This window comes from Nitrosovibrio tenuis (assembly GCF_900109785.1).
Taxonomy (GTDB): domain Bacteria; phylum Pseudomonadota; class Gammaproteobacteria; order Burkholderiales; family Nitrosomonadaceae; genus Nitrosospira; species Nitrosospira tenuis_A.
Map to the genome: position 1 here is coordinate 1 of NZ_FOBH01000007.1, position 57,671 is coordinate 57,671.

Annotated in this window: 44 protein-coding genes and 1 pseudogene (1 of these 45 running past the window's edge); 26 read left to right on the forward strand and 19 right to left on the reverse strand. The window is 54.2% G+C overall.

What is annotated here, in order from left to right:
* Positions 1 to 631: 631 nt before the first annotated feature.
* The 6 genes from BMX00_RS09555 to BMX00_RS09580 all read left to right on the forward strand — a co-directional run bounded on the left by BMX00_RS09555 (position 632) and on the right by BMX00_RS09580 (position 8,595).
* Positions 632 to 1,075, forward strand: a complete 444-nt coding sequence (locus BMX00_RS09555) for a hypothetical protein (protein WP_090828803.1) — start codon at positions 632 to 634, stop codon at positions 1,073 to 1,075.
* 19 nt (positions 1,076 to 1,094) lie between these two features.
* On the forward strand, positions 1,095 to 2,090 hold the full coding sequence (locus tag BMX00_RS09560; protein ID WP_090828804.1) for a tyrosinase family protein: 996 nt from the start codon (positions 1,095 to 1,097) through the stop codon (positions 2,088 to 2,090).
* Positions 2,091 to 2,550: 460 nt separating this feature from the next.
* Positions 2,551 to 3,864 (forward strand): TolC family protein, encoded by a 1,314-nt coding sequence (locus BMX00_RS09565; protein ID WP_245728002.1) that lies wholly within the window; start codon positions 2,551 to 2,553, stop codon positions 3,862 to 3,864.
* 164 nt (positions 3,865 to 4,028) lie between these two features.
* Positions 4,029 to 5,186: an efflux RND transporter periplasmic adaptor subunit gene (locus tag BMX00_RS09570; protein WP_090828924.1), complete on the forward strand. Its 1,158-nt coding sequence runs from the start codon at positions 4,029 to 4,031 to the stop codon at positions 5,184 to 5,186.
* Complete coding sequence (locus tag BMX00_RS09575; RefSeq protein WP_090828806.1) at positions 5,183 to 8,263, forward strand: efflux RND transporter permease subunit; 3,081 nt, start codon at positions 5,183 to 5,185, stop codon at positions 8,261 to 8,263. Before BMX00_RS09570 ends, BMX00_RS09575 begins: the two co-directional genes overlap by 4 nt.
* Positions 8,260 to 8,595, forward strand: coding sequence for a P-II family nitrogen regulator (locus BMX00_RS09580; RefSeq protein WP_090828807.1), 336 nt, complete (start codon positions 8,260 to 8,262; stop codon positions 8,593 to 8,595). The genes BMX00_RS09575 and BMX00_RS09580 overlap by 4 nt, the downstream gene beginning before the upstream one ends.
* 105 nt (positions 8,596 to 8,700) lie before the next feature.
* Here the strand turns inward: BMX00_RS09580 and BMX00_RS09585 are convergent, their stop codons facing one another.
* The 5 genes and pseudogenes from BMX00_RS09585 to BMX00_RS09605 all read right to left on the reverse strand — a co-directional run bounded on the left by BMX00_RS09585 (position 8,701) and on the right by BMX00_RS09605 (position 12,043).
* Positions 8,701 to 8,937, reverse strand: coding sequence for a hypothetical protein (locus BMX00_RS09585; protein WP_245728003.1), 237 nt, complete (start codon positions 8,935 to 8,937; stop codon positions 8,701 to 8,703).
* A 130-nt stretch (positions 8,938 to 9,067) separates the two neighbouring features.
* The gene (gene alkB / locus BMX00_RS09590) at positions 9,068 to 9,721 is read right to left on the reverse strand and encodes a DNA oxidative demethylase AlkB (protein ID WP_090828808.1); all 654 of its coding nucleotides are present in this window, start codon (positions 9,719 to 9,721) and stop codon (positions 9,068 to 9,070) included.
* 62 nt (positions 9,722 to 9,783) lie between these two features.
* A pseudogene (locus tag BMX00_RS15105) lies at positions 9,784 to 10,517 on the reverse strand (2OG-Fe(II) oxygenase).
* 24 nt (positions 10,518 to 10,541) lie between these two features.
* On the reverse strand, positions 10,542 to 11,645 hold the full coding sequence (gene ada / locus BMX00_RS09600; protein ID WP_090828809.1) for a bifunctional DNA-binding transcriptional regulator/O6-methylguanine-DNA methyltransferase Ada: 1,104 nt from the start codon (positions 11,643 to 11,645) through the stop codon (positions 10,542 to 10,544).
* A 197-nt stretch (positions 11,646 to 11,842) separates the two neighbouring features.
* Positions 11,843 to 12,043, reverse strand: a complete 201-nt coding sequence (locus BMX00_RS09605) for a hypothetical protein (protein WP_090828925.1) — start codon at positions 12,041 to 12,043, stop codon at positions 11,843 to 11,845.
* 255 nt (positions 12,044 to 12,298) lie between these two features.
* Between BMX00_RS09605 and BMX00_RS09610 the strand changes: the two genes are divergently transcribed.
* The 4 genes from BMX00_RS09610 (at position 12,299) to BMX00_RS09625 (ending at position 17,975) form a co-directional block, all read left to right on the forward strand.
* On the forward strand, positions 12,299 to 13,774 hold the full coding sequence (locus BMX00_RS09610; protein ID WP_090828810.1) for an amino acid permease: 1,476 nt from the start codon (positions 12,299 to 12,301) through the stop codon (positions 13,772 to 13,774).
* Between the two features lie 246 nt (positions 13,775 to 14,020).
* On the forward strand, positions 14,021 to 14,551 hold the full coding sequence (locus BMX00_RS09615; RefSeq protein ID WP_090828811.1) for a DUF4142 domain-containing protein: 531 nt from the start codon (positions 14,021 to 14,023) through the stop codon (positions 14,549 to 14,551).
* 340 nt (positions 14,552 to 14,891) lie between these two features.
* Positions 14,892 to 16,562 (forward strand): glycoside hydrolase family 13 protein, encoded by a 1,671-nt coding sequence (locus tag BMX00_RS09620; protein WP_090828812.1) that lies wholly within the window; start codon positions 14,892 to 14,894, stop codon positions 16,560 to 16,562.
* A gap of 126 nt (positions 16,563 to 16,688) precedes the next feature.
* Positions 16,689 to 17,975: a glucoamylase family protein gene (locus tag BMX00_RS09625; protein ID WP_090828813.1), complete on the forward strand. Its 1,287-nt coding sequence runs from the start codon at positions 16,689 to 16,691 to the stop codon at positions 17,973 to 17,975.
* A gap of 105 nt (positions 17,976 to 18,080) precedes the next feature.
* On the opposite strand, the gene BMX00_RS09630 is transcribed toward BMX00_RS09625, so the two are convergent.
* Positions 18,081 to 18,959: an SDR family oxidoreductase gene (locus BMX00_RS09630; RefSeq protein ID WP_090828814.1), complete on the reverse strand. Its 879-nt coding sequence runs from the start codon at positions 18,957 to 18,959 to the stop codon at positions 18,081 to 18,083.
* Positions 18,960 to 19,114: 155 nt separating this feature from the next.
* Here BMX00_RS09630 and BMX00_RS09635 point away from each other — a divergent pair, with 155 nt between their 5' ends.
* The 5 genes from BMX00_RS09635 (at position 19,115) to BMX00_RS09655 (ending at position 24,504) form a co-directional block, all read left to right on the forward strand.
* A complete protein-coding gene (locus tag BMX00_RS09635) occupies positions 19,115 to 19,357 on the forward strand; it encodes a hypothetical protein (RefSeq protein ID WP_090828815.1) in 243 nt (80 codons plus the stop codon).
* A 63-nt stretch (positions 19,358 to 19,420) separates the two neighbouring features.
* Entirely contained in the window at positions 19,421 to 21,271 is a 1,851-nt protein-coding gene (nhaA, locus tag BMX00_RS09640) for a Na+/H+ antiporter NhaA (protein WP_090828816.1), read from the forward strand.
* A gap of 165 nt (positions 21,272 to 21,436) precedes the next feature.
* Positions 21,437 to 21,862, forward strand: a complete 426-nt coding sequence (locus tag BMX00_RS09645; RefSeq protein WP_090828817.1) for an OsmC family protein — start codon at positions 21,437 to 21,439, stop codon at positions 21,860 to 21,862.
* A 287-nt stretch (positions 21,863 to 22,149) separates the two neighbouring features.
* Positions 22,150 to 23,166 (forward strand): SdiA-regulated domain-containing protein, encoded by a 1,017-nt coding sequence (locus BMX00_RS09650; protein ID WP_177171826.1) that lies wholly within the window; start codon positions 22,150 to 22,152, stop codon positions 23,164 to 23,166.
* A 444-nt stretch (positions 23,167 to 23,610) separates the two neighbouring features.
* Positions 23,611 to 24,504 carry a hypothetical protein gene (locus BMX00_RS09655; protein ID WP_090828819.1) on the forward strand — a complete coding sequence of 298 codons (894 nt, stop codon included), beginning with the start codon at positions 23,611 to 23,613 and terminating at the stop codon, positions 24,502 to 24,504.
* A 72-nt stretch (positions 24,505 to 24,576) separates the two neighbouring features.
* On the opposite strand, the gene BMX00_RS09660 is transcribed toward BMX00_RS09655, so the two are convergent.
* From BMX00_RS09660 to clpB, 4 genes are all read right to left on the reverse strand, one after another.
* The gene (locus tag BMX00_RS09660; protein ID WP_090828820.1) at positions 24,577 to 25,554 is read right to left on the reverse strand and encodes a F0F1 ATP synthase subunit gamma; all 978 of its coding nucleotides are present in this window, start codon (positions 25,552 to 25,554) and stop codon (positions 24,577 to 24,579) included.
* A gap of 211 nt (positions 25,555 to 25,765) precedes the next feature.
* On the reverse strand, positions 25,766 to 26,887 hold the full coding sequence (gene bamC / locus BMX00_RS09665; RefSeq protein WP_090828821.1) for an outer membrane protein assembly factor BamC: 1,122 nt from the start codon (positions 26,885 to 26,887) through the stop codon (positions 25,766 to 25,768).
* Between the two features lie 41 nt (positions 26,888 to 26,928).
* Positions 26,929 to 27,819: a 4-hydroxy-tetrahydrodipicolinate synthase gene (dapA, locus tag BMX00_RS09670; RefSeq protein WP_090828822.1), complete on the reverse strand. Its 891-nt coding sequence runs from the start codon at positions 27,817 to 27,819 to the stop codon at positions 26,929 to 26,931.
* A 344-nt stretch (positions 27,820 to 28,163) separates the two neighbouring features.
* Positions 28,164 to 30,758, reverse strand: coding sequence for an ATP-dependent chaperone ClpB (gene clpB / locus BMX00_RS09675; protein ID WP_090828823.1), 2,595 nt, complete (start codon positions 30,756 to 30,758; stop codon positions 28,164 to 28,166).
* 222 nt (positions 30,759 to 30,980) lie between these two features.
* Here clpB and nadC point away from each other — a divergent pair, with 222 nt between their 5' ends.
* A complete protein-coding gene (gene nadC / locus BMX00_RS09680) occupies positions 30,981 to 31,874 on the forward strand; it encodes a carboxylating nicotinate-nucleotide diphosphorylase (RefSeq protein ID WP_090828824.1) in 894 nt (297 codons plus the stop codon).
* 81 nt (positions 31,875 to 31,955) lie between these two features.
* On the opposite strand, the gene BMX00_RS09685 is transcribed toward nadC, so the two are convergent.
* Positions 31,956 to 32,384: a DUF1810 domain-containing protein gene (locus tag BMX00_RS09685; protein WP_090828825.1), complete on the reverse strand. Its 429-nt coding sequence runs from the start codon at positions 32,382 to 32,384 to the stop codon at positions 31,956 to 31,958.
* Positions 32,385 to 32,830: 446 nt separating this feature from the next.
* Here BMX00_RS09685 and BMX00_RS09690 point away from each other — a divergent pair, with 446 nt between their 5' ends.
* The 4 genes from BMX00_RS09690 (at position 32,831) to BMX00_RS09710 (ending at position 37,153) form a co-directional block, all read left to right on the forward strand.
* Positions 32,831 to 33,115, forward strand: coding sequence for a hypothetical protein (locus tag BMX00_RS09690; RefSeq protein WP_090828826.1), 285 nt, complete (start codon positions 32,831 to 32,833; stop codon positions 33,113 to 33,115).
* A gap of 715 nt (positions 33,116 to 33,830) precedes the next feature.
* A complete protein-coding gene (locus BMX00_RS09700) occupies positions 33,831 to 35,051 on the forward strand; it encodes a cation:proton antiporter (protein ID WP_090828828.1) in 1,221 nt (406 codons plus the stop codon).
* Positions 35,048 to 36,163: a YbdK family carboxylate-amine ligase gene (locus BMX00_RS09705; protein ID WP_090828829.1), complete on the forward strand. Its 1,116-nt coding sequence runs from the start codon at positions 35,048 to 35,050 to the stop codon at positions 36,161 to 36,163. The genes BMX00_RS09700 and BMX00_RS09705 overlap by 4 nt, the downstream gene beginning before the upstream one ends.
* A 213-nt stretch (positions 36,164 to 36,376) precedes the next feature.
* On the forward strand, positions 36,377 to 37,153 hold the full coding sequence (locus tag BMX00_RS09710) for a gamma-glutamyl-gamma-aminobutyrate hydrolase family protein (protein ID WP_090828830.1): 777 nt from the start codon (positions 36,377 to 36,379) through the stop codon (positions 37,151 to 37,153).
* An 81-nt stretch (positions 37,154 to 37,234) separates the two neighbouring features.
* On the opposite strand, the gene thrC is transcribed toward BMX00_RS09710, so the two are convergent.
* From thrC to BMX00_RS09725, 3 genes are all read right to left on the reverse strand, one after another.
* Positions 37,235 to 38,647 carry a threonine synthase gene (thrC, locus tag BMX00_RS09715; protein WP_090828831.1) on the reverse strand — a complete coding sequence of 471 codons (1,413 nt, stop codon included), beginning with the start codon at positions 38,645 to 38,647 and terminating at the stop codon, positions 37,235 to 37,237.
* 138 nt (positions 38,648 to 38,785) lie between these two features.
* Positions 38,786 to 40,102 carry a homoserine dehydrogenase gene (locus BMX00_RS09720; RefSeq protein ID WP_090828832.1) on the reverse strand — a complete coding sequence of 439 codons (1,317 nt, stop codon included), beginning with the start codon at positions 40,100 to 40,102 and terminating at the stop codon, positions 38,786 to 38,788.
* Between the two features lie 119 nt (positions 40,103 to 40,221).
* Positions 40,222 to 41,457 (reverse strand): pyridoxal phosphate-dependent aminotransferase, encoded by a 1,236-nt coding sequence (locus tag BMX00_RS09725; protein ID WP_090828833.1) that lies wholly within the window; start codon positions 41,455 to 41,457, stop codon positions 40,222 to 40,224.
* Between the two features lie 284 nt (positions 41,458 to 41,741).
* Between BMX00_RS09725 and BMX00_RS09730 the strand changes: the two genes are divergently transcribed.
* Positions 41,742 to 42,119 (forward strand): Mth938-like domain-containing protein, encoded by a 378-nt coding sequence (locus tag BMX00_RS09730; protein WP_090828926.1) that lies wholly within the window; start codon positions 41,742 to 41,744, stop codon positions 42,117 to 42,119.
* A gap of 48 nt (positions 42,120 to 42,167) precedes the next feature.
* Here the strand turns inward: BMX00_RS09730 and BMX00_RS09735 are convergent, their stop codons facing one another.
* The 4 genes from BMX00_RS09735 to BMX00_RS09750 form a co-directional block, all read right to left on the reverse strand.
* Positions 42,168 to 43,412: an EAL domain-containing response regulator gene (locus tag BMX00_RS09735; RefSeq protein WP_090828834.1), complete on the reverse strand. Its 1,245-nt coding sequence runs from the start codon at positions 43,410 to 43,412 to the stop codon at positions 42,168 to 42,170.
* 43 nt (positions 43,413 to 43,455) lie between these two features.
* The gene (locus BMX00_RS09740; RefSeq protein ID WP_090828835.1) at positions 43,456 to 47,631 is read right to left on the reverse strand and encodes a PAS domain S-box protein; all 4,176 of its coding nucleotides are present in this window, start codon (positions 47,629 to 47,631) and stop codon (positions 43,456 to 43,458) included.
* A gap of 14 nt (positions 47,632 to 47,645) precedes the next feature.
* Positions 47,646 to 48,857, reverse strand: coding sequence for an ABC transporter substrate-binding protein (locus tag BMX00_RS09745; protein ID WP_245728004.1), 1,212 nt, complete (start codon positions 48,855 to 48,857; stop codon positions 47,646 to 47,648).
* A 258-nt stretch (positions 48,858 to 49,115) separates the two neighbouring features.
* Entirely contained in the window at positions 49,116 to 50,045 is a 930-nt protein-coding gene (locus BMX00_RS09750; protein WP_090828836.1) for a histone deacetylase family protein, read from the reverse strand.
* Positions 50,046 to 50,431: 386 nt separating this feature from the next.
* Here BMX00_RS09750 and BMX00_RS09755 point away from each other — a divergent pair, with 386 nt between their 5' ends.
* The 3 genes from BMX00_RS09755 to BMX00_RS09765 all read left to right on the forward strand — a co-directional run bounded on the left by BMX00_RS09755 (position 50,432) and on the right by BMX00_RS09765 (position 55,916).
* Positions 50,432 to 52,411, forward strand: a complete 1,980-nt coding sequence (locus BMX00_RS09755) for a bifunctional diguanylate cyclase/phosphodiesterase (protein WP_090828837.1) — start codon at positions 50,432 to 50,434, stop codon at positions 52,409 to 52,411.
* Positions 52,412 to 52,706: 295 nt separating this feature from the next.
* On the forward strand, positions 52,707 to 54,854 hold the full coding sequence (locus BMX00_RS09760) for a hypothetical protein (protein WP_090828838.1): 2,148 nt from the start codon (positions 52,707 to 52,709) through the stop codon (positions 54,852 to 54,854).
* A 27-nt stretch (positions 54,855 to 54,881) separates the two neighbouring features.
* A complete protein-coding gene (locus BMX00_RS09765) occupies positions 54,882 to 55,916 on the forward strand; it encodes a class I fructose-bisphosphate aldolase (RefSeq protein WP_090828839.1) in 1,035 nt (344 codons plus the stop codon).
* A 4-nt stretch (positions 55,917 to 55,920) separates the two neighbouring features.
* Here BMX00_RS09765 and BMX00_RS09770 read toward each other — a convergent pair whose 3' ends face one another.
* On the reverse strand, positions 55,921 to 56,223 hold the full coding sequence (locus BMX00_RS09770; protein WP_245728005.1) for a CrcB family protein: 303 nt from the start codon (positions 56,221 to 56,223) through the stop codon (positions 55,921 to 55,923).
* Between BMX00_RS09770 and BMX00_RS09775 the strand changes: the two genes are divergently transcribed.
* Complete coding sequence (locus BMX00_RS09775; protein ID WP_245728006.1) at positions 56,222 to 56,662, forward strand: DUF190 domain-containing protein; 441 nt, start codon at positions 56,222 to 56,224, stop codon at positions 56,660 to 56,662. The genes BMX00_RS09770 and BMX00_RS09775 overlap by 2 nt on opposite strands.
* A 489-nt stretch (positions 56,663 to 57,151) precedes the next feature.
* Positions 57,152 to 57,671, forward strand: partial view of a hypothetical protein gene (locus BMX00_RS09785; RefSeq protein ID WP_090828843.1) — the 5' end (the start) only. Its footprint extends 2,846 nt past the window's final position; only the first 520 of its 3,366 coding nucleotides appear in the window; it begins with the start codon at positions 57,152 to 57,154; its stop codon lies off the right edge, out of view.

Below are 57,671 nucleotides of genomic sequence, written 5' to 3' on the forward strand. Positions count from 1 at the left end.
TTACCTGCGCAACTGGTCGCTGCGGCTCGATCTGCACATCATCCTGAAAACCATACTCGTGGTCCTCAAGGACCGCGCAGCTTACTGAGCTTCATTTGCTCATTGCGTTTACTTATACGGCGAACAATTGCAAATTTTCGTCATTCGAGCTTGCCGGGAATCCAGTCCTACCAACAATGAGTGGGATGCGTGCACGTTACCCGTTATCGGCTTCCGCTGCTGGGTATGACGTTCTTGCTTTTTGTGCGCCGGATCGATAACCAGATCACCTTTACCTGCCTGACGCTCGAACAATTCATTCGACGTCGCCCCACCTCTCGTTTCCTACCCCTCGTTCCTATACCTGCATTTACATGACTTCTTGCTTTTTCAAAAGCCTGATTCTATCTTTAACTGTAATAAGTGGAATCGCAGGAACGGCTACAAAGCGATTCAGGCTGCCCGAACTAAAAAAATCTATAGAGAATAAGAAGAACCAAGGCACATCACTGAGGCATCTCAATGATTGCAGAATCATCTGGGGCACCGCAATTTTATTCCATGTCAATTTTCACGGAACGGCCTGGTTTATCGTGACCTGACTGAAGACTGACGAAGACTGACCGATTGAATTTCCATGAAGAGGTAATCCATGCCAAGCAAGAATCCCGTCGAGCGGCCGACAGTAAATTCGATCGATTCGTATGTCAAGAAACACGCGCCCAAGGTAGAGGAAACTCAAGGACATCAGCATCCCACATCAGAAACCATGCGCGAGGCGGACTACGAAGGTCATCATATCGTTATTCGCACAACCTATCAGATTGAAGTTGATGGCAAGCCGGTAACTGGCCATATGGGCGTCACCGATGATGGAAAAGTTCATTATCATCCGGTACCCAACATAAGCTTCGCCTCCGCCCTTGATATGGTCAAGCAGTTGATTGACATTTTTCCCGATGATTTCGCCAATGCCGCCGACGGATCCACTGTATCCGAAGAACAGGCGACCCTGGTCAAGCCTCGTACCGAATCCGCTCCCAAATCGACTCCCTCGAGGCGTGGTGTAAAAAAAGATCATACTGATCATCAATAAGAATATTTGGGAGAATGTAATGGCTATACGCGAAAACATCCTGACCAGCGCAACCGCGCGTGACCAATACATCCAGGGCGTAAAATTATTGAAGAACGAGTTCCCCGGCCCAACCACTGCAAATCTTGGCATCGCCGGTCCTTCCCGGCCGGTTAGCACTTATGACCTGTTCGTGGTTTGGCATCACGTTGCGATGACAACGTTTACTCCTCCAAACCAAGGCGACCGGAATGCTGCCCACCGCGGTCCTGTGTTTCTGCCGTGGCACCGCTTTATGCTGCTGCAACTGGAAATGAATCTCCAGCGCGTGCTTGGCAATGACACGACATTTGGATTGCCGTACTGGGATTGGGCGCAAGACGGTGAACTCGCCCCCGCTCGCCAGGGACGGGCGGCCATCTGGGGCAGAAGCTATATGGGGGGCAGCGGAGCTCCTGTAGCCACAGGGCCGTTTGCATTCAATTCCGTTGATCCGGATTCCTGGCGCGTCCGCATTACCGCGAGCGTTAACGGGCAACTGATTCAGGTGAACCGAGGATTGCGCCGCCAGTTGGGCGCCCCGGTGCAAGGCTTGCCGGGGCCTAATCGGCTGCCAAGAAAAGCGCATACGGCTGTCGCACTGAATCAACCCGTCTATGACGTCGCTCCCTGGAAAACGAGCTCTGATGGCTTTCGTAATCTCATTGAAGGTTGGCAGGATGATCCCGGGATTCCACCTCCGAGCCTGCATAATCGCGTGCATGTGTTTATCGGGGGAGATATGTCCCCCTCCACATCACCCAATGATCCTGTTTTTTATCTCAACCACTGCAATGTGGACCGCGTTTGGGAAAGTTGGATGCGTCCAGCACCTGGAGGTCATGGTCGAGTTTATGCTCCAGCGCAATCCGAACCAGCCAGCCTGAAAGGTCATCGCCTCAACGATACCCTGAATTCCCTCTTGTCAGGAAGCACCACCCCGGCCGAAATGCTTGATGTCAGCGAACTTTATACATATGATTCGCTTACTGTGTGAGCGAAGAAGTGAGCGCTCAGTTGACAAATAGTTAAGGTGATAATCTTCTCTGACCCATCCCGTCCGCAGAATAGCTATGGCGGGTTCCGTCACGCCTCTCTCTGCCTTTCTCTTTCTGGCAGCCCGAATGGCTTTCAGTTCAGGATAAAAAGCTCCCTGGAAGAGAGCGTCCGTTGGCCTTTCCCTTCAATATAATAACGGCACGTCTCGCAGCCAGGCGTTCTTCTCAAGCAAAATAGCTCTCAAAAACAGCTTTTCGAAAACTGACATGCGACGTGGCTACCTGCTGCATTCTTTGCGTCGAGGCACGTCTATCCTCAATTCAGAACCCCATCAGCGTATAATCCAAAGTCATTATTGGCCGGTTGACTCCGCTTGATAATGTCGCAGGTAAGGTAGGCACACTCCCTCTCGGCGCCCTTAAGATTTTTACCCTGATGTGTATAAGCTCCTGAACAGCTTGTTAAATTGGAAAATCTGCTCAGGTGTGATTCTGATCGCATGGGCGGTGATATCGCAAGCGGAAATGGTAGCACCGATAGATGGCCAATTGACCCTTACCGAGGAGCAGGCTATCGCGCTGTTCTATCAGCGCAACCTCAGCCTGATTGCAGCTAGCCTTAACATCGATAATGCTCGAGCCCAGGAAATCATTGCCGCCGCGATTCCCAATCCGGTATTCAGCTTTACGGTACACGAATTGGCCCCTAAGGCATTTGCACCCGAAAGCCGCCACTTGGCAGTGCCAGCACTGTTACCGCAGATTCAGCAGCTCATAGAAACAGCGGGGAAACGGCGGCTGCGGATAGAAAGCAGCGAACTGGCTACCGAGGCCGTGAACTTCGACGTGCAAGACGTTGCACGAGTGCTCACAAACACCGTGCGGCGTAATTTTTACAACCTCTTATTAGCCCAAAAGACAATCAAGGTCGCAACCGATAACCTCGAGCACTACCGCCAAATTCTGAAGGTAAATGAAATCAGGCTCAAGGTAGGCGATGTTGCAGAGATGGATTTTATTCGCATCGAGGTTGAAAGTCTAAAGGCTCAAGGCGATCAGGACCAGGCCCGGACAGCATTGAACCAGGCCCGAGCCGATCTCTTATTATTATTGGGGTGGCCGGAAAATAGTATCGAGATCAATGCAGCCGGAGCATGGCCCGAAGTGGCTTTAGAAATCGCCTTGATCAGGCAGGATGAACTGGTCCAACGCGCGCTGGAACGCCGCCCCGACATGCGCGCTGCAAGAGTGCGCATCGCGCAGGCGCGAAAAATGCTCACCCTGGCACAGCGGCAGATCATTCCCGATGTGACAATAAGCGCCTTCTACGATCAGGATCAGGGTAATCAGTTTCCACGCACGGGTGGGGTCGGTATCAGTATACCGATTCCCTTGTTCTACCAGCAAAAAGGCGAAATTTCCCAGGCTCGCGTGGGCTTGACCTCCACCGAACTGGCGTTAAGACAGGCCGAGTATGACGTGCGGGCGGAAGTTATGAAGGCCTCTGCATCCTGGAAAAGCGCTGACGCCATAGCCCGGCGCTTTGAAGCATCGGTGGTCCAGCGAATTGAGACATTGCGCAAAGCCCAGGAAATCGCTTATCAAAAAGGTGCGGTGGGCGTGCTGGATCTGATCGATGCGCAACGGAGTTATCGGGCAATCATGCTGGATTATTACACCGCACTGTCGAACCGCAGCAAAGCCTGGGCAGATTTGCTGATGGCATATGGAGAAGAAACCGGAAATTTTGCGCGTGACCCCGGGCGGAGATGATTGGTGGACTCACTGATCCTCAGATGCAAGGCCAGAGTACAGTGAGCGAAAGTTGTTGATGACGCCCGGTTTAATGTGAGCTTGGAGTTTCGCAGATTCAAGTGAATGCTACCTCTTGCACTACTCCGGTTTATGACAAAGATGCAGGTTCCGAATTTACTCGCATGAATACCAGGTTTCTCGACATTACCCGGTTCGCAGCGGGGCTATTAAGTCTATCCCTACTGGCTTGCCAGCCGCAAAACAAGGAGCTACCGCGCTCCACTCAACCCCGTCCGAAAGACGAGGTGATACTCGCCGAAAATTCGCCCAAGCGCCAATATATTGAAGAAGCTACCGTTCAATTGGTTCAGCGGCCGCTGATGGAGCCGGTAACCGGCAAGATTGTATATGACGAATTCCATACTGTTCGAGTTTCCTCCCCGATTGCCGGACGGGTGATCGGAGCAATTGCCGCCATTGGAACCACCGTTCGCGCCGGTGACGTGCTCGCTGAACTGGATAGTCCGGAATTAGGCCAAGCACAATCCGCCTATTCCGATGCCCTGGCCGATCTGAACCTTGCCGAGCGTGCTTACCAGCGAATAAAGGAACTGGTCGATAACGGGATCACGCCGCGCAAGGAGCTGGACGAGGCTGATGATAATCTGAGCCATGCGCGAAGCGAGACGGAACGAGCACGCCTCAAGCTGGCCAACCTGGGCGTGCGCAGCAAGCGAACAGATAACCGCTTCATTTTGCATGCGCCTATTTCGGGAACAATCACCGAAGGGCATATCAATCCCGGCATGCAAGTCCGGTCCGATCTGGCGGCGCCACTGTTCGTGATTTCCGATCTGACTCAGTTATGGGTTCAGATGGATATTTACGAGAAGGATATCGGGTTGATTCATATGGGCGCGAAAGTATTGCTGCGTGTTCTGGCATATCCTGCCGAGAGCTTTACGGCAACCGTAACTCGTATCAGCCAGATAGTTGATGAGAACACACGAACAGTCAAAGTGCGATGCACATTACCCAACGCGGACGGGCGGCTGTTGCCTGCAATGTATGCCGCCACCGAGGTCCAAAGCGATCCGGACGATCTGGCGATCGTGGTGCCTCTCACGGCCTTGTTTACTGAGGATGAATCCGAGTGGGTGTACGTTGATATCGGTGATTATCATTATCGGAAACGTCCGGTCAAGGTCGGCCTGCGGCTCAAGGATCGGGCAGTGATTCTAGATGGTCTCAAGCCGGGCGAGCGGCTCGTCGTGCACGGCGCCCTGCTATTGCGTACCGAGCAGGATAATGAGCAGCAAAGTGGAGAAAGACCGCTGTGATCAGCAGGCTTATCGCTTTTTGCCTGCAACAGCGGCTGTTGATCATCAGTACTTCGATAGTGCTCGCTGTCATCGGCATTCTCTCGTTCGAACGCCTTCCGATCCAGGCCTTTCCCGATGTGCAGAATGTGTTTGTGCAGGTAGTGACTCAATATCCAGGACAGGCCCCGGAAGAGGTGGAAAAACTCATCAGCCTGCCTATAGAAAAGGAAATGAACGGCCTGCCGCGTATGATCAATATGCGTTCGGTATCCATTTTTGGCTTATCGGTGATAACGCTGACTTTTGATGATGATGCGGAGGATTATTTTTCTCGCCAGCTGGTGCTGGAACGATTAAAGGGCGTGAGCCTGCCTGCTGACGTGAAACCCATGCTGGGCCCGTTGACTACGGGCATCGGGGAAATCTATCGCTACCGGATCGAAGCACCAGGCGTTCCCTTGGTGGAGCAGCGCGCATTACAGGATTGGCTCATCGAGCGCACTCTCCGCTCCGTCCATGGCGTAGCCGATGTTGTGGCCTTTGGCGGCGGTGTTAAACAATATCAGGTACAGGTTGATGCAAACAAACTCAGAAATTACAACTTGACGCTGCCCGATGTGCATCGCGCCATCGCCGCCAATAATGCAAACACCGGCGGTGGTTATATCGATCACGGCAATGAGGCCATGGTGGTGCGGGGGACCGGTCTACTGAAGTCGACAAATGACATCAGCCATACGGTCATTGCCAGCCGCGAGGGTGTCCCTGTCTTTGTGAAAAATGTCGCCGATGTCGTCGTCGGTCCCCAGCCGCGCATTGGTATTGTTGGCTTTAACGAACGCGACGACGTAGTACAGGGGATTGTCCTGCTCATTAAGGGCAGCAATGCGGTTGAAGTACTGAAAGGGGTAAAAGAAAAAGTCGAACACCTTAACAGCTATGGTTTACCTCAAGGCATCAGGTTAATTCCCATCTACGATCGAACCGAACTGATACAGCATACCGTCAATACGGTTGAGCGCAATATGGTGGAAGGAGCCGTCCTGATTTTTGTGGTGCTAATCGTTTTTCTCCGCCGGCTCTGGGCCTCCATGGTAGTCATCGTGGTTGTGCCGCTATCGTTGCTGTTCGCTTTCATCCTGATCGATATGAAACATGTCTCCGCCAATCTCATTTCCTTGGGCGCGATAGATTTTGGCATCATCGTGGACAGTGCCGTGGTGCTGGTCGAAGCCATCATGGTCAAGGTGACGCTGGACATGCGCCAAAATGCAAGCGCGGCGCATATGCGCCAGTCCATGCTCACCACGACAGCGGAGATGGCCCGCCCGATCCTTTTTTCCAAGGCCATTCTTATTATCGCCTTTATACCCATTTTTACCTTTCAACGAGTGGAGGAAAAAATTTTTTCCCCGATGGCGTTCACGCTCACTTTCGCCTTGCTGGGTTCTCTGATCATCAGTTTGACTTTGGTGCCGGTACTGCTGAGCTACCTGCTCGGGCCGCGTCTTACCGAATCTCATAACCCCCTCGTCCGCGGTATGGAACAGCGCTACGCGACTATACTGCAAGCAGTGTTGAGGCATCCCCGCAAGCTCTTCGTTGGTGCGGGTATAGCGCTTGCGTTGTCCCTGGCTTCCTGGCCGCTAATCGGTACCGAGTTCATGCCCAAGCTGGATGAGGGCAACGTATGGTTGACGATCACCTTGCCCACACCCGTATCGCTCAACAAAGCCAAAGAACTGGAAAGAGATATACGTACGCGCCTGTCCGAGTTTCGCGAAGCGAAGTCAATTCTCACGCAATTGGGCCGCCCTGAAGATGGCACAGATCCCAAGGGCTTCAATAACTTGGAAGTTCTCATTGATCTCAAGCCGAAAGAGACTTGGCGTTATAGCGATAAGGACGAGCTGGTCAGGGCAATGGAGCAAAGGCTGGCGGTATTTCCAGGGTTACAGTTCAACTTTTCTCAGGTGATCCAGGACAACGTGGAGGAAGCAATCTCGGGAGTCAAGGGTGAGATTGCCATCAAGGTGTTCGGCGGGGATCTCAAGATTCTTCAGGAAAAAGCCAATCAGATCACGAGCATTCTTCGTTCCATTGAGGGCGCCACAGATGTGGCGGCCGAGCAGCAATCCGGGCTGGCGCAATTAGTCGTCTCTATCGACCGGGAAAAGATTGCACGCTTTGGCATCAATATAGCAGATGTGGAAGATGTGATTGCGATGGCGATAGGAGGCAAGTCCGCCACGCAGATGCTGGAGGGCGAGCGGCGTTTCGATGTGACGGTGCGGCTGATCGGCTCCGCTCGGGATTCGGTGGGAGCAATTGAAGATATAACAGTATTGTCACCGGGCGGGAGCCGCATACCACTGGCTGAACTGGCCGAGATCAAAACGAACCAGGGAGCATCTCGCATCAGCCGCGAGAACAACATGCGCCGCATCGCCATCAAGTGTAATCTCATCGGACGCGATCAGGGCAGTTTCGTGGCTGAGGCACAGCAAAGGATTGCCCGCCAAGTCCATCTGCAACCGGGGTACCATATGATCTGGAGTGGGCAATTCGAGAATCAGGAGCGTGCGATGAAGCGGCTTTATTTTATCGTGCCGGTGAGTTTTACCTTGATCTTCGTGCTGCTATTCTGGACATTCCGTTCGGTCCGGAATGCTTCTCTGATCGTATTGAATGTGCCGTTCTCCTTGATCGGAGGGTTGATAGCCTTGTTGCTGACGGGTATTCACTTGAGTGTATCCGCCGCTGTCGGGTTTATCGCTCTGTTTGGTATTGCCGTACAGAATGGCGTCATTCTATTATCGCAAATCAATGCACTCAGACGCGAAGGCATCCCAATCGATCAAGCCATTCTGCAAGGTTCTGTCAGCCGGCTTCGGCCGGTGGTAATGACTGCGCTTATGGCAATGCTCGGATTATTGCCTGCCGCGCTTTCCACCAGCGTTGGATCGGAAACCGTCAAGCCTTTTGCCGTGGTCATTATCGGCGGCTTGATCAGCGCGACTTTGTTAACCCTGACCATGCTTCCCGCCCTTTACCGAAACTTTGAGGAATGGCATAAAGCTAAGGTGATTCCGTGAAAGAAATTCGCGCTTATATTCAACCTTTCATGTTATCGAAGGTTACCCAGGCATTGCTCGAGATACCTCATTTCCCGGGTATGAGTGTGTCCGATTGCGAGGGTTTCGGCGGAGAGAAGGTGATCGACCAGGATTTCACTCCTTATGTACCGAGGAAACGTATCGAAATTTTCGCGCCGGATGAACTCGTTGAAGGTATTTTTAATACGGTGATGCAGGCCGCCAATACTCATCAGCGCGGAGCAGGCAAAATTTATGTCATCGACGTGGATAGAAGCGGACACATCAGTATGGGATTACAGAAAGATGAACACGAAAAACACCAGCCCTGATCTGTAGTGAATTATCGTGAAGCAATGGGCAGTCGCCACGCCTCCTTCTCCATGCTTCCGTTTTAAGCGGCATTAAACTCGATGAGCCTGCCATCTTCGCCAAGTTTAATCTCTACTTTCTCCCCTCCCGTTTTTTACCTCAACTTCATAAACCGTAACCGTCTTCCCGTCCTTCGTCTTTGTTTCCTTCTCTATTTCCTCTATTTTCCCATCGCCGGCGTTATCCGTTATGGTCTTCTGGACTGCGCCGGGAAGTTGAGACCATCGAACTTTCTCTTCTTTTTCAGCAAAGGCCGAGGTTGTGATGACCATCGCGGCTGATAAAAGTATACTCCTCTTCATTTGGAATTCCGCCTATGGTTGATTTTGAAGAAAAAACCTTTAAAAAGTAAATCACCTTTTCGATGTTGTCTGTTCGATAAGGCACGCAGAGGGCCCATACGCGGATGATAAAGGCTACAGCGTGCCATTTCTACCTTGCTTTTCGAAACGTCAAGTTGATTCGATACGGACCTGTCCGCGGATGATATCCTTCCTTGACCGGCAGCACGCCGTGATAGCGCAGCCTCGCCGGCCCTCCCCACACCATAACGTCACCGTGCATTAATGGTATTCGCATAGCCTTGTCTTCCCGTCGCAAGCCACCCCACAGAAATATGGCCGGGAGGCCCAGCGAAACGGAGACAATAGGCGCGCTGAAGTCGCGCTCGTCCTTGTCCTGGTGGAGCGATAGCCGAGCCCCTGCCTCATAGCGGTTGACCAGGCACGCATCGGGTTCGAAATCCTTGAACCCGGCACTTACAGCGGCGTCCTGCGCAAGGTTAAAAAACGCGCTGGGCATGCGAGGCCAGGGCTTGCCGCTTTCCGGATCTATCTGATCATAGCGGTACCCTGTGCGATCCGTTACCCAGCCATAGGAGCCGCAATTCGTCATGGCGACAGACATGCGAAAACCGCCAGGCGTGATCATGTGGCGAAGCGGCGCCTCGGCTGTAATAAACCATAATGCTTCGCAGACTGCATCTTCGTTCACTCGCGCGAAGCTTCGCAATACGACTGCGCCCGGACACAACTCTTCCCGCTGCGCCCGACACGGCGCCATATCTTCAAATAAACCGAACGTCATGCATATTTTCCTGTCCCTAAGAAAAACCTCAGACGAGTCTTCTTGGGATGGCGATTGAGACCTCACGTTGCGTCATGAAAAAAGATTCCTACCGTATGACGACGACCGGAGCGCAGGCGGCTAACGCCGTGCCGTAGTTGACCTTATGTAGCCCCAGGTGCCTTGCATCGGCCGGCGATGCACAGCAAACAGGACAGCATCTCCCTGGCGAAGCGGAACAGCTTCAGGCCGTGACTGCATGCGCGGCCGCTGCTCAGTCAATACGAATTCGCCACCGGTAAAATTACGGCCCGGCTCGGGTAGCAGTATGGTGAGCTGAATCGGGAATACATGCTCGCCGTACAAATCCTGATGCAGGCAGTTATAGTCGCCAGGCTCGTATTGCAATAGCAGCGGAGTCGCGCTGGCCTGCCTCATGACAACGCTCGAGATAATCCGCGTGCTGCTTCGGGTAATGCATTTTGATGTCCATTGCCTTGCTCCAGCGATTGGCGATCGGCGCCAGCCGGAAATATATAAACGTCCGCAGTTGTGAAATGATGCTGGGCAGCGGATAGCTGAAATACTTGTATTCTCGCCGCCCGAAGCCGGGGCGGGCCATCGCGATCCGGCTGCGGAAAATTTCGTCCTTCGGATAAAGTCCGGCCAATGCATCGCATTCCTCAGGAGTAATGAGTTTTTCGATCACCGTGCATCCCTGCGCATCCAGGTCGTCCGACAGCCGTTTCAAATCAAGTTTATTCACTCGCCTGGCGATATCTCTGACAGGGATAATTTCGCGTAATTTCCTCGTCATCAGTGTATTCACGTTTGTATTTCCTCAAGCACCGTCACCTTCTCCCGTCCTCGACTCCTTCTTAAGAAGCGTCCGTTTGCGCTCGACACCCCAGCGGTAACCAGCGAGGCCGCCGTCGTTCCGCACTACACGATGACAGGGAATAGCGACTGCCAACGTGTTTGTCGCGCAGGCGTGCGCCACCGCACGTACGGATTTCGACACGCCGATACTTGTGGCGAGATCAGTGTAGCTTACGGTCTGTCCCGCCGGAATTTCGCACAACGCCTGCCACACACGCTGCTGAAAGGCTGTACCGCGGACATCCAGCGGCAGATCCAGGCCGATGCCTGGTGCCTCGATAAATCCGACTACTTTAGCGACAAGCTCTTCGAAGTTCGCATCCCCGCCGACCAGGTTGGCACGAGGAAAGCTATCTTGCAGGTCACGCGCAAGCTTGTCAGGATTGTCGCCCAGCAAAATTGCACAGATGCCGCGGTCGCTCTGGGCAACCAGGATGGAGCCAAGGGAACATTCGCCAACGGCAAAGCGGATTTCGGTGTTGGTGCCGCCAGCGCGGTAGCTGCTCGGCATCATGCCTAGAACCTTGTTTGATTTTTCGTAAAAACGGCTATTGGAAGTGTAGCCCGCATCAAAAATTGCGTCCGTCACCATACTGCCGCGGCCGAGTTCGTCGCGCACTTTTTTTTCCCGCTGCGCCGCTGCATATTGCCGTGGCGTCAATCCGGTTGTTTGCTTGAAAATACGGTGAAAGTGATAGGCGCTCATGCCGACCTGCGTGGCCAAGTCTTCCAGGGAAATGGCGGTTTCCCATTTCTCGATGATGCGACAGGCTTGGGTCACCTTGGCAGCATATTGCTCAACCAGCTCAGGTCGGCCCGGCTGGCAACGCTTGCAGGGCCTGAAGCCAGCTTTCTCGGCCTCGTCGCAGGTCGCATAAAAACCGATATTCTCGGGCCGGGCCGGGCGAGCGGCGCATGATGGACGGCAGTACACACCCGTGGTCTTGACCCCGTAATAAAACTTGCCGTCAGCTTCGGTGTTACGCGCGATAATGTCAGTCCACCGGGGATCGTTGACCGTTTTAGCCGCTCGCTGCGCTCTTTGTCCTACTGTATTTAAACTCATGGTGTACTCCTTCGGTTCGCGTTGTTGATCAACGTTGCAATTTAGCAACATCTCCCAGCCACCGCACTCCGAGTCTTGCTTTTCAATTCAGCCTTGCTGAGCGGCTCAAATTCGATCGTTTCGTTTGCCTCGGTTGACTCCATCAGCCTGAATACCCCGCCGGCATTTCGCTGCGCTCGCCATTTCGGCGCCGCTGGTTATTGTCTATCGACCCATGCACGCGCCTCTACATTGGCGGCCTCATCCGCCTTGTCTTCATCGTGTAACGGTTCTACGAAGCTTTCGTAGACCACAACGCCTTTATCATCAAGAATCCTGTAGCGGCCATTCCAGAGACCGGTGCTGTCGTCTCGCTCCGACGCAGTAACAATACTGTATCCTTTATAACCAGCGTTCATGTCATCCTCCACAAATAATCTATTAAGAATGATAGTCAGGTAATTCACAAATATCCATGTTATTTGAATGTCATCGAATGGACGCGGGGAAGAAAATTCCGTGGTATCCATTCTTCACCGCCCCGGCACCGCAATAGTATCGCTTCGCATATTACTCCGCCCGTTCCCTCTGGTTTAGAATACGCTATTGCTCAACCTGCAGAGCCTGAGTCGCTTGTACGGATAGCGCCGCCGTCCTCAACCGGAGAACACAGATTGTTGTTTAAGCGTATCAAATCGTTGGATCATATCCTTGAATCAGCCCAAAAAAAGGGGCTCAAGCGCCAGCTCGGGGCCTTCGATTTGACGATGCTTGGAATCGGCGCCATCATCGGAACCGGCATTTTCGTATTGACATCGGTTGCCGCCGCCAAGGCCGGTCCTGGCATGATGTATTCGTTTATCATCGCCGGGCTGGTTTGCGCGCTGGCAGCGCTGGTCTATTCCGAGATCGCCGCAATAGTGCCGGTTGCTGGATCGGCTTATACCTACTCCTACGCGATATTTGGCGAACTGACCGCCTGGATGGTGGGCTGGGCACTTATTCTTGAATATGCGGTCGCGGCAGCCGCGGTGGCCGTCGGATGGTCCGGCTACATCAACGGTTTCCTGCATGAGGTAGGCTATGGCCTACCCCTGGCACTGACTGCCGGTCCCTATGATACGGTTATTGTGGCACCCCATACCAACGCAGGCACAACAGTAGTCACCGCTTCAGGTGGATTCAATTTGCTGGCGTTCCTGGTCTCGCTTTTCGTTACTTTTCTGCTGATTATAGGCACATCGAAGAGCGCCCGATTCACCGCCATTCTGGTGATTGTAAAAATTATCGCGCTTGCGGCATTCATTTTTCTCGCCCTGCCCGCCGTCAACGCCGTCAACTTCGACCCCATGCTACCCAATGGCTGGGGTACCCCGTTTTCCGGTGTCGGAGTGCTCGGCGCGGCCGCTTCCATATTCTTTGCCTATATCGGGTTCGATGCCGTCTCGACTGCGGCGGAAGAAACGAAAAATCCCAATCGTAATGTCCCCATAGGACTCATCGGTTCCTTGACGATTTGTACCGTTATTTATCTGATTGTCGCCTATGCCGCGGTAGGCGCTGTGGGGGCTCAACCAGGGAGCGAGCTGTCCTTATCCAAGGAACCCCTGGCATTCGTATTACGCGAGGTGGGATACCCTTCTGTCGGCAACTGGGTCGCGTCCGCTGCCATCGTGGCCCTCCCTTCTGTAGTGCTGATGATGATTTACGGGCAGACGAGAGTACTGTTTACCATGGCGCGAGACGGACTTTTGCCAACGGTTTTCTCCCACGTGCATGAGCGCTTTCATACCCCGCATATCGTAACCATGGTGACAGGCGTGGCTGTCGCCTTGTTCGCCGCGATGTTCCCGGTGGGAATGCTCGCCGACATCTCGAACTCCGGCACGCTCTTCGCATTCTTTATGGTGTCGCTGGGCGTAATGGTGCTGCGCCGCCGCGAGCCGGATCTTCACCGGCCCTTCAAAACACCATTTATCTGGATCGTCGGACCCATGGCAATGGCCGGTTGTACCCTGCTGTTCGTCAGCCTGGGTTGGGGAACGATCAGGCTTTTCCTGTACTGGGCGGTTATCGGCCTGATCGTCTATTACGGTTATGCTCACAGACATAGCCATTTGAGCAAGCTTCCCACAAGCCGTAGCGAATGAAGCAAAGCCTGTCATTTCCCTGCGAATCTCCACCATGAGGTAAAACCTTTATCTAAACATGGGTTTGCATTAGCCCAACTTATAAAAAAATATCACGTCGGCATTGAACTCGTACACATAATCATCAGTCGTATGAATTCTTAAGTCTGAGATGGCAGCTTTTGCCATTCGAACGTGGCCCAGCCTTAAGAGATGTGTAACAGACCCACCGACGAATTATTTTTTATAAATTTTTATGGAGGATATATGAAAAACAGCATGCTCATGCTCGGCGTTGCTCTGATTGTCCCCATGTTTTCAGCCACAGTCCAGGCAGCCGTCCCTGACGACGCGCAGATTGCGGCGATTGTCGTCGCCGCCAATCAGGTCGATATCGATGCCGGCAAACTGGCCGAATCCAAGGCATCCAATGCAGACGTCAAGGCATTCGCCCACCGCATGATTGCCGATCACTCAGATGTAAATAAACAGGCGGTAGACCTGGTGACCAAGCTGAAAGTCACGCCAAAGGATAACCCGACCAGCGAAAGCCTGAGGTCGGGCGGCGATAAGAATATTGCGCATCTTAAAACACTGAGTGGTGCTGCCTTCGACAAAGCATATATCGATCACGAAGTGACTTATCACGAACAGGTGCTCGACGCAGTGGATAAGACACTTATCCCCAATGCAAAGAACGAAGAGTTGAAAGCACTGCTGGTAAAGGTACGGCCATCGTTTGTCTCGCATATTGAGCATGCAAAACAAGTCAAGGCGGCGCTGCATAAAAAGCACTGACCAGCCCGCCAGACCATCTCGCTAGGGAAACCGGGACAAGTCCTCTGCCAATAGCTTGGTTGACAGTCTGCCGGCAGCGCGCTGGCGATCTGTTGCAAAGCAGAGGTTATCCTGAGTTTCTCTAGCTCCAGCCCCCGCTAGAGCGCGCAACCCCGCCGTTGATGTATACGTCCGCCGTTTTTTAGCTTCATGTTGCGCTCTCCGTCGTTTTGTTCTTTCCATGCTGTACACTTCCGTTAAAACGACGATAAGCCCAGAGCAGAACTCTGTCTTATAATCAAAGCATCAGCCAAAAACATCCCCAAACCCACTGCTTGTGAGCCTATTCTTGAATAGGGTTATGGCCGCAGAATCTGCAAAATTTACCTCCACCAGCCATTCAGATAGAGAGTGGTGGAAGAAAACCACGGTTTATCAAATCTACCCCCGCTCGTTTTTCGATAGCAATGATGATGGCGTTGGCGATATACCGGGCATTATCGAAAAACTCGATTATCTTGAAGATCTTGGTTACGAAACAATCTGGATTTCGCCCTTTACCCAAAGTCCGCAGAGAGATTTTGGATATGATATCAGCGACTACTTCTCGATCTCTCCAGAATACGGCGACATGGCGCTTTTTGAAAAGCTGGTGCGTGAGGTGCATGCCAGGCGTATGAAGCTCGTGTTCGACCTGGTGCTGAACCATACTTCCAACGAGCACCCGTGGTTCAAGGAATCGGCAAGTTCCCGCGATAATCCGAAGGCTGACTGGTATATCTGGAAAGACGGGACAGGAAAAAATGGCACCAAGCCCCCGAATAATTGGCGCGCAATGGCGGGCAATAAGGCTTGGACTTATTACCCGGAACGAAAGCAGTTCAATTACACCGCCTTCCTGCCTTTTCAGCCCGACCTGAACTACCATAATCCCGATGTAAAGCGAGCCATGTTCGATGTTGTCAGGTTCTGGTTAAACAAGGGCGTTGATGGCTTCCGGCTGGATATTATCAGTGCTATTTACGAAGATTCCACACTCCGCAAAAATCCGCCCAGCTTCCGGTTAGCTCCATCGGATAAATCGCTATCCATTTTCTTCCAGCACCTGAAAAACAATTTTCTCCACGAGAAAAGCTTCGTGTTCGCTACCGAATTACGAAGTGTCGTGGATGAGTTTGCTAATCCGAAAAGAGTCCTGATAGGCGAATCGCACGGCGACGAAGCAGTCATCAATCGGTTTTGCTATCTCGATGGCAAGGATGGCCTGGACGCCATCTTTCTTTTCAAGGCGGTTTCAACCCCATTCAAAGCGGAAAGCTACCGGCAAATGCTGATGAAGTTTGAAAAACATTTTCCGGAACCCCTGATACCCACCCTCGTCTTCGCTAATCACGATCGTACCCGCGTGATCAGCCGATTGGGAGGCAGCATTGAAAAAGCAAAATTACTGGCGCTTTTTCAGTTTACTTGCAGAGGCATTCCCTTCACATACTTTGGGGATGAGATCGGTATACCCAGGGTAAGAATTCCACTCAAGCAGGGAAAGGATGCAATCGCCATGCAGCTTAGCTGGATTCCACAGGCTCTGGTTGACCGCAGTATCGAGATTCTCAACCGCGACGAATGCCGTACGCCGATGTTATGGAACTCAAAACCGAACGCGGGTTTTTGTGATCACGCAACCAAACCATGGCTGCCTGTGGCTGAAAATTTCAACGAAATAAATGTCGAGAAGCAGGTGGCGGACCCTTGCTCGCTTTTCAACTTTTACAAAAAGCTTATCCGGCTACGAAACGCGACCCCGGCGCTACATGGGGGAAGTCTGGAGATCGCGCACGACTTATGCGATAAAAAGATCCTGGCCTATTACCGAATTTCCGATGACGAAAAATATATGGTGGTACTCAACATGTCCAAATATCGGGTTGAAAATCCGGTAAACAGTGAAGTTTTGCTTTCAACTCACCCTCAAGGTGGTGCGCATCAATTACATCCATTTGAAGGAAGAGTGATGAGGCTAAGGAACACGTGAACAGACTTGATGGGCCGAAGTCGTTAACCCGGTGCACCGCAAAAAACTGCTCGACAATTCCTGTTCAGAAATTCGCTAACCAATCGTACAACGCTCCAGGAAGAGTTCGTTAAGGAATTCCTTACAATGAGCAATACCGATGCCGAATTGGAAAAAATACAACGGCAAGCGTTCAGTTATTTTCTGCATGAGACGAATCCCGCCAACGGGTTGGTTATTGATAAGACTTCGCCTGACTGGCCGGCAAGCATTGCGGCCACCGGCCTGGCGCTGGCCGCCTACCCGATTGGCGTCGAACGTGGACTCATGTCTCGCGCGGCGGCGGTGGAGCGCACCCTCGCTACCCTGCGTTTTTTTTGGCATAGTCCACAAGGCCCCGAGCCCGACGCAACCGGCTACAAGGGTTTCTATTACCATTTTCTCGACATGCAAACGGGCCGGCGCGCCTGGAAAAGCGAACTATCAACCGTAGACAGCGCTTTCCTGCTGGCGGGCGCATTAACAGCCAAGGTTTATTTCGATGCGGATTCGGCGGATGAAAATGAAATCCGGGAGCTCTCCGACGCGCTCTACCGTCGTGCAGACTGGCAATGGGCACAGAATCATGGCGAGACCGTAACCCATGGCTGGAAACCGGAGAGCGGCTTTCTCCGATACCGCTGGGAAGGCTACGATGAAGCGCTGCTGCTATATACGCTAGGGCTGGGTTCGCCTACGCACCCGCTCGCTAAAAGCAGCTATACAGCATGGGCAAGTACATACGCATGGGTACAAAGTTATGGTTATGAATATCTCCATGCGGGACCTTTGTTTACCCACCAGTTCTCGCATATATGGATCGATTTCCGCAATATCCAGGATGCTTATATGCGGGAAAAAGGCATCGATTATTTCGAGAATAGCCGCCGCGCAACCTATATCCAGCAGCAATATGCAATGCACAACCCCTTCAAGTTCTCGGGCTACGACAGACGCTGCTGGGGGATCACCGCGAGCGATGGACCAGGCCCTTGCGTGATGGAGGTCAATGGGGTCAAGCGTAGATTTTTTGACTATATTGCGCGTGGTGTCCCGTATGGGCCCGACGATGGCACGGTTGCACCTTGGGCCATGGTGGCTTCGCTCCCGTTCGCGCCCGAGATCGTGCTGCCGGCATTGGATTACTGCATTCACCACATCAAATTGACCGCGGGCAATCCCTATGGGTTCAAAGCAACCTTTAACCCTACCTATCCGGATAAATCCGGCAACGCCTATGGATGGGTATCCAAATGGCATTTCGGAATCAACCAGGGGCCCATCGTTCTCATGATTGAAAATTACCGCACCGGCTTCTTGTGGCAATTGATGCGCAACTGCAGGTATATAGTTAACGGACTACGGCGGGCGGGGTTTACCGGAGGTTGGCTGTGAGCCGCAGCCTGCATAACTCCGGGCGCGATGGGCTAACAGACTCAAAAGTGACCGCCAACCTCTATCTCGAAAATTGTGGGGCTGAACGTTCCCTCGGCCATTTACTCAAGTGTATTTTACGAGCTCCCGGACGGCTACGGCTTTGATATGCGCACGGACAGGCGCGGCCGGGCGGCCGGAAAGAAGTTTGACATCATGCGTTACGGTTGCATATTCACCCGCTTGCGCGGCCGCGTACATGCTCACGATACCTTCGACGGCAAATTCCGGCAATCCGGCTGATCGCAAGTTTGCCGCGGCGGTTTCCAGTGCAAGATCCACCGCCTTGATCGGTCGGCTTGCCGCTTCCGAGATAATGGCCGCAATCTCGAAACCGTCCAAGGCCTCGGGCCCGGTAAGCTCGTACGTTTTATACTCATGGCCGCGCTGGGTAAGCACAGCGGCAGCGGAGGCTGCGATATCAGCATGGGTGATGTAAGCCACCTTCCCCGTTGTACCCGGAAGCGCAAATGTACCTGTTTCCCTTGCCTGGCTGATCAGGCCATCCAGGTTCGAAGCATACAGGTTATCACGCAGGATCGTGTAGGAAATGCCTGATGCTTTGAGATAGGGTTCGGTTTCAGCATGTGAATGGGCCCAGATAAATTTGCTTTGGACGCTCGGATTCACAAAGCTGGTGTAGACGATGCGCTTGACGCCCGTCCGTCTGGCCGCGTCTATTGCATTCTTGTGATGACGTATGCGCACCTCGTTCGGCCCGTTGCTGGAAATGAGAAACACCACATCCGCGCCTGCGAAAGCGGCATTGAGGCTCCCCGGATCGTCGCAATCGGTGCGCACGACGGTTAAGCCCCGGGATTTCCAGAATTCGAGTTTGGCAGGCGTGCGGGCAGCCAGCCTTACATCTGAAACAGGAACACGTCGGGTCAGTTCATCGGCGACAGCTCGGCCCAGCTTCCCGCTGGCGGCGGTAATGACAATCATGGCGGCTTCCTCGTTATTCCAAGGTTGGCTTGCAGGTATCGGAGGGTACTCATAGCAGCGACTTCCACATCCGTATGTTCGCTAGGTAACGAAGCAGCCAGACGGTGTTTGCTAAACTTGAGCTTCCTTCACGACAACAGTTCCCGGGAGTTCTTATGGATGACGATCTTTTTCAATTTCCAATTATCGGATGGGAAGTAAAAGCTGAGCCGGTTGAAGGGCTTCTCTCCGTCCGCTTTCCATTTTTATCTCATGAGCAGCAGAAATTGGCCGAGGCAGATCCAGGCAGGCCATACATCATGCAGGCAGAGCAGGCTCGCGAACTCCGCGACGCTTTATCGCGGGCAATTGACCGGATCGAGAACCATGAGTTTACGTCCGCATTATGCATATGGTAGAAAGCGGCTCACTGATTTATTGATATTTTTGTCCGCCTTGCGTGATTCCCGCGCAATACTGAAGTGACGCCCGATACCCCGCCCAATCGCCTCGATCGGCCTGTCGACGAGTCATACGACCACGTACTGGGCCCTTCCGATGCCGAGATCACCCTGGTCGAGTACGGCAGCTATGCGGACCCCGCCTCTCGCCTTGCTCACGAGCGCGTCGCCCAGATGCGCAGTCGGTTCGGTAACCGCTTGCGCTATGTATTTCGTCACCGCCCCTTGACGGGAAGCCTCATCGCCCGCCAGGCGGCCGAGCGGGTGGAATCCGTTGGCGACCCAGCGCGCTTCTGGAACATGCATGTCTCGCTGATGGCCCTGTCTGACAAGCTGACCGAGGATGACCTGCATACCATGGCCGCCAGTCTCGATGATGAGCAAGGCCCCGGGCGAAATGACCTGCTCTTGCAGGCACAAGCCCGTGTGGATGCAGACGTGGAAAGCGCGGCAGCGAGCGGCGTCATCATCACGCCGACGTTCTTCATCAACAACCGTCGCTACGATGGCCCGTGGGATGCCAATTCCCTTTCAGAGGCAATGCTGGGCTCTCTCGGTCATGTGGTTCACGCGGCTGCACTGGACTTCGCCAAATGGGCGCCTTCGACCGGCATCCTGCTGCTGCTGGCAACGGGGATAGCAATAGTACTAAGCAATTCCCCGCTGGGCCCGGATTTTAATGACTTCTGGGAACAGCGCCTCGGTCTTGCTTTCGGCGCTACGGAATTCAATCTCTCACTTCGGCAGTGGATAAATGACGGGTTGTTGGTAATCTTCTTCCTGGTCGTCGGCTTGGAGATCAAGCGGGAATTCACGGTCGGCCATCTCTCCAACCGACAGGCCGCGATGTTGCCGATTTTTGCGGCCATTGGCGGTATGGTAGTACCCGTCCTTTTGTACCTGATACTGGTGCCCGACGGTTCCACAGCTGAATCTGAAGGCGCATGGTCGCGTGGCTGGGGGGTCCCCATGGCAACCGATACCGCTTTTGCGATCGCATTGATAGTCATGATGGGCAGACGGGTTCCGATCGAGCTGCGCGTCTTTCTCACTGCGGCTGCGATTGTGGACGACATCGGGGCCATTATTGTAGTGGCAGTGTTCTATTCGGGCGAGCTCCATGCGGTCTATCTAGCCGCAGCCGCAGCGATTATCGCGCTGCTGGCGCTGCTTAATAAAGGGGGCGTATACCGCGCTTCTCCTTATGTTGCTCTCGGAGGGGCGCTATGGGTTTGTGTTTATGCAAGTGGAATACATGCAACTCTATCGGGGATTATCCTGGCCCTCTTCATTCCGACCCGCCCGCCGCCTAACCTCCGGGCGCTGATGATGCAAGCTGATGCGATACTCACGGCTGAAACACAGCGCGGCAGGGAAGTCCTGCGTTATGGGCCATCCGAGCCTGCGCTGGAGGCGCTGGACGCCATCCATGACCGGCTGGAATCGCCGGCCGATCGCATGCTGCGCCATGTTGCGCCGAGATCGAGCTATGTTGTATTGCCGTTATTCGCTCTGGCTAATGCGGGTGTGGAAGTAAGCACGCATGTGTTCAGCGGCCACGCGCCGCTGATTATCGGTACCACCGTGGCCTTGGCGATCGGCAAACCGCTCGGGTTCATCGCCGCAACGGCCGCCGCGGTCCGGCTGAGTATTGCGACCAAGCCGTATGGGTATTCCTGGCGCCAATTGGCCGGGGCCGGCGCATTGGCCGGAATCGGCTTCACCATGTCGCTTTTCATAGCCAGCGAGGCATTTGCCATAGAGGCCGATTTTGCCGCGGTCAAAATCGCCATCTTCGCAGGCTCGATTTTGTCGGCCGTTGTCGGCGTCGCAATATTGTGGAACGCTCGCCGGGATTCAGATTCACATTAAAAACTTCGGAAGAGATCCATCTCCCCAAAAATTCCGGGAATCTGTTACAGGACGCACAGACGGTTATCGCCTGAATGCGCACTTTATCGGTTTTCCGCAGAATCCCAATCGATCATGTAGCAAATCTCGAGCATATGGCATTTTCTAACGAAGGAAGGAGCAATCATGACAACAAAGAACGGATGGGCGGTTTGGAAAGGCGGCATCAAAGATGGCGGTGGCACCATTTCCACTGAAACCGGTGTGCTCAACGAAGCGCCTTACGGTTTCAAATCGAGATTCGAAAATGGCAAGGGCACAAACCCGGAAGAGCTTATCGCTGCTGCACACGCTGCCTGCTTCTCCATGGCGCTTTCATTAATGCTGGGAGAAGCGGGGATGACGCCCGAGCGGATCGAAACTCATGCCGGTGTTACGCTTGACAAGGTAGGAGATGGATTTGAAATTACCCACAGCCATTTGAATGTGGTAGCAAAAATACCGGGGGCCGACAAGGCAAAGTTCGAAGAGATCGCAAACAAAGCGAAATCCGGGTGCCCGGTATCCAAGCTTCTAAAGGCGGAGATCACAATGGATGCGCGACTGGAATAAACTTTCAAGCACAAGAAAAAGCCCGGAGCAGGATCACTGCTGCCGGGCTGAGGCGCCAGGTACACTGAGGAAACATTGGTTGTTTCCCCAATTTCATCTTACACGCTTCTCGAGCCTTGCCAATTGGACTAAAGTACAGTCCGGGTAACGGTGACACATATTAAGCTGTTCCTTGCCGGGTTGCTTCCGGGATCATCATCCCCACTTACTCATCCTCTCCAGCTCGACGCCGGGTCTGCCGGGAGGTTTTCCCTGTTTCTTCCCCGACCATGACACACCCTCCACTCATGAGACTCGCTCTGGCAACCTGCTTCTGCATCTGGGGCAGTTGGGGAACAGCCGCTTTTGCCGAGCCAAGCGAGTCTGGAGAAAGAAAAGAGAAAAACCGAGAGACGCAGAGAGAACTGGCGATTATAGACCGGTACAATGTTCCGATCGCCGAACTGTCGGGGCTTGCTATCGGGCGTACCGTTGAGGACAGAAGAGAGGAGGCTGGCGCGGTTGGCATTAGCCTCTATGCCATCGGGGACGCGAGCTATGATATTGCAAACCTCCGCATCAACAGCTCATCCGGGAAAATCACCCTGAGTGTGGATGATGCCGCTGCGGTTCTAGGCAAGCGCACCGCAAGCGCCTCCCAATGGGAAGCAATCGCGACAGATAGCCTGGACACGATTTGCATGCTGAGCGAAACCCGGAGTGAAGTCTCCTGCCTCGACCGCAATCTGAGGAACGACCTGGGAACTTTCAAACTCGATGTTTCGAGCATAAAGCGACTCGACCGCGTTTGGCAAGATCGCCCCAACTCGCGCGGTGAGGGAATGATACTCATGAAGAAAGGACATGTCCTAATCCTGAAAGAGAAACAGCCATCCATGCTGATCGAGTTCGGTCCGGAGGGAGACTCTCCCCTCGGCTATGGACCGGATACATTTCTTGAGCATGGCGAGGCGTTTATCATCCCGCAATCCAGGCATTGGGTCGCACTGAAGACATGGGAATTTTCAGGTCACCTTGCAGCACTCGCGAGGGACGCCAGCGAAATAACGCTTGGCCCGGATGGGCGCGTGTATTTGCTATCACAGGAAAGCTCGACGCTGATTCGCCTGGAAAGAACCCTGAAACCCCACGAAGACGTGGTTTCTGTGGATCACGACACATACTGGAAGCTTCCCGCCGGAATCGAAAAAGCGGAAGGCCTGGTAATTGATAGCACGATGCACCCCTGGATCGGAATTGATATCAAGCAAAAGGACAAGCTCAACCTTTTCCGCTTGTCTCCTGTCGATCCGGCGGCGCAATAAATAGGCCGCCATACACGGGCACAGCGCTTCGTAGCCCTCCATAGCTTGAAACTCTATTGAAGAAATGGCTACTGAAAGACGGCTATAGCTCCAATATGGTCTGGCGGGATCGGGTATAATACTGTCCAACTCCCTTAGGCTAATGCCTGGACACCGAGGCAGTCATCCATCGCGCTCCGTGCCTCTCCCCCATTGTATCAGAAGCACAAGCACACCTTTATCGCGCGCTTGGCGAGCATCCATTCTCCCGAAAGCGCAGCTACCGTGAACCTGTTCAGCTTCCTGCAACCAGAGGGATGGCCCGGTTCACGTGGATTCCAGGCTGGTATTTATTTGCGCGCATACGTCCTCTCTTCTCGACCCTATACGTTAATACCTTGGTCATTTGTTTCCTATATTCTGAAACACCTTTCTCTAACTGGCGGCCGATAAGGAGCAAGATTCATGAGGTCAGGAAGATATCTTTCCATTTTTTCCCCCGCTTCAAGGCAGCAAAGACAAGAAAACTTTGAAAACTACTGGCAGTTCAGCCAACGAAATAGCGGACAACTGTTCGAACAGGATAAGGATTTATTCGAGAAACGTGTTCGCCTCAGGCACTTCCAGAGCAACCCAGTAACCCTCCGGCATCCGCTGGCTGACCCCACAGCCTTTTACCGCAATTATGTCAAGATGAGGGATGACCCCGCGTCGTTGGACCGGATGACGCTCATGTTGACCTGCCTGTATAAATTCGCCCGACATGAATGGGTTGGAATAAAAGGCGCGTGGGAAGCAGTTCCGGATATGGCTCACTCTCACAAAGTGGAAGAAAAGATCAGCCGAGTGCATTTAGCCGAAGAATTCTGTCATGTGCGCCTGTTTGATGAAATGTTGCGCACGTGCGGCCTCGACAAGGTTCAATGGGTGCCCTTAACCCCGCTTAAGGAAAAAATCTACGAACAGTTTCCCAAATTTCCCGAATTTTTGATGTCGCCACCAGCTTTTGTAACGGAGCTGATGGGAGTGACCTTTTACTGCCATTTGGCCCGACTCATCGATGAATTGTTGACCGAAGAGCCGGAGGTATGCCTGCGCCTGAGGGAATTATTGGATGAAATTACCATTGATGAAGTCGCTCACGTGGGCCAGAGAAGGAATTTCATCGGGCCGATAGGCATGAAGGTTTCAAAAGCCCTGGTCAAGCCTTTCTATACCCTTTTCTTTGAAGATATCCCTGAAATCAAGCACCTGTTCGATGTCGAGCAAATGGTTAAAGATGGGATTGCCTTCGACTTCAATGAATTGCCGCATTACATGATCGAACGCAGCTGGATTCCTTCCTACTGCAAAGCCTGAAATCGGAGGTTTTCGTTCGCCCCCCTGGCAGGCAGCAGGGCGCCGCTGTTCACCCTTCTTTTAATCGATGCATCAATCCGCCCGATGCTTTGGTTGTTGGGCCCCTGTCAGGGCTTCGACTCCGGCTATGACATCGAACAATTCCTCGTCGATTTTACTTTGACGCAGACGGTAAAACGTCTTTTGGAGATCTTCACGCAACTGATCGATATTTCGTTCAGCGCGCTCCATTGCGGCAAGGCGGCTCGCATTTTCGCTGGCAAGAGATTCTGCGCACGCCCGGAAAAGCGATACGAACAGATATTCCCGTATGAGCGCCTGTAGAGTTGTGGTACTGCTGCCTAAAACCTCAGGAAGTTTCCGCGTCGGCCATGGAATTCGAGCCATCGAACGCCGCCAGGTCTCGTCCAGGGGCAGGAGCCGCTGGCTGACGGGCTCATAGACAGCCCCTGACCGGCGACTGTTATAGAAGAGGTAAAGCTGTTGAACGCTTTCCCGTTGGCTTTCCTGTTGACTTCCCTGTTGCCCGGCAGTTCTCCGGTGCGTCTCTCCGCCTGCCAGAATCTCTATCAAGATCTGCCCGACAAGCGGTGTGATCGCCTGCACCGATAACGGAACCGTGAAGAAACCTGCCAGAGATAAATCCGCACCCAGCAGATGATCTTGAGCGCGCTCGCCAACCACCCAGATTTTTTTTCTACCCGGCAAGGCAGCCAACTCCTGGGCAGAATATTGTGCTATGGCTTCGTTGAATTGTCCGACCAATCCCTGGTCTGACCCGAACACGACCGCGGCGGTCAACTCAATGTTTTGTTTTACTCTCGGCTCAACAATGGATAGCGCCGATCCCTTGCTTGTGTCGCGTCTGCTTGCGCGCAAGCAGACGCTCAGGCCAAGCTGTACCGCACGGTAATAATCATCCAGAGCGCGTGTGGATTTTTCGAATTGGCTGATGCTTGCCGCCGCCAAGCCCTTCATCGTGCTGACCACCGAGCGAAGTTCTCTGGCTCGTTCGATTTTCCGGTGCAGGTTTGGAAGGGTATCGCTCATGAGTTCTTTTCGATCATCCGGGCAGAGAGGCCTCCGAACAATTCCCCTCGGATGCTTGACTTGCGCCTAAGCTGCTGTCGGGTCGCGCCATAGTCCCAACCGCTCCTTTACCCAAACATAATGAGTGATAAGGAATAAGGCAGCAATAACCAGTTTGCGCCGTATTCGGGGCGAGCTGGGAGCGGTGCTACTCCAACCATATTCTTCACAATCACTTCAACTGCTCGTGCAACAGTTTCAATATACGCACTGCATCACTGGATTTCTCGGGGGCGCCCTCTTTGTTGAGTACCTTGACTTCCGTACTCTCCCCTGCTTCGCTGAGCTGAATGCGGTATTGACCCGGTTTGTCAGCATCTTCGTCGCTGCGCCAAAAGAGGAGTTTCGAGAGAAAGCCGGTGCCCCCCCCTGAGCCACTGTCCGCATCGGGATTAACATAGCGCACGTAATATATCCCTTGGGAACGGTTACGATCCTCGACCGTAAAACCGATACGGTCGAGCGCCAACCCGACGCGGCGCCATGAGCGGTCGAATGCTTCATTTACCGAAAGTACGCTGCCCTTGTCACGGAGGCGTGCACGCTCTAGCGCGCTGCCTGCACTGGCTACCGACGATCTGGCCCGCTCTTCCGCTACCCCGAATCGCATCATCAAACGGGAAAGCATCTCGGCTTCGAGATCAGGATCGGGAGGACGGGGCTGCCAAACGGTGCGTACGTTACCTTCCATCACCTCATCCATACCGCGATGGCTGATGTAAATTTCGGTTGTACCTCCCTCCCCCCGCTCCAGACGGGTACGAAATTTGTCGCGCTCGGCAGTTGAATACAACGTATCCAGAATTTTCGAAAGCGCGTTTCGAATCAGGTCATCCGGAATCTTGGCGCGGTTTTCAGCCCAATCCGTTTCCATCACACCCGCTTCAGGCATTTCGATCTTGACGATAAAACCCAGATCCTGCCAAAACGCCTTAACGACCGGCCAGATATCGTCCGGTTCACCCAGCACCACCAGCCAGCGCTGAGTACCTGAGCGTTCCATGCGCACACCAGCTTCATCCAGCGCCGGAAGAACAGCGGTTCCCCCGGCGACGGTCTGTTTGGTGCGGTCTTTATTGTAGGCAGAAAATGTGGCGGTTCCCGACGGGTTGATATCGGGCACAACATACCGCTCATCTGAACTCGGTGCGGTTAAATCAGGCGGCACTTCAAGCGGAGGGAGTTTTCCCGCCGACTTGTAATTCATTTTCTTGGCTTCCGGCAAGAGACTCATCAGCTGGCAGCCAGCCAGATTCACTGCCAGACATAGCGCGACCATTACCCGCCATTTCATGTGTTACGCTTAACCCTTTTAATATTTATATCCTTAAAAACCTATATAGCGATCCCAGCCTTGCGCATCGCATCTTTTACAATGGGTTGATACCGATCCGACAATGATGTTAAAGGTAGACGCAGGCCCGGGCCTATCAGCCCCATTTGCGCTACCGCCCATTTTACCGGAATGGGATTGGCCTCGATGAACAAGTCCAGGTGAAGCCTCAGCAATTGCTTGTTGGCGGCTCGCGCAGCCACAAAGTCTCCCGCGAACGCCGCAATGCACATTTCATGCATCAGCTTTGGCGCAACATTGGCGGTTACCGATATGACGCCGTGACTCCCCAGCGATAACATCGCCAGCGCGCTCGCATCGTCCCCGCTATAAATGGAAAAACCCTCCGGCGCGCGGCACAACAGATCAAAACCCCGCCCCATGTCACCGGTCGCGTCCTTGATTCCTATAATGTTGGGAATCTGCGCGAGCCGGAGCGTTACATCATTGGACATATCGGCAACGGTCCTGCCCGGCACATTGTATAAAATCTGCGGGATATCTACCGCCTCTGCTATGGCCCGAAAGTGCCGGTAAAGACCCTCCTGCGTCGGCTTATTGTAATAAGGAACCACTGACAGGCTCGCATCGGCGCCGGCATCCTTGGCGTACATGGCCAGGTCAATGGCTTCACGCGTAGAGTTGGCGCCCGTCCCGGCAATCACTGGTACGCGGCCTCTAGCGCACTCGACCGCAATCTTGATCAGCAGGTTATGCTCATCGAAATCCACCGTTGCAGATTCGCCGGTGGTGCCGACCACTACAATGCCATCGGTCCCTTCTGTAATATGAAAGTCGATCAGAGCGCGGAAACTTTCCAGATCAAGCTCGCCTTCCTCGCGCATGGGTGTAACGATAGCGACCAGGCTGCCTCTTATTGGAGCTCTATGCATGACAGGCCAATTCGGTAAAAAGCGCTATTTTACCTGAATCTCGCACCTGCCAAGAACATTCGCGAATCAAAGGAATACGAGGCCATTGAGCAATACGCGACAAGCGCATAATACCCGAGGCATCCCGTTACCGCGAAAGCGGCAGTGAAGCGGGAATGCGGGCCGGGTCCCAATAAGCGAAGTGCGTGCCTCCTGGAGAAACCTGGAAAGGAGACACCTGGAAAGGTTTCATAGGATTAGCATTAATCTTATAAGCCCGGCATTAAACCAAGGGGAGAAGTGCCACCCCCCCGTAAGGGACCCGGCTCTCCTTTTTATTTGCTGGCCCGGGGCCTAAGGCTAAGCTAACTCTCTCCCGATTTCGAAAACACGATTACACCGTTTCTGGAATCCACTGTTATCGTATCTTTTGCACCAAAGCGGCCTTCGAGTATTTCCTTCGCCAGGGGGTTCTCGATTTGTGCCTGTATAGCACGCTTCAACGGGCGTGCGCCAAACACGGGGTCGAAACCGGCCTGGGCAAGCTCCGTCAGCGCTGCATCTGTCACAACCAGGTTTATCTGAAGTTTTGCAAGCCGCGCTTCCAGGTATTGCAACTGAATCCGCGCGATGGCGCGAATGTTCTTCTCATCCAATGCATGGAACACCACCACTTCATCGATGCGGTTGATGAATTCCGGGCGGAAATAGGTTTTTACCTCACCCATGACCGCAAGTTTGATCACCTGATAATCATCACCCGCCATTTGCTGAATCATTTGCGAACCGAGATTGGAAGTCATGACTATAACCGTGTTTTTAAAATCCACAGTGCGTCCCTGGCCATCGGTCATGCGACCGTCATCCAGCACCTGCAACAGAACGTTGAACACGTCGGCATGCGCCTTCTCAACCTCATCCAGTAGAATGACTGAATAGGGCTTCCTGCGTACCGCTTCGGTAAGATAACCGCCCTCCTCATAGCCGACATAACCGGGCGGTGCGCCGATGAGGCGCGCCACCGAATGCTTCTCCATGAATTCCGACATATCGATGCGGATGAGATGATCTTCGGAATCGAACAGAAAGCCGGCCAGAGCCTTGCACAATTCGGTCTTGCCCACGCCGGTCGGCCCCAGAAATAAAAACGATCCATAAGGACGATTTGGATCAGCCAAACCCGCGCGCGAGCGGCGGATGGCATCAGAGACGAGTCGTACCGCCTCATCCTGCCCGACTACCCGCTCGTGCAGTTTTTCTTCCATGTGCAGAAGTTTTTCGCGCTCGCCCTGCATCATCTTGGAGACCGGGATACCGGTCGCGCGGGAAACCACCTCGGCGATTTCCTCCGCGCCGACCTGGGTACGGAGCAGCTTCGGCTTGTGCTCGGCAGCCACTTCGCCCTGCTTGTCCTGCATGCTCAGTTGCGCTTCCAGTTGAGGAAGGCGCCCATATTGCAATTCCGAGACCTTCTGCCAGTCTCCCCTGCGCCGGGCGGCTTCCATCTCCAGTTTGACCTTCTCCATTTCCTCTTTGATGTGCTGGGAACCCAGCACCTGGGATTTTTCCGCCTTCCAGATTTCTTCCAGATCGGCGTATTCGCGTTCCAGCTTTGCTATTTCTTCTTCGAGCAGGCTCAGGCGTTTTTGGGAAGCCTCGTCCTTTTCCTTCTTTACCGCCTCGCGTTCGATCTTGAGCTGGATCAGACGCCGGTCGAGCTTATCCATGACCTCGGGCTTGGAATCGATTTCCATGCGGATTCGCGCCGCTGCCTCGTCGATGAGATCGATGGCCTTGTCAGGCAGGAAACGGTCTGTGATATAGCGATGAGATAACTCGGCCGCCGCCACAATGGCCGGGTCGGTAATATCCACGCCGTGGTGCACTTCATATTTCTCCTGCAGCCCCCGCAGGATGGCAATGGTGGCTTCCACCGTAGGCTCTTCCACGAATACCTTCTGAAAACGCCGCTCAAGCGCAGCATCCTTCTCGATGTACTTGCGGTATTCATCCAGCGTGGTTGCGCCCACGCAATGCAGCTCGCCGCGTGCCAGCGCCGGTTTGAGCATATTGCCCGCATCGATGGCGCCTTCCGCCTTGCCTGCGCCCACCATGGTATGAAGTTCATCGATAAAGACAATGATATTGCCTTCGCTTTGCGCAATCTCCTTCAAGACGGATTTCAGGCGTTCCTCGAATTCGCCGCGGTATTTGGCCCCGGCCAGCAGCGCCGCCATATCAAGGGAAAGCACTTTCTTGTCCTTCAGGGTTTCCGGTACTTCGTTATTGATGATGCGCTGAGCCAGCCCTTCCACGATGGCGGTCTTGCCCACGCCCGGCTCGCCGATCAAGACCGGATTATTTTTGGTGCGCCGCTGCAATACCTGAATGGTGCGGCGGATTTCATCATCGCGCCCGATGACGGGATCAAGCTTGCCCATGCGCGCCCGCTCGGTCAGATCCATCGTGTACTTCTTCAGAGCTTCCCGGCTGCTTTCGGCTTCGGGGCTGCTTACCTGCTCGCCTCCCCGCACCTCGGCGATTGCCTGCTCCAGCGCCGCGCGGTTCGCGCCATGCTGCCTCAATAAATTGCCGGTTTCGCCTTTATCCTGAATCACCGCCAGTAAAAACATCTCCGAAGCAATGAATTGATCGTTGCGTTTTTGCGCTTCCTTGTCGGCGAGATTAAGCAAATTGCCCAGCTCCCGCGAGACAGTGATCTCACCGCCCGTACCCTCGACCTTAGGCAAGCGCTCTATGGCTTTTTTCAGCGCATCCCGCAGCGGAGGCACATTCGCGCCGGCACGCTGCAATAGCGAAGCCGTACTCCCATCCTCCTGCTGCAGAAGTGCGAACAATAGATGCTGGGGTTCGATGTAAGGGTTATCCTGGCCAGCCGCAATACTCTGCGCATCGGCCAGCGCCTGCTGGAACTTGGTCGTTAATTTATCGAAACGCATGGGGGCCTTCCTCGAAGGTTTTAGAATGAATCCTATATGTGGGATTACTGGGGAATTTCAAGCTTGTCAGTAGAGCAAGAAGCCCGAGCAGGGAGTGAAACGGCCTTCTCCTTGTGTTGACTATTTACCCATTGTAGTCCGGCACATTCAACGCTGCCACGCGAGTTCATTTCATCGACCTCATACTTACTATCTACTACTTGCTGTGCGTATTCAGTTAGAATGCTTCGCATTACGCACCAGCTTAAGCTCATGGAATATTCGTTGGATTTAACGACAGAAATCGAGAAAAACGTCCGCCAGGCGCTGGCCGAGGACATCGGCGCGGGCGATCTCACTGCAAGCCTCATCCCTGCCGAGGAGGTCGCGGCAGCCACGGTCATCAGTCGCGAAGGCGCGATTTTATGCGGTACGGGGTGGTTTGAAGCCTGCTTCCGACAACTGTCACCGCAAACCGACATATCCTGGTTTGCAGAGGATGGCGAAACGATCCGTAACGGGCAAATACTCTGCGAAATTGCGGGTGATGCGCGCGTCCTTCTCACGGGTGAACGCACTGCACTGAATTTCCTGCAGACGCTCTCAGGCGTGGCGACCCAAACGCGACGCTATGTGGAGGCCGTGGCGGGAACACGGGCTGTGATTGTGGATACCCGTAAAACATTGCCGGGATTGCGGCTGGCGCAAAAATATGCGGTCAAATGTGGTGGTGGCACAAACCACCGCCTGGGTTTATACGACGGCATTCTCATCAAGGAAAACCACATTCTCGCCGCGGGCGGCGTTGAAGCAGCCCTGCGGGCGGCGAAAAAGATCGCTCCTGCGGAAATATTCACCCAGATCGAGGTGGAAACAATGGACGATCTGCGTACCGCGCTCAACGCTGGCGCGGAACTGATTCTGCTGGACAACTTCGATCTCGACGATCTGGCTGAGGCGGTTGTATTGAATGCACGGTTGACCAACAGAGCCGCAGTGCTCGAAGCGTCGGGCGGCATTACGCTGGAAAACGTCCGCGCGGTTGCAAAAACCGGCGTAGACAGGATTTCGATCGGCAGCTTGACTAAGGACGTCAAGGCGATAGATCTGTCAATGCGGTTTTCTCCCAATTTGTAGGCCGCCGATAAGCGGACGGAGTACGCTCTCATACAACAAGGAAGTACCGATTGAGAACGCAGTGCGCTTGCTTATTTCGTCTTACTTCTTATTTAGCTCAGTAAGGGTGGCGGGGTCAGGCTCTCCGCCAAAATACTTTCGCAAACATTCGTCAAAGATTTCCAGATCGGGCGCGACCGTGGAAAACAAGGTCATCGATGAGCGAAACTTCATGTAGTCCGGATAGCCGAAGACATCTTCGATTGAGCGCCCGTTAATGCCAGCCACGAGCCGGGCACACTCTCTCAAGCGTGGGCCGAGAACCGGATGCCACAGATAAGCCCCCGCCTCTTCCCGAGACGAGATGGCGTACGCTCGCGCCATGGCGCTGTGACCCAGACCTTCGATTTGAGGAAAAATAAACCACATCCAATGAGAACGCTTGCGGCCCTCCCTCAGTTCCTGGAGCACGTCATCGTAAATGGATTGTTGAGCATCGGTAAAGCGGCGTAGATTGTAAGGATCGCTCATGTATACCTTCGCTGAAGTGTAAGGTAAAAGTAGCAGGGAAAAGTGTAAGTGAACAGGTATAGCGTGCGGAATGTCCATAAGCGAAACGCATAGCGTATGGATAACGTGCGTATATTGCAATCATTGCCCTCCTCCGATGGGATACCAGGAATAGAAGCTGACCACGCCGCCGGGGAGTCAACCTGGATAGCAAGCAACTATCTCCAGGGATACCGGCCTCGACAATAATTCAGCATATCTTCGATATTAAAAAACGTTCCAGCTAGCGCGCCTCGGGCTCGACCAATAATGGGTGCTGTATGGCGCTTTCCCGGGTTGCGCCCCCTAACGTCATAAACTAAGCTGAAAACTTCTTCGTGCCCTGTGATTCCGATTTTCAGCGAAGAATTTTGCTTAAATCTTCTTAATGTCTTCTTAATCTCATATTGAAAAATTAGGAGAACAAAATGCGCAAATTGCTACCTATCCTGGTCACGCTGGCTCTTGCCAGCGCCTTCAGCTTTAACGCTACCGCGGAAACGACCTCAAAACAAGGTTATGGGGCTCATGGTGCTCACGGATCAAAAGACCACACGAACAAATCAAAAGCGCATGCTGATAAAGATGAAAACCATGCCAAGGCCGCGAGAGAGCACGCCGAGAAAGACGAAGCTCATGCCAAGGCGGCAAGGGAGCACGCTGAAAAAGATGAAGCTCATGCTCAAAGAGCAAAAGCCTACGAGAATAAGTAATCGCTGCTCAGCTCCAATAATCGAAAGGCAGAGCCTGATTCCGCCTTTCGATTGCGATACGCCGGCTTGGTATTCAAATGGAACCTAAAGCCACCGCGGCACCGCGGTTTCCGACTGCTGCGTCGCTTGCGTATCAGTTAAACAACATGTCATTCCATAACCCACACCCCATGCCAAACGCCTGAATCAGCCCGGGTTGCGACCGCGGAGGTCGGAGCAGTGCCTTCCAAAGGAAGGTGACCTGGGAGAGAGCAGTTTGGAAGTGATGAAGTTCAGGTAATACGGCCGCGGCATCCCCTTCGCTTGGCGATCCCGCTTCGCGGGAACCCTCGCCCCTAGGCTTCGGGGTACCACCCCCGCAGCGGGATGCAGGCGCCCCCAACAATGCGGTCGGGGCATCCCCTACGCGGCCCGATCCCGGCTTCGCCGGGTCCCTCGGCGACGCTCAGGGGCGCCGACACAAGTTGCCCCGGACTCATCTTCTGATTCTGGTTTATAATAAGCCTCTCTTCCAACATTAATCCCTCGCGCAAGCGTGAGGCGTGAAAAGCGCGGCCATTGCGCCGCGGCGCTTTCCTGAATCGTTTTCAGGTCAGAAAACACCAGCAAGAAGACCTGGAACATTCGCTCTACCCTGAAGGAGCCGGATGCATCTAAAAATGTTGCCCACAATCACCCGAACAGCCTGTCTCTGCTGTTACCGGGCATTCTACGCATGACCTGGTCCGATTATCTTCCCGCCTGGCCGCTGGAGATCAGCCCTGCGCTCTGGCTGGCGCTGACGCTGGTTGTCGCCGTACTGGTCGGCGAGGCGTTTATGCGTCATTTAAAGCTGCCACGCATTGTCGGCTATATCGGTGTCGGCCTATTGCTGGGCCCAGGCGGACTAGGCCTGCTCCCCCAGCTTCCTGCGACCGAATGGCGGCTCGTGATCGATCTGGCGCTCGGTATTCTCTTGTTCGAACTGGGGAGCAAAGTCAACCTGCGCTGGCTTAAAGCCAATCGCTGGATCGCCGGCACCAGCTTGCTGGAAGCCACCGCGACCTTTGCCGCGGTATTCTCACTTTTAATCTGGTTTGGCGTCGATGGCGCGACGGCCACGGTTGTCGCAACCATCATGATCGTCACGTCACCCGCCATTGTGGTGCGCACGATAACTGAATCACGCGCCCAGGGTCAGGTTACCGACCGGCTTCTGCTCATGACCGCACTCAACTGTATCTATGCCGTGGTCTTTCACAAACTGGCCGTTGCTGCCATGCATGGCGCAGCAGGCACCAGCTTCATTCATACCGCACTCCAGCCACTTTACCTCATCGGAGGCTCGGCACTGCTGGCTTGGCTGTTCGGCATGACTTTCGAGCGAATCCATCATTATCTTGGACACCATGAGGAAACGTTTTCCTTCATTCTGTTCGGCATGATCGCATTCGCGACGATCTTGGCATCGATACTCAAACTCAGCCCTATTCTCGTGCTGCTGGCCGCCGGTCTGATAACACGGTATCGCCGTCAGCGTCCCCGGACTTTCCCACCCCATTTCGGCTCCGCCGGAGCCGTTCTGGTCGTGCTGATGTTTATTGCCAATGGTTTGGCGGCCGACCTCAGCGGATTGCGTCACAGTTTCCTGCTGGTATTGCTGCTCATCAGCGTCCGCGCAATGGCCAAGGTGCTGGCTGTGCTAAGCCTGGCCCATCAAAGCGGTCTGAGCCTGCGTCAAGGCGTCGCGCTGGGAGTCGCGCTCATGCCCATGTCAAGTGTGGCGCTCCTGCTGACATTGGAGACTGGGATGGCTTTTCCCGCGTTTGGATCGGGGCCGGGACTTGCGCTGATGAGCTGTATTGTAATCCTTGAGCTCCTGGGGCCGATCCTTGTCCAGGTAGCCCTGCAAAGAGCCGGGGAAATGCCGGAGAATAAGCCAGAGAATAAATCATGAGTCTGATGCCTTTTGCATCATCCCGTCCCCTGAGCCTGGGGGTAGAGCTTGAGCTGCAACTATTGAGCTGCAACGACTACAACCTCGTCTCTTCGGCGCCCGATGTATTACGCCGGATTGCCAAACGCGAGCATCCAGGCGAAATAAAGCCTGAGATGACTCGCAGCATGATTGAAATCAACACCTCGGTGCAGCAGGAATATGGCGGGCTGATCGAGGAATTGCACGCACTGCGGGACGTTGTTTCGGAAGCCGGGCGCTTCCTCAATGTCGCGATAGCTGGCGGAGGCACTCATCCATTTCAGCACTGGAGCGAGCAGAAAATTTTTGACGCGCCTCGCTTCCATTACTTGTCGGAGTTGTACGGCTATCTGGCAAAACAGTTCACCATCTTCGGCCAGCATGTACATATCGGCTGCCCGGGCCCTGATGAAGCGCTGCACCTGATGCATATGCTATCGCGATATATTCCCCATTTCATCGCGCTGTCTGCCAGCTCTCCGTTCGTACAGGGACACGATACGGGATTTGCATCGGCACGCCTCAACTCAGTGTTTTCTTTTCCACTGAGCGGGCGTGCGCCCTTTGTACTGCGCTGGGAAGACTTCGAGCGGTTTTTCAGCAAGATGACCGCGACCGGCGTAGTGGAATCGATGAAGGATTTTTACTGGGATATCCGCCCCAAGCCGGAATTCGGCACAATTGAAGTAAGGGTATGCGATACCCCGCTTACTGTTGAAGTTGCCGCCGCAATTGCCTGCTATATCCAGGCAATGTCGCGTTATATCATGGTGGAACAGCGTACACCGCCTGAAGAGGATGATTATCTGGTGTATACATTCAACCGCTTTCAGGCCTGCCGCTTTGGGCTTGAAGGTGTTTTTATCGATCCGCGTACTCACGAGCAGCGCAGTATCCGGGAGGATATCACCGATATGCTGGCGCGCATTGTCGACCATGCCAGGGAACTACACGCTGTGGAAGCAATGGAACGTGTTCGCGAAATACTCATCGCGGGCAACGGTACAAGCTGGTTGCGCAAGACTTACGCGCGCGAACACAATCTCGGCGATGTAATGCAGCTCCAGGCCGAGTTATGGATGGGTAGCTGAGGAATTTCTTTGTAGCTGAGAAAATTCTTTCAAGCAGGTTGAAAATATTCTCCACTGCCAGATCCAGGTCATTAAACCAAATCTGGGGCCGGTACGTTAAACAGGGGACCTGGGGACCTCCGAATAGTCCTGTACCCGGCGCCCACTTCAGCGAACGACGCGCCACAGCGGCAATCTAACAACATTTCCGACCGCCTACACTAACCATTTAAGATGACACGCCCGCTACGGATCGGCCTGTCCCCGCGCATCCTGCATCAGCCTCCCGCGGAACTGGGTTTCCGCAACAAGACACTGCAATATCTTGAGCAAACCGTCGCCCACTGGATCATGCGCCGCCGGGCGCTGGTATTCATGCTTCCCGCGATCGAGACGGGGGGCGTGGAACGCTCCCACGTGCGTATAAGCGATTATGTCAAAGAAATAGACGGCTTGGTGCTGCAAGGGGGGGCGGATGTCAGTCCTCTTTCTTACGGTGAAACACCATCGCGGCCTGAATGGTCCGGCGACCGGGTGCGCGATCTTTACGAGATGGAATTATTTTGGGAATGCGTCGTGCAAGGGAAACCTGTACTGGGTATTTGCCGCGGATTGCAACTTATCAACGTGGCATTGGGTGGAAGTCTGTATCAGGATATTGCTGCGGAATATCCACATGCCATCGCGCATGTTGACGCCGTGCTATATGATCGCCATCGGCACAGCGTTCAAATTGAGGAGAACTCGCGGTTGGCAAGATTATATGGAGAAAATTACACCCATCTTGTCAATAGCATTCATCATCAGGCGATCAAGCGGCTGGGACGGGATTCGGAAGTGGAAGCAATTTCAGACAGCGATGGCATTATCGAAGCCATACGCATGCGTGGAGAATGCTATGTTAGCGGCTTTCAGTGGCACCCCGAGTTTCACGCCGCTACCGGCGGCCTGCTTGACTCTGGCCCCATATTGGACGACTTCCTCGCAGCAGCCGAAAAGCAGCGCATGTAATAACCCATGCCCTTTTCAACATCACAAAAAAACCATTGCCCTAGCTATGGATGGGCATAGTAAGACAACCCATCATTTGGTCTATAGTCCGGCCTGCTCGGCAATCAACGCCTTGACGGCGTCAGCATCGGCGTTCATGACCAGGTAGCGTTGCGGCAAGCTTTCGATATTCTCATATCCCGCGGGGCGGGGCGGCTCATGCCCAATGGCTTCGATAATACTTTCGGAGAATTTGACGGGTAGTGCGGTTTCAAGACAAATGAGCGGCACGCCCGCTTCGCGATGCTCCAGCCCTACTTTCAACCCATCGGCTGTATGAGGATCGACCAGGATCCCATACTGTTCATGAACGTGCAGTATGGTGGCGATGCGCGCGGCGTGATTGCCACTCCCCGACACAAGGCCGAAATCCTTTACTTTCTCCCATAAGGGAGTATCGGCAAGATCAAATGAGCCACCCTCGTCCACCGATCGCCATAACTGCTTTACCGTGGCTGCGTCCCGACCGGTCAAGTCAAAAATAAAACGCTCGAAGTTGGACGCTTTGGAAATATCCATTGAGGGACTGCTGGTATGCTGCGTCTCCTCGGTAGCGCGAGGCCGATAACGGCCTGTCTTGAAGAACTCGTCCAGCACATCGTTTTCGTTTGTGGCAAGTATCAGTTTTTTAATCGGCAGCCCCATCATGCGCGCCACGTGCCCTGCACAGATATTGCCGAAATTTCCCGACGGCACGGCGAAAGAAACCTGCTCCGCATTTGAGCGGGTCGCTGCGAAGTAACCTTTGAAGTAATAGATAATCTGCGCGGCGATGCGTGCCCAGTTTATCGAGTTTACGGTGCCGATATGATATTTCTGTTTGAAATTGGAATCATTGCTGACCGCCTTGACGATATCCTGGCAATTATCGAATACCCCGCGAATGGCGATATTGAAAATGTTCGGGTCTTGTAACGAGAACATCTGGGCCGTCTGGAACTGGCTCATCTTTCCCTGCGGGGAAAGCATGAATACGCGGATGCTGTGCTTGCCCCGCATGGCGTACTCGGCGCTCGGACCCGTGTCCCCGGAGGTCGCGCCAAGAATATTCAGGTGATCGCCCGTTTTCGCCAGCACATATTCGAACAGATTACCCAGCAATTGCAGGGCGATGTCCTTAAAGGCCAGCGTCGGTCCGTTCGACAGGCTTAGAATGTGCAGTCCGGGCTCCAGCGTTTTGAGTGGGGTAATCTCCTCGCTTTGAAAGGATTCGGCGGTATACGTCCGGGCAATGATGCCGCGCAAATCGTCACTGGGGATGTCGTCCGCGAAAAGCGACAGGATCTCAAACGCAAGCTGCGAATAACTGAGGCCGCGCAGTTTTTCAAGTTCGGCGGCGCTGAACCCCGGATAGGTTTCGGGCATGGCAAGCCCGCCGTCGGAAGCAAGGCCACCCAGCAGAATTTTGGAAAACTTTTTTGGCGCCATGCCGCCGCGAGTCGATATATAACGCATTTTTCACCACAGACAAATACAACCGCCCATGCAAGAGACCTGCATGGAAATATTAGTTACGGAAAACCAATCCGTTGTGTCCATACATAATTTCTATAATTTTTTATAGGTGCCCTGCCGTAACGTGGATATCGAGAATTACTTGCTGCTTAATTGCTCAAGCCGGATGCGCGTAACCTTACCTGTTAACAGCGGCAGCTTTTTAATCCTGGCAATTGCGGCATTCACATTTTTTTCCATTGCCACATGGGTAAGCATGATGATGTCGACCTGATCCTCTCCTTCGCTCGGTTCTTTCTGCACCATTGCATCGATTGAGATGCCCAGATCGGCGAGCACACGCGTAATGTCCGCAAGCGCCCCCGGTTTGTCTATCACCCGCAGCCGCAGGTAGTAGGAAGTCTCCACTTCTTCCATCGGCAATATTGGCGTATTCGACAGGAGATCGGGCTGAAAGGCGAGATGGGGAACCCGATGCCTGGGGTCGGCGGTATGCATCCGCGTGACATCCACCAGATCTGCCACAACGGAGCTGGCTGTCGGTTCGGCGCCTGCGCCCGCCCCATAGTACAGGGTGGCGCCCACCGCGTCGCCTTTCACCACGATAGCGTTCATAACGCCCTCCACATTGGCAATCAGCCGGCGCGCGGGAATGAGTGTCGGGTGAACGCGCAATTCGATCCCCTTGGGGGTGCGCTTGGTAATGCCCAGCAGCTTGATGCGATAGCCCAGTTCCTCCGCATAACGAATATCCTCACGGGTCAGCTTCGTAATCCCCTCGGTGTACACCTTGTCGAACTGCATCGGAATCCCGAACGCGATCGCCGCCATGATGGTGAGCTTGTGCGCCGCGTCGATGCCTTCAATGTCAAAAGTAGGGTCGGCCTCGGCGTACCCCAGCTTTTGCGCCTGCTTCAGTACGGTATCGAATGTCAGCCCCTTGTCGCGCATTTCCGACAGAATGAAATTGCTGGTGCCATTAATAATGCCCGCAATCCATTCGATGCGATTGGCGGTCAATCCCTCGCGCAGCGCCTTGATGATGGGAATGCCGCCCGCCACGGCCGCCTCAAAAGCCACCATGACACCTTTCTTCTGCGCGGCGGCAAAAATTTCGGTGCCGTGCGAGGCCAGCAGCGCCTTATTCGCGGTAATGACGTGTTTGCCGTTTTCAATGGCCTTCAGCATCAGCTCCTTCGCGACGGTATAGCCACCGATCAACTCGATCACAATTTCTATGTCAGGGTTAGTGACGACTTCGTTTGCATCGCCAGTGACAATGACATCGCTTCCCGCGATTTTGCGGGCTTTCTCAATGTCGCGATCGGCAATCATCCGGATGACGATACCCCGTCCGGCACGGCGTGTTATTTCTTCCTGATTGCGTTTGAGCACGGCAAAAGTGCCGCCCCCGACGGTGCCAACGCCTAACAGGCCTACATTGATGGGCTTCATATTTACGCGAGAAGAGGTCAGTGATGAATTACTTAAACAGTCAGTAGTGAATTACTTGCATGGGAAAACAGGTGAGAATGCGGTGGAGATGCGGCAGTTTTCGGCGTTTTCCGTTTCGCTCACATCCCATACACTTGCGTACGCTTGCGGTAGCGCTCCAGAAAGCGCGCGACGCGGCTTATCGCTTCAGTCAAATCATCGCTATTGGGTAAAAATACCACGCGGAAGTGGTCCGGCTGCGCCCAGTTGAACCCGCTGCCCTGCACCAGTAGCACCTTCTCTTCCATCAGCAGATCCAGCACAAACTGCTCATCATCGTCGATCGGGTACATTTGCGCGTCCAGACGCGGGAACAAGTACATTGCGGCCTTCGGCTTGTAACAGGTAACGCCCGGAATATCCGTCAGCAATTTCCAGGCGAGGTCCCGCTGACGCATCAGGCGCCCGGTTGGCATTACCAAGTCCTTGATGCTCTGGTAGCCGCCCAGCGCGGTCTGAATGCCGAATTGCGAGGGAACGTTTGCGCACAGCCGCATTGAAGCCAGCATGGTGAGCCCCGCAATATAGTCGCGGGCATACTGTTTCGTCCCGGAGACCACCGCCCAACCAGAGCGAAATCCAGCGGCGCGATAATTCTTGGATAAGCCGTTCAACGTGACAAACAGTACGTCATCCGCGAGCGAGGCAATCGAAGTATGCGTGACGCCGTCATACAATACTTTATCGTAAATTTCGTCCGCATAAATGATGAGCTGGTGCTGGCGCGCAACCTCTATGATTTCACGTAACAGGTTGTCGGGATAGAGCGCACCCGTGGGGTTGTTCGGATTGATGATGACAATGGCGCGAGTGTTCGGCGTGATTTTCGAACGGATATCGTTCAGGTCAGGCAGCCAGTCGGATTGCTCATCGCATATATAGTGCCTCGCCGTGCCGCCCGCCAGCACAACCGCCGCGGTCCACAGCGGATAGTCGGGGGAAGGAATCAGAACCTCGTCACCGCTGTTGAGCAACGCCTGCATGGCCATCACGATCAGCTCAGAGACACCGTTGCCGATATAGATATCCTCCAGCCGCACATCCCGAATGCGTTTTTCCTGGGTGTAGTGCATGATCGCCTTGCGCGCGGCGAACAGGCCCTTCGAATCGCAATAACCCGAAGCGGCCGAGAGATTATGGATCACGTCCTGCAGAATTTCCTCGGGTGCATCAAAACCGAATAACGCCGGATTGCCGATATTGAGTTTGATGATGTAGTGTCCTTCCTCTTCCATTTCTTTGGCGCGATCGAGCACCGGGCCACGAATGTCATAACAGACGTTGGCAAGCTTGCTGGACTTTAGGATGGGCTGCATAGGAGGAGAAATAATGAATCGGGGTCTGCCCGACGGTGAAAAGTCCGCAAAAGAATTAAATAGAGAGCTGGTAAAGAATCACATGGAGACAAGTCACAGAAGAAACGAACCCCATGGGGAACGCATTTTTTGTAGTCGCCGATTTGGAACTGATTCAGACCATGGCGATTTTCATCCCAGCTTCAGCGCTCGCAGAATGAAAATTTTTCGTGTCCGGCTTTATTGCAACGCAAAAAAGATGTAATGTTACCCGACCCGCCAACCTGCCGCAAATGGAGCCGTACTTGAAGCTGCACCTTTCCGCATATTCCGGACAAAACATGTTCACCGGCTATGGGACCGGATATGTCATGGTCAATCAGGTGCGATACGAAAACAATCTGATCGTATTGCCCGATCGCATTATCGAAGATTGGGACGTTGAAAGTTTTGAGCGGCTCGCGCCGGAGCATTTCGATTTTCTGCTTTCGTTGCAGCCTGAGATGGTATTGTTCGGGACGGGGGCGACACTGCGCTTTCCCCATCCCAAATTGACCAGAATGCTGATCGAATCGCATATCGGCATCGAGGTGATGGACACAAGCGCCGCCTGCCGCACCTACAATATATTGACAGACGAAGGTCGAAGGGTAGCCGCCGCGCTTCTCATTAAAAACCTGTAAATAATCTCACTTGGCGTAGGGATATCTTCATACAAACGGCTTCAAGTTTCACTCCTTGATCGTATCCGCCGGGTTTGCATCACCACCAGCGAGAAACTCCGTTCGCACCCGCTCGCGCCATCTCTCGATCCAGCCGGGCAAATCGGCAGCCAGCATGGGCCGCGACATGAACACTCCCTGAGCAAGATCGCATCCCGTGCGATATAGAAGATCCCAGTCGTTCCGGTCTTCGACGCCTTCGGCCACTACCTCCATGCCCAATTGCCTTGCCAGGGACAAGCTGGCCTCATACATTGCGCGCAAGGTCTCGTTGGCCCATGCGCGATGCACGAAGCCCTGGTCGATCTTGAGTTCGTCGAATGGTATATCGCGCAACTGGGCCAGCGACGAGTGTCCCGTGCCAAAATCGTCGATCGACAAACGGAAGCGCTTCAGGCGCAGCCGGGTCAGAATCTCAAGCGGAGCGCGAGTGTCCTGCATCAGGCGGGTTTCGGTAACCTCCAGTACGACATTTTGCGGCGCGACGCCCGCTTTTTCCGTGAGCTCGGTCACAAAATTCAGAAAATTGAGGGAAGCCAGGTTATCCATGGATACGTTGACGGCGATGCGCAGCCGGAGTTGCCTTTCTTGCCAGGCTTTAGCCTGGGTCATTGCCCCGGCGAATACAGCCCGGGTCAGATCATCGATCAGTCCGGCCGCTTCGGCGATTCCGATGAATTGATCGGGAAATATAATGCCATCTGTGGGATGGCGCCATCGCACCAGCGTCTCCACGCCCACCACCTCTCCACTGGCAACGGCCACCTTCGGTTGATAGTAATTAATTAATTGCCCATTCTCGATGGCAATCCGCAGCTCATCCGCGCTATATGTTTTTTTTACCAGGCCGGCGGCATCCGCTGTCTGCGGCGTCCACTTCTCAAGCAATGCCGATAATGCATCCGGCTTGACGGGCTTATGCAGATGCCCGAGTATGGGAATCTTGTGCGCCTGCACCAGCTTCTCGGCCGTTTGCAGCATTCGCTCATCCTCGCCGCTGATCAGAATGAGGCTCCCCGCGTAGTGCCGTTCCACCAGATGCCTGACGAATTCGATCCCATCCATTTCAGGCATATTGAGATCCAGCAAAATAAGATTCGGACCTGTTTCCGCTATGCGTTCAAGGGCGGCACGACCGCTGTCGCAGAGTATTATGTTGCTAAACCCCAGATTCGACAGCATGCGGCTCAACAGCTTGAGCATGAAGGATTCATCGTCAAGCACCAGAATTCTGACCGCGGATTTTTCCAGCATGGCCTTCGCTTCCTCCCCTCTTATATTTTTCGATTACGCGGCCTCATGCTTGCAGCGAATCGATATATGCATCGACTGCGGCCAACTCCGCCTCAAATCGCGGCAATAGGTCGTTGAGCGCCTGTATATCGCCCGCCTTCCCCGCCCGCTCCATTTCCGCACACAGTTCGCCCAATGATAATGCGCCGACCGAACGGGCCGACGACTTGAGCTTGTGTGCCGCGGCACCGGCCGCTTGCGCCTGGTTCGTCTGGCAGGCATTGCGTGTTTCCGCTGCTATTCTGCCTGAACTGGCGCGAAAATCTCGCAAAAATTCCTTGATCACCTCCGGATCCTTTCCCACAAGCTCTTCAAGAACGCTGACCTCCACCGGCTTTTGTCCCGTTGAACGGGTCACAGGGGCGGTGGCAGGCGCAGTTACGGGAATAGTACCGGGAGCGGTCAAAGGGGGAATTGGGGCGATTCCTTGCGGCTGGATATCAGAACTTAGGGGCGGAAGCCATTTCTGTAGTATGGCTTTCAACTGCGCAAGCTGCACAGGCTTGCTTACATAGTCATCCATGCCGACGGCTCGACAATGCTCGGCCTCGCCCTTGAGCGCGTTGGCGGTTATCGCGATGATGGGCGCGTGCGCCTTGCCCTTGCCTTGTTCGGCCAGCCGAATGGCTGCGGTCAACTGGTAGCCATCCATTTCGGGCATATGCAAATCGGTGAGCAACAGCGCGTAATTGCCGCTCTCCCAGCGTTTCAGCGCCTCCCTGCCATCGGGGGCAATATCCGCCGCGTAGCCGAGCAATGCAAGCTGTTGACGGATCACTTTCTGGTTAATTTCGTTGTCTTCCGCTACCAGGATCAGTCTGCCTTCCTCCAGAGCCTTCTCGCGCGAGGGTGCAACCACAGTCGCGACCTTTTCAGGCTGCTCCGCCTCCACTTCCTCCTTCAACCGCCCTGCCGCGATAGCCACCGCCCGAAGAAAAGCCTCCCGATGCATGAAATCGCCATCCAGGGTGATGGTATCCACCGTTTCAGATCGCTCATGACGGCGCCGTCCGCGCCTGATCACAACAAAATGGGGCTCACTGTCGGGTTCATGATGCCCATGCTCAAGAACCACGAAATGCGGGTCCAGGTCAGGCCGGGAATGGAAGGCGGCGCGTAATTCGTCTAGCGGAGAGACTTCATGCCCCGCATCGATGATCAGCAGCCATAAACCGGGCGGGAGTGTCTCAATTCTTTGGCGGGCTGACGCAAAATCCTTTACACGCTCAACGGTTGCGCCGCTGTACCTTAGATACACCGCCAAGTCGTCGGCCAACCCCTTCTCGTCGCCCACTACCAGACATGAGACCCCGGCCAGATCCACGACTTTGGAACCAGTGGGCGTGGCCGGCACGAGTTCGAAAGTCAGGCGCACGGTGAAAGTGGAACCCTTGCCCAGCGCGCTATGCGCCGTTATTTCTCCCCCCATCAATTGGACGAGATGATGGGAGATGGCCAAGCCTAATCCAGTGCCGCCAAAGCGACGGGTAGTGGAGGCGTCCCCCTGAGTAAACGAGGTAAATAGGCGCGCCTGGGTCTCCTCACTCATTCCGATACCATTATCCGCGATCTGAAATTCCACGGTTGCCCGATCATCGGTGCGGTCCACTAGCACCGCGCGTACCGACACCCGGCCTGGCTCCTGCAGTCCGCTGGAAAATTTAATGGCATTATTGGCAAGATTGACCAGCACCTGCCGCAAGCGCAGGGCATCGCCCAGAACTTCTTCAGGGATCGCCGGATCCAGGAACAGGGTAAGTTCCACACCTTTTCTTGCGGCCAGGCTTTCAAGCATGGCGCATGCCTTCTCCACCACGGCCACCACCGACATGGGCTCACGCTCGATTTCCAGCCGGCCCGCCTCGATCTTGGAAAAATCCAGGATATCGTCGATAATCTCCAGCAAAGCAAAAGCCGACTCGCGGATGAGATCGACCATTTCCATCTGATAACCGTTGAGGCTGGTTTGCTGCAATACATCCGCCATACCAATCACCCCATTCATGGGGGTGCGTATCTCGTGGCTCATCGCTGCCAAAAAAATCGACTTCGCCTGATTGGCCTGTTCGGCATCCAGCCGGGCCTGCTGCAAATCCTTCAAAATGCGCATTCTCTCGCTGATGTTAATGCCGGAAGGGATCAGTTTGACGATCTCCCCTTTTGCGTTACGGACCGGTACGAGCATGAAATCGATCGTCATGAGGCTGCCATCGGCGATTCGTACACCGACGTCATGGCGCACGATCTCACCCCCCACAGCCCGCCTGATATCCTCGCGGATCTGCGCCTGCACCTCTGGCGTATACGCAAACCATCCGGTTTCATCAAGCGGCTTGCCGATAACATCCCGGCTCTGCAGGCCGCCGAAGATCAACGCCGTGCGGTTAATCTCCACCAATATCCCGTCTATCGTCATTTCCCCGACGAAGGCCGCCAAGTTATCCACGATGGCCCGCAGGCGCTGCTCGCTTCCACGCAAAGCCTCCTCTGCCTGCTTGCGTTCGCGGATATCGCGTAACACGCCGGTGAAGTAGCGTTTCCCCCCCACGAAGTACTCGCTGACAGCAATATACAGATCAATAAGTTCGCCATTCTTGTGCCGCCCTTGCACCTCACGGCCCATGCCGATGTTATGCACCCCTTCCACTTCGAGTGTGAGAATGTGATCGAACTCGCAGCGGCCCCGGCCCGTCCGGTAATACCTTTCGATATAGCTGTCATGGCCGCTATGATGGGGTTCTGGCATGAGCATCGAAATATTTTGCCCGATCACCTCCTCGCGCGTGTATCCGAAAAGTTTTTCTATCACGGGATTAACCGAGCGGATAATGCTCTTATCGTCGATGGTGACGATGCAATCGACCATGTGCTCGACTATAGAACGCGTTTCTTCTTCCTTGCTGGCCAGTACAGCGTTGGCTCGCTCCAGGGCGGCAGTCCGTGTGGCGACCCTGTTTTCCAGTTCCTGGTTGAGTTGCCGCAAATTATTTTCGGCAATGTCCCGTTCGCGATTGCTCGCATTCAGGCGTTCAACCATTGTGTTGAAGGTGCTCGCGAGCTGACCGATCTCGTCCCAGCCCACCACAGGCACGCGCTGCTGCAGATTGCCTGCGGCGATGTATCGTGCACTTTGGCTGAGATTTTTCAAGGTAGTGACAACACGGCGGCTCAGCAAAAAGGTGCCCAGAATAGCGGCAAGCAGGGTCACACCGAGAACCAGCAGGCTGAAAGTGCGCACGCGCCTCCCGAATGCAAACACCTCGTCCGCATCCATTTTGACTTCAATGCCCCAGTTCATGCGCGGCAGATACCGCCATGCGGCGACCACCTCCTTGGCGCGGTAATCCACTTTCAGGCCGGCTCCACGTTCGCCATGCAGGCCGCTCTGAATCGCTTTTGAAAATGGCGGGTTGGTAAGGGCCACCTTGAGCTCCAGCGCCGCATTGGGCTCGTGTCTCAACGGCGCCATCACCAGAGCGGTGCGCTCGTTCAGAAGCCGTGTTATCACTGTTTCGCCGCTCGCTCCCAGTCCCACGTTGTCGGTAACGACCTCGAACACGCGTTCACTGTAGATCTGCAGCGCCAGGACGCCCTCGAGCTTACCCTCAACCATGATGGGAAACGCCATGAAAGCCGCGATCGCGCCTTTCGATGGCGCATAACGCTCAAAATCCGACACCCCTTCCTGCAGCATATTGAGCGCGTTACGCGCGACGTAACCCAAGCCGCTATTCCGGTAGGGACCGGTGATCAGGTTGGTGGCGAAATCCGCTTCATGAGCCTGGGTATAAACGACATCGCCCCGAAGAGAAATCAGGAAAAGATCGTAATACCCGGCATCCTCGACGAAACGCTTGAAATGCGCGCGGTAGTGGGCATCCAGTTGACGATAGGCCGCGGATTTCACCCCCCCCTCTGCATACGCCCGGGCAAGCGCGGGCATGGCCGTGCGTGTGGTGCTGGCCGCCTGTATAATTTTTGCATCGCGGAGACGCTCGCGCAGATAGCTATTGATCTGTTCCGCTTTCATATCGGCAATGGCGGAGACCTGCCGGATCGCTGTCTTCTCCATTTCGATTTCGAAGGTATGCAGCAGGCTGTAGCCGATTACCACGATCGGCAGCAGGGAAACCGCCACGAACCAGACAGTGAATCGCTGCGTAAGAGAAGTGAATCTCATGGGAAAGGTGAGTCTCATGGTGAAGTGGCGCTCATGGGAACTTCGCTGCTTTTAAGCAGTTGATCCCATTCTTCACGCGATCGATAGCTCGGAAACGGCCCCGGCTCCAGCGGGCGGCTGGAATCCCAGACAATATCGAACTGGCCATCATCCCGGGCCTTGCCGACACGCGCAATTTTCCACACATGGCGCGTCGCGGGATCAACCGAAACCAGCCCCTCTGGCGCAGGCAGGCTCTGGCGCAGGATGGTGCGCTGCACCTGGGCCACATCGCCCGAGTCCGCTTCGAGCGCCGCCTGTACCCACATTTGCAGATTGATATAAGATGCTTCCGTCGGGCCGTCGACCACGGCGTTCTGCCCGAAACGATCTCGGAACCGTTTTACGAAAGCCTCATTCTCCGGGCCTGGAATGCTCTGAAAGTAATTTCGCGCCGCATAATGGCCCGCCATGGGAGGCATTTCCTCGGCGGACAGCCCGACCTCGGTGACGCTGAACGATAACACCGGTATCCTGTCGGAAGTGATTCCCCTCTTTTGCAGTGCTCGAAAAAACACCGCATTGTCTGTGCCGCTGATGGTATTTAGAACCATGTCCGGCCTCTGTCCGCCGATATCGGCCGCCACATCGTCCATATCCGGAAGCCCAGCGGATATATACCGCTCTCCTACTACTGTCGCGCCATGCGCGGCCAATAAATCCTTGATGAGAATACTGACTACGCGTGAAAAACCACTGTCCGATCCAGTCAGATAGATTCGTTTGCCGCGTCCGCCATGGATATCTCGCTGGCTACGCTCCCCCGGACTACCGAGATTTACCAGCGCCCAATGGACCGCGGGCATGATCAGTTGATTGGGTACAGCGCCCCCGTACAGGATGTTCGGGGACAGTTCCATGCCCTCATACCGCAGCGCATAAAAGAGCATGTGGTGATGCTTTTCTACGACTGTTTTCACTGCCTTGCGGCAGGACGATGTCCAGCATCCAAACAGAGCCTGCACCTGTTCCTGGGTAATCAAGTGCTCTGCCTGCTGGGCGCAATAAGCCGGATCCGGCCCGCAGTCAACCATCACGGCTTGGATTTTTCGACCCCCCACTCCTCCTGCCGCGTTGGCTTCTTCTATCGCCAGCTGGAGCGCATCCATCAACGGTTTTTCGCTTGCGGCCATGGGGCCCGACATGGCGTGCAGCACGCCGATGCGGATGCTCAGCGTTGTTTTCACGTGATGTCGCCATATCATGGCGCCTGCAATCAGCAGAACTATCAGCAGAACAAGAGGAATACGTATTCTATGGCTGGTCTTCAATGCCCGATTCTTTCCTTATCGCCTTCTCTATGCCTCATTAAATATTCATTCATGTTTTACTCTTCAATTCTCATCATAGACACAATAGTTGCGTTATGAAACAAGGCGGCGAGGAGACCTCCTCGGAAGTTGGCAAAGGATCTCCTATTGAAACCGCTGCGCAGGAGCCGCTCATCAATCGCTGAGGACGCTCACATGCGCAGCTACACTCCGTCCCAGCGCAGGCAAAGCGTAGCCGCCCTCCAGCACCGATACAATCCTGCCAGTGGCATACTTGTGGGCGGCCTCTTTGATCCTCTCAGTCACCCATGCGTAATCCTCTTCGACGAGGTTCAACGAAGCTAGTTCATCATCTTTATGGGCGTCGAAGCCTGCGGAGACAAACATCATCTGCGGCTTGAACCGTTCCAGCGCCGGCAGCCAGAACTGGCTCACCGCTTGGCGAAATATTTCGCCGCCGCTACCCGCCGGCAGCGGAATATTAACCATGCGCTCCGAACGCCCCGCCACACCGCTGTATGGATAGAATGGGTGCTGGAATGTGGACACCATCATGACCCGTGGATCATCCCGGAAAATGTCCTCGGTGCCATTGCCGTGATGCACGTCGAAATCAATAACCGCAACTCGCTCCAGAGCGTATGCTGACATTGCATGAGCCACCCCCACAGCGATATTATTGAACAGGCAGAAACCCATGGCGCGGCCACGCTCCGCATGATGACCCGGTGGGCGAATGCTGCAAAACGCGTTTTGCACTTCCTTTCCGATCACCAAGTCGGCCGCCAGGACTACGGCGCCCGCGGCACGATGAGCCGCTTTCAGGCTATGCCGGTTCATGGCGGTGTCGGGGTCGAGATAGGCAATGCCCGTCGAGGAGGCATCCGGGGCCGACGCGGCGAGTGAAGCAATATATTCAGGCGCATGCACACGCTTTAATTGCTCGAACGTTGCCAGTGGGGCACTATGCCGCACCAATTTATCCATCAACCCGCAAGCGATCAGTGCACCCTCGATGGCCTCGAGCCGCGCCGGGGACTCGGGGTGATAGGAACTCATCTCGTGCAGCAGGCAATCAGGATGCGAAATAAAAGCGGTGCGCATAGCGGTACACATATATATGAGATTTCCTCTTGATCATCATACCTCCGTCGAGTCAGGGCCGACAGCTCGAGCCGGCGGGCTCCTCAGGAAATCAACACCTTGTTTATGCCATCGGCATATCGTTGCAGTTCATCCGCTCCGTTGCTCCGCCTTCATTTCTGCCGGCGCAAATTGAACCACGGTCCCGTCCGTGATAATCTCACGAAAAAGAACCCTCCAGACAAGATGTGGAGCAGGCCCTTCCAGAACAAGGTGGGGGCACGGGAGCGCAATGCAACGCCCCAGGTGCCCAGATGCCCAGGAACGCGGCCGCGGGCGTTCAACGTTGCCCGATCCTGCCTCACGGATGGTTTGTCCAGAGGTTCACTAAATAAGATACTTATTCGATGTCACTTTTCCGGCAACTCTGGCTAACGGTCATACTCATTACGCTGGCGAGTTTTTTAGGCAGCTTTACCGTAAGCATACTCAGCATGCGAAGCTATCTCGAACAGCAGCTTCATCGAAAAAACGTCGATAGCGCCAGCTCCCTGGCCACCTCCATATCTCAGCTCAGCAAAGATCCCGTTACCATTGGCGTACAGATCGCCGCGCTATTCGATAGCGGTCAGTACGAAAGAATTTCGATCACCGCCCCGGACGGCAAAGTTATCGCGGAACGCGTGCGGGAGCTCATAGACACCACCGTGCCTGAATGGTTTAGCGATATTTTTCCAATAAGCGTGGAAGCAGGCCACGCACAGATATCGGACAACCGGATGCATTTTGGTGTCATCAAGGTGGTGAGCAACGACCGTATGGCTCAGCAGGTGCTTTGGGATCAAACCGGAAAATTGATCATCTGGTATTTGGTGGCGAGTATCGTCAGTGGACTCGTCGGCGTGCTGATACTGCGTGGCATCAAGCGACCCCTGGCTACCATGGTAGATCAGGCGGAAGCGATCACCGAACGGCATTTTCTTACCATTTCGGAACCCCGCATACCTGAACTGCGCAGTATTGCGCGCGCCACCAATGATATGGTCAGGCGATTGCACAACAGAGCTATCGAAGAAACCCTGCAACTGGAAGCCCTGAACAAGCGAATGAATCATGATCCAGTAACCGGTTTGGCAAATCGCGGTCATTTCATGAACCGGTTGCACGAGGCTGTGGATGGGGGAGACACCGTGCACAGTGACACAGGAGGCGCAATAGGAGAAAAGCCGGCAGAGGAAACGCCGATGGATAAGGGCTTTCTCGTCCTCATGCGTATCGGTAATCTGGAAGAAATCAACGAGAAACTGGGCCGAAGTTCCACAAACGGCCTGCTTCGCCAGGTCGGCGCGATCATGGACAGCATTTCGACAGGCATGCCCAACCGGGTGATCGGCCGCCTGAACGGGTCGGATTTTGCGCTGATCATTCCCCATATCAACGACGCGGCTCAGTTGCTGAATAGCTTCAGCGCCGAGCTCATCGCCCTGTTATCCCAAACCGGTGTTGACTCGGTTGGCTTTTACCATATCGGGGCCGTTCGATACCGGCGCGGAGACAGACCGGCCGAGATTCTGACCGGTGCTGATACTGCGCTGGCGACCGCGCAGGGGAAAGGCGCCCATACCTGGCATATCATCGATGCATCTTACGCTTCAACCCAGCTCGCGGCAGGGAGCATCGGCGACTGGCGCCACATCTTCAGCGATGCCGTGAGCGAAGATCGTTTCAAGCTGGTTCTCTACCCCGTGGTTGACGCTGCCGGTGCGTTGCTGCATCAGGAAGCAGTCGTACGCATGCAAGCCGTGCGAAATGGGGGATGGCTGGCTGCAAATGATTTCATTCCCATCGCCGCTCGCCTTAATCTTACAGGGCCTCTTGATCTAACCGTCGTCCGGCACGCCCTGGAATACTTGCAATCGTCTGCCGGTGAACTTGCGATCAATATCTCTGCTGAAACCATCTCAGACTGGAATTTTCGCAATAAATTGGAAGAATTATTGCGCCAACAGCCCGATTTATGCAGCCGACTGTGGATTGAAGTGCCGGAGTATGGCGTTTTTCGCAGATTTGAAGCCTTCCGCGACTTTTGCCACACTTTCAGGGCGCTGGGCTGCCGCATTGGGGTTGAGCATTTCGGCCATCATTCCACCGAACTTCAGAAGCTGGCCGATATGGGCCTGCACTATCTCAAGGTGGATGCCAGCTTCGTCCACGGCATCAATCAGAACAAGAATAATCAAAAGCTTCTGAAAGCCTTGTGCAACCTCTCTCACACGCTCGGCATCGTTGTGATTGCCCTTGGCATGCAGACCGAAGCAGAATGCAAGGCGCTGATAAAGCTTGGCTTCGATGGCGTTACCGGGCCCGGAGTGAAAGACGCTTCCTAAAACCGCGATCACGTCCTTATATCGCAACTATCGCACCCGGGTGGGGTAGCGCACCTGCACATTACATCCCGGCACATGGTTCGGCACGGTAGAGCTCCATCGTACTGCCCGCCCTTCCCAGCCGTGCCATCCCGCTAGACATTGCCAGCCACATCAATCATTGCCAGCATAATATTTGCAATGCACGAACGTTAAAGCTATAACTCTCTCAAGAGAGCCACGCTTTTCGTAACGGATCCTTTTTCATAACGGACCCCTAACAGACCTTTTCTAATAATAATACCCAAGGTAGCTCATGACCTCTTCGCATACATGGAATTTTTTCCGCGCAGGCGGGTTCGACCAGGTGCAAATCGATAATGGTGCGGATTTGCTCGCGCTGAAAGAACTGGATCAGAAACTTTGGGTTGCGCTGAGCTGTCCGACGCGTGGCATTGAATTCGATACCCATACACTCGATTTGATCGACCAGGACCGGGATGCGCACGTTCATGCGAATGAAATACTCGGTGCCATTGCCTGGGCGGGCCGTCTGCTGAAAAATCCGGATCTGCTGGTAAACGGTTCGGATCACCTGGCTCTGGCCGATATCGACGATAGTACCGAAGAAGGCCAGCATGTGCTGGCTTCGGCCCAGTACATCCTGAAAAGCCTGGGCAAATCCCATGCGGCAGAGATTTCCCTTGCGGACATGGCCGATATCGACAAGTTTGTCGCTGGTCTGGAATTCAACGGGGATGGCGTGATTCATCCCAGCCAGGTTGGGGACGCAAGCCTGCGCGCAACAATTGAAGACATCATCAAGTGTCGAGGCTCAGTCTTGGATGCGGGTGGAGAAGCAGGCATCAATCAGGAAATCAGCGATGCTTTTTTCTCGGAGGTCGCAGCCTATTCGGATTGGCTCGTCAGAGGTGATGATGACGCACACGTTCAGTTTCTGGACGAGAAGACACAGGCAGCCGCCGATGCCTTTCACGCCGTTAAAGACAAGGTCAACGACTACTTCACCCGGTGCCAGCTTGCCGCCTATGATGCGCGCGCCGCTGCGCCATTAAGCCGCTCTACAGAGGACTATGAGCATATCGCGGCACAAAACCTGTCGGCCCAAAATCCGGATATCGCCAATTTCCCTCTGGCAACGGTGGAACCCAATAAGCCGCTGCCATTGCATACCGGCATTAATCCCGCGTGGCAAAGCCAGATTGAGGCCCTGCGCGAACAAGTCATTGTGCCGGTATTCGGCGAGAAAGAAGTACTGCTTCCTTCGGAGTGGGTTGAGCTTCGAGCTAAATTTGCAGCGTTTGAAGCATGGCAGGCCGCCAAACCCGCCTGCAGCGCCGAAAAGCTTGGTAACGCGCGTCTGCGCGAGATAGCCCGAAGCGGGCATAAGGAGGCGATCGACCGCTTGATCAGCCAGGACAAGGCAGTGGAGAACGAAGTCAAGGCAATCCGGTCGGTGGAACAACTGCTGCGCTATCACCGCGACTTGTTCAAACTGGTCAATAATTTTGTATCGTTCCGCAGCTTTTATACTCGAAGGGACAAAGCGCTGTTTCAGCTTGGAACGCTGTACCTGGATAGCCGCAGTTGTGACCTGTGCGTCAGGGTTGATGACATCGCCAAACATGCCGAGTTCGCCAATATGAGTGGCCTGTATCTGGCCTATTGCGAATGCGTACGCAAGGGCGGCGCCGAAAAGATGAGCATTGCCGCCGCCTTTACCGATGGCGATTCTGATTTCCTTATGGTTGGCCGTAATGGCATTTTCTACGACCGCAAAGGCCAGGATTGGGATGCCACTATCGTGCGCATTCTCGACCATCCGATCAGCATCCGCCAGGCGTTTTGGTCACCCTACAAAAAACTGATCAAGTTCATCAACGAGCAACTGGAGAAGTTGGCCGCTGCGCGCGCCGCAGCGGCGGATGAGAAACTGCTCAAGGCGGCTGCGGAGAGCGTCAAGCCGGTAGCGGAAGGAGCGCCTCCGCCGACGGCGCCCAAGCCGCCTTTCGACGTGGGCAAGTTTGCAGGGATTTTCGCAGCAATCGGGTTGGCGCTCGGGGCTATCGGCGGTGTTTTTGCTTCAATTGTCAGCGGACTACTGGGATTGAGAATCTGGGAAATACCTCTGGCAATAATCGGATTGATGCTGCTCATTTCCGGACCCGCCATGATCGTTGCCTGGTTCAAGCTGAAGAAACGAACCCTCGGTCCCATACTGGATGCAAACGGCTGGGCAATCAATGCGCGAGCCCGGATAAATATCCCATTTGGGAAGACCTTGACCCAAGTGGCATATTTGCCCGAAGGCTCGCATCGCTCGCAGGTCGATCCGTATGCGGACCAAAAACCGGTATGGCCCTATTATGTGTTGGTTGCGGGCATCGTTGCGGCATTGATCGCCCTGTGGTACATGGGAATTTTTGGGGAACGCCCAAGCTGAAGGATCGAACGTCCCGGGAGCGAAGCGATGGATATTGACGAACTCAAATCAGTGGCAAGAGCCATTGTCGCGAAACAGAAGGGCATTCTCGCGGCGGATGAAAGCAACCCGACGATCAAGAAACGGTTCGATTCGGTCGGGGTGGAATCGACCGAGGAAAATCGCCGGCAATACCGAGAACTGCTCTTTACCACCCCAGGCATAGAACGCTATATCAGTGGCGTCATTTTGTTCGATGAAACGCTGCGCCAGAGTTCGAGCAACGGCATCCCTTTCGCCAAACTGCTATCGAATCGGGGCATCATCCCCGGCATCAAGGTGGACAAAGGCTCAAAGGCTTTGGCGCTGTACCCCCGCGATAAAATCACCGAAGGGCTGGATGGATTGCGCGATCGTCTCACCGAATACAAACAGCTTGGCGCCAAGTTTGCGAAGTGGCGGGGAGTAATTGATATTGACGAGCATGACGTGCCGTCGCCCTATGCGATCCGTGCTAATGCCCACGCCCTGGCACGCTACGCCGCCCTCTGCCAGGAAGTCGGCCTGGTGCCCATCGTTGAACCGGAAGTGCTCATGGATGGCGCTCACAAAATTGACCGGTGTGAAGTGGTCACCTCGCAAGTGCTTGAGCAGGTATTTGTGGAGCTCGATGCTCACCGCGTGGCGTTCGAGGGGATGCTGCTCAAACCGAATATGGTGATCGCGGGAAAAAAATGTCCACATCAGGCCGATACGCAACAAGTTGCCGAGGCTACTGTTCGCTGCCTCACTCGCTACGTGCCTGCGGCGGTACCGGGGATTGTGTTTCTGTCCGGGGGCCAAGGTCCGGAAGAAGCAACTGACCATCTGAATGCCATGAATACCATGGGTGCGCATCCATGGGAGCTCAGTTTCTCCTACGGGCGTGCGCTCCAGGAACCGGTTCTGGCCGCGTGGAAAGGTCAAAAAACCAATATTGCGGCAGCACAGCAAGCGTTTCTCAAGCGCTGCCGGTTAAACGGCCTGGCCCGCGAAGGCGCGTATAGCCGCGTGATGGAAACAGCTGAAGCGGCTGCCTTGTAGGCGTTCAACCTGAATCCGACAGTTGAACAGGGTGGAGTGTATGTTTTTGAAGTGGAGCGCAAGGCGAGATGTTAAAAATAATGACGGAAGCCCAGCCGTATTGCTCACGCACCAGCAATGTCACGGTTTCAGCAAAAGTCGAAAATGTCGTCAGCCCGCCGATAAGCCCGTGATAGCGAACAGCCGCTTCCGGCGAAAGCACAGTATTGTGATGAAAATACTCGACCGCCATACCGACGAGATAACCTCCCGCCAGATTATCCATTAATGTCCAGAGGAAGAGTCGGAATACGGGATTCAAGGTCATGCCGAACCACCAGCGCAGCCATGTACCCAACGCTGCGCCTGCCGCAACGGCCGTTATTGCCGTACCGGAGAGCAATATGGAAGGCCTATATCTCAAGTTTTATGTAAGCGAATTCCGCGAACATAATGGAATCCTGTTATTCGAATGGCTCCTGGAGCGTGCCAAGAAATGCGGCTTTCACGGCGGCACGGCAATGCGTGCGGTAGCCGGTTTTGGACGACACGGCATATTGCATGAGGAAACTTTTCTTGAACTCGCGGCGGACCTGCCTGTGGAGGTCAGCTTTGTCCTGAGCAAGGACGAGGCAAAACTGTTCCTCGACTTATTGCAGGCGGAAAATATTGACCTGTTTTACGTACAATTCCCGGTCGAATACGGATTTTTGCCCGCCAACCATATTGACGACTGGCGCGCAGGCGAAAAACCGCCCAGCCTGTAGCCCAGCCTTCAGGGGGCAGTCCAAGCGCGTTGCGCCGTATGCAGCTGAGACGACCCCGATCAATCTCTTTGCTGCACATTGATTTGCGGGTTATGCTCAAGAAAAAGCCCGGCGCAGTAACCTGCTGCCGGGCCGTGGCGTTTACTTCAACTACATTTACTTCAACTACAAATGGGGAAGCTGCGCTTCGTTCCCTCTTACTTCCTATCGCTACTTCCTCATTGCTTCCCCGGATACAATCTTATCAATTCCGATTGCAGTGTCTATTGGACTGAAGTACAACCCGGCGATAAATGCATTCAAGCAGTGTTCAGCCTGCCTCAGGCTTAGTTGAGCGCGACAGGTCACCGCTGCCTCGCCGGCCTTATGGCTCATGGCTTCAATACTCATCTATACTATAAACAAATATAACTCCATTTTTTCTCAGCCCTGCTTGCGCGCTCCTGAATCGGGCTGCGCCGGTGCAGCCCGCCGAAAAAGGTTTACCACATGGCGGACCAACGCGACGATAAATCCAGATTTCCGCTAACAGGGCTTTTTGCGTTGCTGGCGATGATAAGCGGTTTTCTCTTCTATGAAGGGATTTCGCTAAAAACTTCGCGGCCCATCAACAAGGAACAGGCGAGCAGCATCTTCCTGAAAAAGGGGATTGTACAGTCGCGCCTGTGGCAGGACCCTTTTGAAGCCGTGAATGCACACCGGCTGCTGGAGGAAAAACTGACCGGGGAGCCGGATGAAAAAAACGACCGCCATACACTCGACAAACTGGTTGAGGTTCTGGATCAGTCGGAAATTTCCAATCTTCGCGTACTACCTGTATTCGTGGATGGAAGTCCATACGTCAATGGAGGTGAGTCCAGGCTTAACGACCGATATGCAGTGGTTTCGGCCCTCGGTGCGACAGACTATGTGCCCGAGTCGGGCGAATACATCCGCTTTTTCAAATGGAACCGCGACAAGAAAAACAATATAAATACAAAAACCGGAACGAGAATCCGAACGGGAGCGG

Bases quoted from the DNA above. Each gene is read 5' to 3' on its own strand.
- BMX00_RS09645 (WP_090828817.1), top strand. From the start codon at position 21,437: ATGACAACAAAGAACGGATGGGCGGTTTGGAAAGGCGGCATCAAAGAT.
- BMX00_RS09585 (WP_245728003.1), bottom strand. From the start codon at position 8,937: ATGAAGAGGAGTATACTTTTATCAGCCGCGATGGTCATCACAACCTCG.
- BMX00_RS09750 (WP_090828836.1), bottom strand. From the start codon at position 50,045: ATGCGCACCGCTTTTATTTCGCATCCTGATTGCCTGCTGCACGAGATG.
- BMX00_RS09655 (WP_090828819.1), top strand. From the start codon at position 23,611: ATGAGGTCAGGAAGATATCTTTCCATTTTTTCCCCCGCTTCAAGGCAG.
- BMX00_RS09605 (WP_090828925.1), bottom strand. From the start codon at position 12,043: ATGAACGCTGGTTATAAAGGATACAGTATTGTTACTGCGTCGGAGCGA.
- ada (WP_090828809.1), bottom strand. From the start codon at position 11,645: ATGAGTTTAAATACAGTAGGACAAAGAGCGCAGCGAGCGGCTAAAACG.
- BMX00_RS09725 (WP_090828833.1), bottom strand. From the start codon at position 41,457: ATGCAGCCCATCCTAAAGTCCAGCAAGCTTGCCAACGTCTGTTATGAC.
- BMX00_RS09720 (WP_090828832.1), bottom strand. From the start codon at position 40,102: ATGAAGCCCATCAATGTAGGCCTGTTAGGCGTTGGCACCGTCGGGGGC.
- BMX00_RS09760 (WP_090828838.1), top strand. From the start codon at position 52,707: ATGACCTCTTCGCATACATGGAATTTTTTCCGCGCAGGCGGGTTCGAC.
- BMX00_RS09660 (WP_090828820.1), bottom strand. From the start codon at position 25,554: ATGAGCGATACCCTTCCAAACCTGCACCGGAAAATCGAACGAGCCAGA.
- BMX00_RS09570 (WP_090828924.1), top strand. From the start codon at position 4,029: ATGAATACCAGGTTTCTCGACATTACCCGGTTCGCAGCGGGGCTATTA.
- nadC (WP_090828824.1), top strand. From the start codon at position 30,981: ATGCTTCGCATTACGCACCAGCTTAAGCTCATGGAATATTCGTTGGAT.
- BMX00_RS09765 (WP_090828839.1), top strand. From the start codon at position 54,882: ATGGATATTGACGAACTCAAATCAGTGGCAAGAGCCATTGTCGCGAAA.
- BMX00_RS09700 (WP_090828828.1), top strand. From the start codon at position 33,831: ATGACCTGGTCCGATTATCTTCCCGCCTGGCCGCTGGAGATCAGCCCT.
- BMX00_RS09615 (WP_090828811.1), top strand. From the start codon at position 14,021: ATGAAAAACAGCATGCTCATGCTCGGCGTTGCTCTGATTGTCCCCATG.
- BMX00_RS09650 (WP_177171826.1), top strand. From the start codon at position 22,150: ATGAGACTCGCTCTGGCAACCTGCTTCTGCATCTGGGGCAGTTGGGGA.
- bamC (WP_090828821.1), bottom strand. From the start codon at position 26,887: ATGAAATGGCGGGTAATGGTCGCGCTATGTCTGGCAGTGAATCTGGCT.
- thrC (WP_090828831.1), bottom strand. From the start codon at position 38,647: ATGCGTTATATATCGACTCGCGGCGGCATGGCGCCAAAAAAGTTTTCC.
- alkB (WP_090828808.1), bottom strand. From the start codon at position 9,721: ATGACGTTCGGTTTATTTGAAGATATGGCGCCGTGTCGGGCGCAGCGG.
- BMX00_RS09630 (WP_090828814.1), bottom strand. From the start codon at position 18,959: ATGATTGTCATTACCGCCGCCAGCGGGAAGCTGGGCCGAGCTGTCGCC.
- clpB (WP_090828823.1), bottom strand. From the start codon at position 30,758: ATGCGTTTCGATAAATTAACGACCAAGTTCCAGCAGGCGCTGGCCGAT.
- BMX00_RS09740 (WP_090828835.1), bottom strand. From the start codon at position 47,631: ATGAGATTCACTTCTCTTACGCAGCGATTCACTGTCTGGTTCGTGGCG.
- BMX00_RS09690 (WP_090828826.1), top strand. From the start codon at position 32,831: ATGCGCAAATTGCTACCTATCCTGGTCACGCTGGCTCTTGCCAGCGCC.
- BMX00_RS09685 (WP_090828825.1), bottom strand. From the start codon at position 32,384: ATGAGCGATCCTTACAATCTACGCCGCTTTACCGATGCTCAACAATCC.
- BMX00_RS09625 (WP_090828813.1), top strand. From the start codon at position 16,689: ATGAGCAATACCGATGCCGAATTGGAAAAAATACAACGGCAAGCGTTC.
- BMX00_RS09620 (WP_090828812.1), top strand. From the start codon at position 14,892: ATGGCCGCAGAATCTGCAAAATTTACCTCCACCAGCCATTCAGATAGA.
- BMX00_RS09555 (WP_090828803.1), top strand. From the start codon at position 632: ATGCCAAGCAAGAATCCCGTCGAGCGGCCGACAGTAAATTCGATCGAT.
- BMX00_RS09735 (WP_090828834.1), bottom strand. From the start codon at position 43,412: ATGCTGGAAAAATCCGCGGTCAGAATTCTGGTGCTTGACGATGAATCC.
- BMX00_RS09770 (WP_245728005.1), bottom strand. From the start codon at position 56,223: ATGACCTTGAATCCCGTATTCCGACTCTTCCTCTGGACATTAATGGAT.
- BMX00_RS09560 (WP_090828804.1), top strand. From the start codon at position 1,095: ATGGCTATACGCGAAAACATCCTGACCAGCGCAACCGCGCGTGACCAA.
- dapA (WP_090828822.1), bottom strand. From the start codon at position 27,819: ATGCATAGAGCTCCAATAAGAGGCAGCCTGGTCGCTATCGTTACACCC.
- BMX00_RS09710 (WP_090828830.1), top strand. From the start codon at position 36,377: ATGACACGCCCGCTACGGATCGGCCTGTCCCCGCGCATCCTGCATCAG.
- BMX00_RS09635 (WP_090828815.1), top strand. From the start codon at position 19,115: ATGGATGACGATCTTTTTCAATTTCCAATTATCGGATGGGAAGTAAAA.
- BMX00_RS09775 (WP_245728006.1), top strand. From the start codon at position 56,222: ATGCCGAACCACCAGCGCAGCCATGTACCCAACGCTGCGCCTGCCGCA.
- BMX00_RS09755 (WP_090828837.1), top strand. From the start codon at position 50,432: ATGTCACTTTTCCGGCAACTCTGGCTAACGGTCATACTCATTACGCTG.
- BMX00_RS09705 (WP_090828829.1), top strand. From the start codon at position 35,048: ATGAGTCTGATGCCTTTTGCATCATCCCGTCCCCTGAGCCTGGGGGTA.